The 55,444-nt window shown below is 74.3% G+C and carries 52 protein-coding genes and 4 pseudogenes (1 of these 56 cut by a window edge); 22 read left to right on the top strand and 34 right to left on the bottom strand.

Features of this window, described 5'->3' with window-relative positions; translation table 11 throughout:
• Positions 1-880: the 3' portion of an amidohydrolase gene (locus ADL08_RS18360; RefSeq protein WP_053644246.1), read on the top strand. Its footprint begins 347 nt before the window's first position; the window shows 880 of its 1,227 coding nt (coding positions 348-1,227); its start codon lies beyond the left edge, outside the window; its stop codon occupies positions 878-880.
• Between the two features lie 33 nt (positions 881-913).
• On the opposite strand, the gene ADL08_RS18355 is transcribed toward ADL08_RS18360, so the two are convergent.
• Positions 914-2,380: an aminotransferase class I/II-fold pyridoxal phosphate-dependent enzyme gene (locus tag ADL08_RS18355; RefSeq protein ID WP_053644244.1), complete on the bottom strand. Its 1,467-nt coding sequence runs from the start codon at positions 2,378-2,380 to the stop codon at positions 914-916.
• A gap of 270 nt (positions 2,381-2,650) precedes the next feature.
• On the opposite strand from ADL08_RS18355, the gene ADL08_RS18350 reads away from it, so the two are divergent.
• The 3 genes from ADL08_RS18350 (at position 2,651) to ADL08_RS18340 (ending at position 7,742) form a co-directional block, all read left to right on the top strand.
• Positions 2,651-4,435, top strand: a complete 1,785-nt coding sequence (locus ADL08_RS18350) for an N-acetylglutaminylglutamine amidotransferase (protein ID WP_053644242.1) — start codon at positions 2,651-2,653, stop codon at positions 4,433-4,435.
• On the top strand, positions 4,408-6,537 hold the full coding sequence (locus tag ADL08_RS18345; protein WP_053644240.1) for a S9 family peptidase: 2,130 nt from the start codon (positions 4,408-4,410) through the stop codon (positions 6,535-6,537). The genes ADL08_RS18350 and ADL08_RS18345 overlap by 28 nt, the downstream gene beginning before the upstream one ends.
• A gap of 110 nt (positions 6,538-6,647) precedes the next feature.
• Complete coding sequence (locus ADL08_RS18340; protein ID WP_053644238.1) at positions 6,648-7,742, top strand: carboxylate-amine ligase; 1,095 nt, start codon at positions 6,648-6,650, stop codon at positions 7,740-7,742.
• On the opposite strand, the gene ADL08_RS18335 is transcribed toward ADL08_RS18340, so the two are convergent.
• Positions 7,717-8,373 (bottom strand): hypothetical protein, encoded by a 657-nt coding sequence (locus ADL08_RS18335; RefSeq protein WP_053644236.1) that lies wholly within the window; start codon positions 8,371-8,373, stop codon positions 7,717-7,719. The two genes, ADL08_RS18340 and ADL08_RS18335, sit on opposite strands and share 26 nt — an antisense overlap.
• A 92-nt stretch (positions 8,374-8,465) precedes the next feature.
• On the opposite strand from ADL08_RS18335, the gene ADL08_RS18330 reads away from it, so the two are divergent.
• The 4 genes and pseudogenes from ADL08_RS18330 (at position 8,466) to ADL08_RS18315 (ending at position 11,050) form a co-directional block, all read left to right on the top strand.
• On the top strand, positions 8,466-8,933 hold the full coding sequence (locus ADL08_RS18330; protein ID WP_234352180.1) for a hypothetical protein: 468 nt from the start codon (positions 8,466-8,468) through the stop codon (positions 8,931-8,933).
• Between the two features lie 205 nt (positions 8,934-9,138).
• Positions 9,139-9,783, top strand: a pseudogene (locus ADL08_RS35695) (GntR family transcriptional regulator); the annotation flags it as partial.
• Positions 9,779-10,060 (top strand): annotated as a pseudogene (locus ADL08_RS18320) (HEAT repeat domain-containing protein); the annotation flags it as partial. The pseudogenes ADL08_RS35695 and ADL08_RS18320, both read left to right, overlap by 5 nt.
• Positions 10,061-10,273: 213 nt before the next feature.
• The gene (locus tag ADL08_RS18315) at positions 10,274-11,050 is read left to right on the top strand and encodes a VOC family protein (protein WP_053644284.1); all 777 of its coding nucleotides are present in this window, start codon (positions 10,274-10,276) and stop codon (positions 11,048-11,050) included.
• Positions 11,051-11,231: 181 nt separating this feature from the next.
• Here the strand turns inward: ADL08_RS18315 and ADL08_RS18310 are convergent, their stop codons facing one another.
• Positions 11,232-12,710: an MFS transporter gene (locus ADL08_RS18310; protein ID WP_053644229.1), complete on the bottom strand. Its 1,479-nt coding sequence runs from the start codon at positions 12,708-12,710 to the stop codon at positions 11,232-11,234.
• Between the two features lie 110 nt (positions 12,711-12,820).
• On the opposite strand from ADL08_RS18310, the gene ADL08_RS18305 reads away from it, so the two are divergent.
• Together ADL08_RS18305 and ADL08_RS18300 are read left to right on the top strand one after the other, a co-directional pair.
• Entirely contained in the window at positions 12,821-13,300 is a 480-nt protein-coding gene (locus ADL08_RS18305) for a MarR family winged helix-turn-helix transcriptional regulator (protein ID WP_053644227.1), read from the top strand.
• 292 nt (positions 13,301-13,592) lie between these two features.
• Positions 13,593-16,562, top strand: a complete 2,970-nt coding sequence (locus ADL08_RS18300) for a carbohydrate binding domain-containing protein (RefSeq protein WP_078968482.1) — start codon at positions 13,593-13,595, stop codon at positions 16,560-16,562.
• 47 nt (positions 16,563-16,609) lie between these two features.
• Here ADL08_RS18300 and ADL08_RS18295 read toward each other — a convergent pair whose 3' ends face one another.
• Both ADL08_RS18295 and ADL08_RS18290 read right to left on the bottom strand, forming a co-directional pair.
• Positions 16,610-17,176: a TetR/AcrR family transcriptional regulator gene (locus ADL08_RS18295; RefSeq protein WP_053644225.1), complete on the bottom strand. Its 567-nt coding sequence runs from the start codon at positions 17,174-17,176 to the stop codon at positions 16,610-16,612.
• A complete protein-coding gene (locus tag ADL08_RS18290; protein WP_053644223.1) occupies positions 17,173-17,535 on the bottom strand; it encodes a DUF1304 domain-containing protein in 363 nt (120 codons plus the stop codon). Before ADL08_RS18290 ends, ADL08_RS18295 begins: the two co-directional genes overlap by 4 nt.
• Before the next feature lie 227 nt (positions 17,536-17,762).
• Here ADL08_RS18290 and ADL08_RS18285 point away from each other — a divergent pair, with 227 nt between their 5' ends.
• From ADL08_RS18285 to ADL08_RS18275, 3 genes are all read left to right on the top strand, one after another.
• Positions 17,763-19,604 (top strand): S8 family peptidase, encoded by a 1,842-nt coding sequence (locus ADL08_RS18285; RefSeq protein ID WP_078968481.1) that lies wholly within the window; start codon positions 17,763-17,765, stop codon positions 19,602-19,604.
• A 198-nt stretch (positions 19,605-19,802) separates the two neighbouring features.
• Entirely contained in the window at positions 19,803-20,732 is a 930-nt protein-coding gene (locus tag ADL08_RS18280) for an AurF N-oxygenase family protein (protein WP_053644221.1), read from the top strand.
• A gap of 58 nt (positions 20,733-20,790) precedes the next feature.
• Positions 20,791-22,458 (top strand): FAD-dependent oxidoreductase, encoded by a 1,668-nt coding sequence (locus tag ADL08_RS18275; RefSeq protein ID WP_053644219.1) that lies wholly within the window; start codon positions 20,791-20,793, stop codon positions 22,456-22,458.
• Between the two features lie 135 nt (positions 22,459-22,593).
• On the opposite strand, the gene ADL08_RS18270 is transcribed toward ADL08_RS18275, so the two are convergent.
• Both ADL08_RS18270 and ADL08_RS18265 read right to left on the bottom strand, forming a co-directional pair.
• A complete protein-coding gene (locus tag ADL08_RS18270; RefSeq protein ID WP_053644218.1) occupies positions 22,594-23,172 on the bottom strand; it encodes a Type-2Aa cytolytic delta-endotoxin in 579 nt (192 codons plus the stop codon).
• Positions 23,173-23,313: 141 nt separating this feature from the next.
• On the bottom strand, positions 23,314-24,165 hold the full coding sequence (locus tag ADL08_RS18265) for a LysR family substrate-binding domain-containing protein (RefSeq protein ID WP_199837032.1): 852 nt from the start codon (positions 24,163-24,165) through the stop codon (positions 23,314-23,316).
• Between the two features lie 63 nt (positions 24,166-24,228).
• Between ADL08_RS18265 and ADL08_RS18260 the strand changes: the two genes are divergently transcribed.
• From ADL08_RS18260 to ADL08_RS18250, 3 genes are all read left to right on the top strand, one after another.
• Positions 24,229-24,627, top strand: a complete 399-nt coding sequence (locus tag ADL08_RS18260; RefSeq protein WP_053644216.1) for a DUF5997 family protein — start codon at positions 24,229-24,231, stop codon at positions 24,625-24,627.
• 177 nt (positions 24,628-24,804) lie between these two features.
• Positions 24,805-25,746, top strand: a complete 942-nt coding sequence (locus ADL08_RS18255; RefSeq protein WP_053644213.1) for a universal stress protein — start codon at positions 24,805-24,807, stop codon at positions 25,744-25,746.
• Positions 25,747-25,770: 24 nt separating this feature from the next.
• Positions 25,771-26,271 carry a nucleotide triphosphate diphosphatase NUDT15 gene (locus ADL08_RS18250; protein WP_053644211.1) on the top strand — a complete coding sequence of 167 codons (501 nt, stop codon included), beginning with the start codon at positions 25,771-25,773 and terminating at the stop codon, positions 26,269-26,271.
• Between the two features lie 18 nt (positions 26,272-26,289).
• Here the strand turns inward: ADL08_RS18250 and ADL08_RS18245 are convergent, their stop codons facing one another.
• A complete protein-coding gene (locus tag ADL08_RS18245; RefSeq protein WP_053644209.1) occupies positions 26,290-26,985 on the bottom strand; it encodes a formylglycine-generating enzyme family protein in 696 nt (231 codons plus the stop codon).
• A gap of 103 nt (positions 26,986-27,088) precedes the next feature.
• Between ADL08_RS18245 and ADL08_RS18240 the strand changes: the two genes are divergently transcribed.
• Positions 27,089-27,883 (top strand): VOC family protein, encoded by a 795-nt coding sequence (locus tag ADL08_RS18240; RefSeq protein ID WP_053644207.1) that lies wholly within the window; start codon positions 27,089-27,091, stop codon positions 27,881-27,883.
• Positions 27,884-27,931: 48 nt separating this feature from the next.
• On the opposite strand, the gene ADL08_RS18235 is transcribed toward ADL08_RS18240, so the two are convergent.
• The 11 genes from ADL08_RS18235 to ADL08_RS18185 all read right to left on the bottom strand — a co-directional run bounded on the left by ADL08_RS18235 (position 27,932) and on the right by ADL08_RS18185 (position 38,151).
• Entirely contained in the window at positions 27,932-28,126 is a 195-nt protein-coding gene (locus tag ADL08_RS18235) for a hypothetical protein (protein WP_053644205.1), read from the bottom strand.
• 122 nt (positions 28,127-28,248) lie between these two features.
• The gene (locus tag ADL08_RS18230) at positions 28,249-28,905 is read right to left on the bottom strand and encodes a hypothetical protein (RefSeq protein WP_053644203.1); all 657 of its coding nucleotides are present in this window, start codon (positions 28,903-28,905) and stop codon (positions 28,249-28,251) included.
• A complete protein-coding gene (locus ADL08_RS18225; protein WP_053644201.1) occupies positions 28,902-29,573 on the bottom strand; it encodes an ABC transporter ATP-binding protein in 672 nt (223 codons plus the stop codon). Before ADL08_RS18225 ends, ADL08_RS18230 begins: the two co-directional genes overlap by 4 nt.
• The gene (locus ADL08_RS18220) at positions 29,566-30,624 is read right to left on the bottom strand and encodes an ABC transporter ATP-binding protein (protein ID WP_234352179.1); all 1,059 of its coding nucleotides are present in this window, start codon (positions 30,622-30,624) and stop codon (positions 29,566-29,568) included. The genes ADL08_RS18225 and ADL08_RS18220 overlap by 8 nt, the downstream gene beginning before the upstream one ends.
• Positions 30,621-31,457, bottom strand: a complete 837-nt coding sequence (locus ADL08_RS18215) for an ABC transporter permease (RefSeq protein ID WP_053644199.1) — start codon at positions 31,455-31,457, stop codon at positions 30,621-30,623. The genes ADL08_RS18220 and ADL08_RS18215 overlap by 4 nt, the downstream gene beginning before the upstream one ends.
• The gene (locus ADL08_RS18210) at positions 31,450-32,442 is read right to left on the bottom strand and encodes an ABC transporter permease (RefSeq protein WP_053644197.1); all 993 of its coding nucleotides are present in this window, start codon (positions 32,440-32,442) and stop codon (positions 31,450-31,452) included. The genes ADL08_RS18215 and ADL08_RS18210 overlap by 8 nt, the downstream gene beginning before the upstream one ends.
• The gene (locus ADL08_RS18205) at positions 32,439-34,055 is read right to left on the bottom strand and encodes an ABC transporter substrate-binding protein (RefSeq protein ID WP_053644195.1); all 1,617 of its coding nucleotides are present in this window, start codon (positions 34,053-34,055) and stop codon (positions 32,439-32,441) included. Before ADL08_RS18205 ends, ADL08_RS18210 begins: the two co-directional genes overlap by 4 nt.
• Positions 34,056-34,143: 88 nt before the next feature.
• Positions 34,144-35,229 (bottom strand): acyl-CoA dehydrogenase family protein, encoded by a 1,086-nt coding sequence (locus ADL08_RS18200; protein ID WP_053644193.1) that lies wholly within the window; start codon positions 35,227-35,229, stop codon positions 34,144-34,146.
• Entirely contained in the window at positions 35,226-36,428 is a 1,203-nt protein-coding gene (locus tag ADL08_RS18195) for an acyl-CoA dehydrogenase family protein (protein WP_053644191.1), read from the bottom strand. The genes ADL08_RS18200 and ADL08_RS18195 overlap by 4 nt, the downstream gene beginning before the upstream one ends.
• Positions 36,425-37,393 carry an NADPH:quinone oxidoreductase family protein gene (locus ADL08_RS18190; RefSeq protein ID WP_053644189.1) on the bottom strand — a complete coding sequence of 323 codons (969 nt, stop codon included), beginning with the start codon at positions 37,391-37,393 and terminating at the stop codon, positions 36,425-36,427. The genes ADL08_RS18195 and ADL08_RS18190 overlap by 4 nt, the downstream gene beginning before the upstream one ends.
• 170 nt (positions 37,394-37,563) lie before the next feature.
• Positions 37,564-38,151 carry a helix-turn-helix domain-containing protein gene (locus ADL08_RS18185; protein ID WP_053644187.1) on the bottom strand — a complete coding sequence of 196 codons (588 nt, stop codon included), beginning with the start codon at positions 38,149-38,151 and terminating at the stop codon, positions 37,564-37,566.
• Between the two features lie 68 nt (positions 38,152-38,219).
• Between ADL08_RS18185 and ADL08_RS18180 the strand changes: the two genes are divergently transcribed.
• The gene (locus ADL08_RS18180; RefSeq protein ID WP_053644185.1) at positions 38,220-39,173 is read left to right on the top strand and encodes an NAD(P)/FAD-dependent oxidoreductase; all 954 of its coding nucleotides are present in this window, start codon (positions 38,220-38,222) and stop codon (positions 39,171-39,173) included.
• A 10-nt stretch (positions 39,174-39,183) separates the two neighbouring features.
• Here the strand turns inward: ADL08_RS18180 and ADL08_RS18175 are convergent, their stop codons facing one another.
• The 14 genes and pseudogenes from ADL08_RS18175 to ADL08_RS18115 form a co-directional block, all read right to left on the bottom strand.
• Positions 39,184-39,936: a PIG-L deacetylase family protein gene (locus tag ADL08_RS18175; RefSeq protein ID WP_107092164.1), complete on the bottom strand. Its 753-nt coding sequence runs from the start codon at positions 39,934-39,936 to the stop codon at positions 39,184-39,186.
• Positions 39,933-40,865: an SIS domain-containing protein gene (locus ADL08_RS18170; RefSeq protein WP_053644183.1), complete on the bottom strand. Its 933-nt coding sequence runs from the start codon at positions 40,863-40,865 to the stop codon at positions 39,933-39,935. Before ADL08_RS18170 ends, ADL08_RS18175 begins: the two co-directional genes overlap by 4 nt.
• Before the next feature lie 205 nt (positions 40,866-41,070).
• Positions 41,071-42,183, bottom strand: coding sequence for a glycoside hydrolase family 5 protein (locus tag ADL08_RS18165; protein WP_078968580.1), 1,113 nt, complete (start codon positions 42,181-42,183; stop codon positions 41,071-41,073).
• Positions 42,184-42,359: 176 nt separating this feature from the next.
• Complete coding sequence (locus tag ADL08_RS18160) at positions 42,360-43,307, bottom strand: ABC transporter substrate-binding protein (protein ID WP_053644181.1); 948 nt, start codon at positions 43,305-43,307, stop codon at positions 42,360-42,362.
• Positions 43,304-43,978, bottom strand: coding sequence for an ABC transporter permease (locus ADL08_RS18155; protein ID WP_053644179.1), 675 nt, complete (start codon positions 43,976-43,978; stop codon positions 43,304-43,306). Before ADL08_RS18155 ends, ADL08_RS18160 begins: the two co-directional genes overlap by 4 nt.
• Positions 43,975-44,655: an ABC transporter permease gene (locus ADL08_RS18150; RefSeq protein WP_053644176.1), complete on the bottom strand. Its 681-nt coding sequence runs from the start codon at positions 44,653-44,655 to the stop codon at positions 43,975-43,977. The genes ADL08_RS18155 and ADL08_RS18150 overlap by 4 nt, the downstream gene beginning before the upstream one ends.
• Before the next feature lie 148 nt (positions 44,656-44,803).
• On the bottom strand, positions 44,804-45,190 hold the full coding sequence (locus tag ADL08_RS18145; protein ID WP_053644175.1) for a VOC family protein: 387 nt from the start codon (positions 45,188-45,190) through the stop codon (positions 44,804-44,806).
• An 88-nt stretch (positions 45,191-45,278) separates the two neighbouring features.
• The gene (gene nadE / locus ADL08_RS18140) at positions 45,279-46,109 is read right to left on the bottom strand and encodes an ammonia-dependent NAD(+) synthetase (protein WP_053644173.1); all 831 of its coding nucleotides are present in this window, start codon (positions 46,107-46,109) and stop codon (positions 45,279-45,281) included.
• 192 nt (positions 46,110-46,301) lie between these two features.
• Positions 46,302-48,392 (bottom strand): ATP-binding protein, encoded by a 2,091-nt coding sequence (locus tag ADL08_RS18135; protein WP_078968581.1) that lies wholly within the window; start codon positions 48,390-48,392, stop codon positions 46,302-46,304.
• Between the two features lie 224 nt (positions 48,393-48,616).
• A pseudogene (locus ADL08_RS38255) lies at positions 48,617-48,748 on the bottom strand (RNA polymerase subunit sigma-24); the annotation flags it as partial.
• 67 nt (positions 48,749-48,815) lie between these two features.
• The gene (locus tag ADL08_RS18130) at positions 48,816-49,856 is read right to left on the bottom strand and encodes an amino acid ABC transporter permease (protein WP_078968582.1); all 1,041 of its coding nucleotides are present in this window, start codon (positions 49,854-49,856) and stop codon (positions 48,816-48,818) included.
• Positions 49,853-50,518: an amino acid ABC transporter permease gene (locus ADL08_RS18125; RefSeq protein ID WP_053644169.1), complete on the bottom strand. Its 666-nt coding sequence runs from the start codon at positions 50,516-50,518 to the stop codon at positions 49,853-49,855. The genes ADL08_RS18130 and ADL08_RS18125 overlap by 4 nt, the downstream gene beginning before the upstream one ends.
• A gap of 10 nt (positions 50,519-50,528) precedes the next feature.
• A complete protein-coding gene (locus tag ADL08_RS18120) occupies positions 50,529-51,383 on the bottom strand; it encodes a glutamate ABC transporter substrate-binding protein (protein ID WP_420709674.1) in 855 nt (284 codons plus the stop codon).
• A gap of 76 nt (positions 51,384-51,459) precedes the next feature.
• On the bottom strand, positions 51,460-52,215 hold the full coding sequence (locus ADL08_RS18115) for an amino acid ABC transporter ATP-binding protein (protein WP_053644266.1): 756 nt from the start codon (positions 52,213-52,215) through the stop codon (positions 51,460-51,462).
• A gap of 222 nt (positions 52,216-52,437) precedes the next feature.
• On the opposite strand from ADL08_RS18115, the gene ADL08_RS18110 reads away from it, so the two are divergent.
• The 3 genes from ADL08_RS18110 to ADL08_RS18100 all read left to right on the top strand — a co-directional run bounded on the left by ADL08_RS18110 (position 52,438) and on the right by ADL08_RS18100 (position 54,627).
• On the top strand, positions 52,438-52,896 hold the full coding sequence (locus tag ADL08_RS18110; protein WP_053644167.1) for a Crp/Fnr family transcriptional regulator: 459 nt from the start codon (positions 52,438-52,440) through the stop codon (positions 52,894-52,896).
• Positions 52,897-53,013: 117 nt separating this feature from the next.
• Positions 53,014-54,363, top strand: a complete 1,350-nt coding sequence (locus ADL08_RS18105) for a carboxyl transferase domain-containing protein (protein ID WP_053644165.1) — start codon at positions 53,014-53,016, stop codon at positions 54,361-54,363.
• Positions 54,364-54,471: 108 nt separating this feature from the next.
• Positions 54,472-54,627 carry a hypothetical protein gene (locus ADL08_RS18100; protein WP_053644163.1) on the top strand — a complete coding sequence of 52 codons (156 nt, stop codon included), beginning with the start codon at positions 54,472-54,474 and terminating at the stop codon, positions 54,625-54,627.
• 97 nt (positions 54,628-54,724) lie between these two features.
• On the opposite strand, the gene ADL08_RS18095 is transcribed toward ADL08_RS18100, so the two are convergent.
• Entirely contained in the window at positions 54,725-55,048 is a 324-nt protein-coding gene (locus tag ADL08_RS18095) for a hypothetical protein (RefSeq protein WP_053644161.1), read from the bottom strand.
• Between the two features lie 175 nt (positions 55,049-55,223).
• On the opposite strand from ADL08_RS18095, the pseudogene ADL08_RS18090 reads away from it, so the two are divergent.
• Positions 55,224-55,444 (top strand): annotated as a pseudogene (locus ADL08_RS18090) (RNA polymerase sigma factor SigF); the annotation flags it as partial.

Below are 55,444 nucleotides of genomic sequence, written 5' to 3'. Positions count from 1 at the left end.
CGGCCTCGGCGCGGCGCTCGCCGCGCGGGCGGCGCTCGGCGGGGCCGGGGGGACGCTGCTCGCCGTCGGGGCTCCGGCGGAGGAGCGCGGCGGCGGGAAGGTCACGGAGGTGGAGGCGGGTGTGTTCGAGGGGGTGGACGCGGCGCTGATGTTCCATCCCGGCGTGTACGACTGGGCGTGGGCCCCGCTGACCGCCAGCGCGCAGCTCCGGGTGGGGTTCCACGGGCGGGCCGCGCATCCGACGGGCAGCCCCACGGAGGGGATCGACGCGCTGGGGGCCCTGATCCAGCTGTTCAACGCGCTGGGCGTGCTGCACAAGCGGCTGCCGTCCGGGTCGCACGTCCAGGGGATCGTGACGGACGGGGGCCGGGCCACGAACATCGTCCCCGAGTACGCGGAGGGCCTCTTCGGGCTGCGCGGCGGGACCACGACCGCCCTGGAGGAGCTGGTGGAGGAGTTGCGGACGTGTGCCCGGGGCGTGGCGCTGGCCACCGGCACGACGGTGGAGGTGACGGACGTGGGCGGCCGGTACGAGCACTTCCGCGACAACGACGTGCTGTCCGGTCTCTTCGCCGGGCACCTGGAACGGGCGGGCGTGCGGCTGTCGGAGCCCGTGGCGGGCGTGTACCTGGGGTCGTCGGACATCGGGAACGTCAGTACGCGCGTGCCCGCGATCCATCCGTTCGTCGCGATCACGGGCGCGGACGGCTCGGACCACACGCCGGAGTTCGCGGAGGCGGCCGCCGGGCCCCGGGCGCGGCGGGTGGTGCTCGCGGCGGCCGAGGCGCTCGCCTGCACGGCGGTGGACGTCCTGCTGCGGGCGGACGTGCCGGAGCGGGCCTGGGACCGCTTCCGGGAGAAGGCCGCCGCGGGGCTGTGACCTTTCGCGGGACCCCGGGGCGGGGGCCGGCCGTCAGTCCTCGACGGTCACGCGTACGGTCCTGACCTCCGGGTCGGCCGCGTCCGGCACGACCATCCCGGCCTCGACGCCGCTGCGCAGGTACCGCAGGACCCCGGCGCCGAGGCGCTCGCCGGGCAGGGCGGCGGGGATGCCGGGCGGGTAGGGCGTGAGCATCTCGGCGGCCACCCGGCCGACGGCCTTCTCCAGGGGCACCTGTTCGGCCCGCCCGAAGAAGGCGTCGCGCGGGAGCATCGCCTGCTCCAGGCGCAGGTCGGCCGGGTCGGGGACCTCCACCCGGGGCGCGGGGCGCAGCTCGTCGGCGTGCGCGGCGGCGTCGCGCAGGGCGTCCAGTAGGAGCTGGGCGCTGTGGATGTCGTCCGCGTGGGTGAACTGGGCGCTGGTGCGGCGGTGGTCGGACAGGTGCAGGTTGACGTGGTGGCGCTCGCGGATCCAGTCGGCGACGCGGTAGCCGGTGGTGTCGAGGCCGGTGATGTCGACGATGACCTGGAGGGGGTCGAGGTCGGCCGCGCGGCCGGGCCCGCAGAAGTCCTCGTGTCCGTGGACGCGCAGGCCGGCGATGCCGTCGATCCGCGTCCGTACCGTCCTGGCGAGGGAGAGCGCGTCGTCGTAGAGGGCGCGGCCGTGCTGGGCCATCTGGCGGCGCCAGCCGTCGAGGGCCGCGTACACGAGGACGGAGGGGCTGGTGGTGCCCAGGAGGTCCTCGCGGTTCTTGAGGACCCCGGGGTCGATCAGATCGCCCTGGAGGTGGAAGACCGAGCCCTGTTCGAGGCCGGAGCCCATCTTGTGCACGGAGGTCACGCACACGTCCGCGCCGGCGTCCATGGCCCAGGTCGGCAGGTCCGGGTGGAACGGCAGGTGGGCGCCCCACGCCTCGTCGACGACGAGCGGCACGCCGTGCTCGTGGCAGACGTCGGCGATGGCGGCCAGGTCGGAGCAGGTGCCGTACGGCGTCGGCGTCGTGACCAGGGCGCCCCGGGCGTCCGGGTGCTCGGCGAAGGCGGCGCGGAAGGCGTCGGCGGACGGCGGGTGCGCGAGGTGGAGCCCGGGGTCCCACTGGGGGTCCACCCAGACCGGCACGATCCCGGCGAGCACGAGGCCGGAGACCACGGACTTGTGGGCGTCCCGCCCCACGAGGAGCTTCTCGTGGGGGCCGGCGACGGACAGCATGGCGGCCTTGACGGAGAGCGAGCTGCCGCAGGTGGAGAGGAAGGTGTGCTCCGCGCCGACGGCGTCGGCCATCAGCTCCTGCGCCCTGGCCAGGACGCCCTTGGACGACCTGCGGTCGTCGAGGCCGCTGGTGGCCAGCACGTCGGACCGGAAGACGGCGTCCCCGAGGACCGCGCGCACACGGGCGTCCGCGCCGCGGCCCTGCTTGTGTCCGGGCGGGGTGAAGGGGGTCTGGTTCTCCGCGTGGTAGGCGGCCAGGGCGTCGAGCACGGGTGCTTGTGAGTGGTCCATGCCGCTTCGACTGCCCCACGGAAAAGGACAAAAACCCCAGGTGGCGGCGGCGGAGGGTACGCGCACCGTGACGCTCCGGAAGGCATGATCCCCGGCCGGGCGGGCACTCGCGATACGGAGCGGGTCGCCGTGCGCTCCGGACCGAGGAGTACACGGGCACCTGCTCCCTGTCTTCGAGGAGTCTGCAGTGAGTGATGCACATGAGGTCGAGGAGGGCTGCGAGGCCCCGGACGCGCCGGGGGCGGCGGGGGCACGACGGACGGGTGTGACATGTGCGGTCTGAGCGGTGAGATACGTTTCGACGACCGCAGGCCCGACGTGGCCGCGGTGGAGCGCATGACCGACCGTCTGGCGGCCCGGGGCCCCGACGGCCGGGGCGTCTGGTCGCAGGGCCCGGTGGCCCTGGGACACCGTCGCCTCAAGATCATCGACCTGTCCGAGCGCGGCGCCCAGCCGATGGCGGACACCGATGCCCGGCTGACGGGCGTGTTCAACGGGTGCGTGTACAACTACCAGGAGCTCCGGCGGGAGCTGGAGACCCTGGGACACCGGTTCTTCTCCACCTCCGACACCGAGGTGGTCCTCAAGGCGTACCGCCAGTGGGGCGTCGACTGCGTCGAGCGCTTCATCGGCATGTTCGCGTTCGCCATCGTGGAGAACGACACCGGCCGGGTCGTGCTCGGCCGCGACCGGCTGGGCGTCAAGCCGCTGTACCTGTCCCACGCCCCCGGCCGGCTGCGGTTCGCCTCCACCCTGCCCGCGCTGCTCGCGGGCGGCGGCGTGGACACGTCCCTGGACCCGGTCGCCCTGCACCAGTACCTGAGCTGGCACGCCACGGTCGCGGCCCCGCGGACCGTCCTCAACGGGGTGCGGAAGCTGCCGCCCGCCACGGTGCGCGTGGTGGAGCCGGACGGCACGCACCGCGACAAGGTCTACTGGCAGCCGTCGTACACCCGTCGCGCCGCGTACGCGGGCATGGACGCGGCCGACTGGCGCGACGCGGTCCTGGAGGCGCTGCGGACGGCGGTGCGGCGGCGGATGGTCGCCGACGTGCCGGTCGGCGTGCTGCTCTCCGGCGGGCTCGACTCGTCCCTGATCGTCGGCCTCCTCGCCGAGGAGGGCCAGAAGGACCTGGCCACGTTCAGCGTGGGGTTCGAGGCGGAGGGCGGCGAGGAGGGCGACGAGTTCTACTACTCGGACCTGGTCTCCCGCCACTACGAGACCGCGCACCACCAGCTGATGGTGCCCTCGGACCGCGTCTCGACCGCCCTGGACAGCGCGGTCCTGGCCATGAGCGAGCCGATGATCAGCCATGACGTCGTCGCGTTCCACCTGCTGTCGGAGCTGGTCTCCAAGGAGGTGAGCGTCGTCCAGAGCGGCCAGGGCGCCGACGAGGTGTTCGCCGGCTACGGCTGGTACCCGGACCTGGCCTCCGTGCCGCGCGAGCGGGAGCCGGAGCGGTACGCGGAGGTGTACTTCGACCGTCCGCACTCCGACTTCGCCCGGATCCTCCAGCCGCACCTGCTGACCGGCCACGACGAGTCCGGCCGGTTCGTCCACGAGCACATGGCGGCACCGGGGGCCGAGACCGCGCTCGACGCGGCGCTGCGGCTCGACACCCACGTCATGCTCGTCGACGACCCGGTCAAGCGCGTGGACAACATGACCATGGACTGGGGCCTGGAGGCCCGGGTGCCGTTCCTGGACCACGAGCTGGTCGAGCTGGCGGCGGCCTGCCCGCCGGAGCTGAAGCTGGCCGGGGGCGGCAAGGGCGTGCTGAAGGACGCGGGCCGCAAGCTGCTGCCGCGCGAGGTCGTGGACCGGCCCAAGGGCTACTTCCCGGTGCCGGCGATCCGCCACATGGCGGGGCCCGTCCTCGAACGGGTGCGTCAGGCGCTGTCGGCGCCGGAGGCACGCGCGCGGGGCGTCTTCCGGGACGAGTACGTCGCCGAGCTGCTCTCCGCCCCCGACCACCACCGGACGAAGCGAGGAGCGAACGCCCTGTGGCACGTAGCGTTGCTGGAGATATGGCTGCAGACGCACGGGATCGAGTGATCGGAGCGATGTCGGCGGCGCCCGTGCCGGTGCCGCTGGCCGACGCGGCCGGGACCCGCGACACTCCCCGGCCGCTGGTCGCGCACGGCTGCTGGTACCCGTCCGTGGACCCCACGGGCGAGTGGGTGGCGTTCATCTGCGACCGGACGGGCGTCCCCCAGCTGTGGACCGGGGCGGTGAACGGCGCGGAGATCCACCTCCTCGACGCGGACCCCGATCCGGTCACGGAGGTCGCCTGGTCCCCCGACGGGCGGTGGATCGCCTACACGGTCGCTCCCGGGGGCGGCGAGCACACCCGCGTCCTGTGCGTGCGTCCGGACGGCACCGGCCGCCGGATCGTGGCGGGCGCGGACGCGGGCAGCTCCGCGTACCTGGGCTGCTGGACGCGTGACGGCTCGGCCGTGGCGGTCACGGTGGCCGAGCCGCCGCCCCCGGCGGGCCTCGTCCTGCGCCGGGAGCCGTTCGTCCCGGACCACGGGACGGCGTTCGCGGACCTGTCGGCGGGCTGGGCGGAACGGGACGGCCCGGCCACGCTGCTGGGCGGCGCCGGGCACGGGAAGGCGGGCCCGGACGGCGGCGGACCGGGGCACGGGACGGGCGGACCGGGCCACGGGGAGGGCGGCCCGGACGGCGGGGGAAGCGGGCTCGACGGCGGGGCGCCGGACCGGCTCACCGCGTATCTGGTCGATCCCGCCGGACTCGGGTCGCCCGTGCTCGTCGCCGCCGAGTCGGGCGCCGCCACGCTGCGGGTGTGCGACGTCAGCCAGGACGGCCGGTTCGCCCTGGTGCGCCGGGGCCCGCGCGGCCGGCGGGAGGCGGTGGTGATCCGCACGGCCGACCTCGCGGCCGGGTCCGTCCTGCGGGTCGGCGACGGGGACCCCTGGATCGGGCGCTTCTCGCCGGACGGCCGCGCCCTGTGGCTGCGGAGCGACCACGAGCGGCAGTTCGCGGCGCTCCTCGCGGCGGCCCTGGACGAGGACGGCGGGCGCCTCGGCCTGTCCGTAGTGGCCGAGCGCGACGGCAGCGATTTGGAGCTCCTCGCGTTCGCCGAGGACGGGCGCACGGCCGCGCTCGCGTGGAACGTGCGGGGCGCCACCGAACTGGAGACCCTGAGCCTGTCCACGGCGGCCCGGCCCCGGAAGGTGCCGCTGCCGCACGAGGTGGTCACCCGGATCACCCGGGCCGGTCCGGGCGGCGGCATGGTCCTCGCCCTGTCGGGCTCGCAGCGCCGCCCCGGCGTGTGGTGGGCGTCCCCGGGGGCGCTGTCGGCGCGCACGCCCTGGTCGTCGCGGGACGAGGACGCCGTGCCTCCGGGCCGGCCACCGGTGCGGCCCGTACCGCTGCGGCCGGTGGCCCGTGACGGGCTGCACCTGGGCGGCTGGTACTACCGGGCCCCCGGGCGCGACGCCGGGCGTCCGGCCCCGTGCGTGATCCATCTGCACGGCGGGCCGGAGGAGCAGGAGCGGCCCGTGTTCGACCCGCTGTACCACGAGCTGCTCGGCCGGGGCCTCGACGTCTTCGCGCCCGACGTGCGCGGCTCGTCCGGCTGGGGCAGGTCGTTCGTGGACGCCGACCTCGGTACGAGGCGGTTCGCGGCGATCGACGACGTGGCCGACTGCGCGGCCCACGTGATCCTGGACGGCCTGGCCGATCCGACGCGCCTCGCGGTGATGGGGCGCTCGTACGGCGGCTATCTGACGATGGCGTCCCTCGTGTGGCACCCGGAGCTGTTCCGCACCGGGGTCGCGGTGTGCGGGATGTCGGACCTCGCGACGTTCTTCGCGGAGACGGAGCCCTGGATCGCCGAGTCGGCGGCGCACAAGTACGGCCATCCGGTGCGCGACCGGGAGCTGCTGCGCTCCCTGTCCCCGATGAGCCGGGTCGACGAGCTGCGCGTCCCCCTGCTGGCGGTGCACGGCGAGCACGACACGAACGTCCCGCCGGGCGAGTCGGAGCAGATGGTGCGTGCCGCGCGGGAGCGGGGCCTGCCGGCCGAGATGCTCACGCTGCGCGACGAGGGGCACGAGTTCCGGCGGGCGGACAACCGGCGGCTGTTCCGCCGGACCGCCGCCGACTGGATGCAGCGCCACCTGGGCCCCTGAGGCGGCGGGCCCCTCACCGTCCGGAACCGGGCGGTCCCGTCCGCGTGACCTGCGGAAAGCCGTGCCTGCCGGGCCGATTTCCCCCCGCCGATCGGGGGTAGTCGGAGGACATGATCACTATTGGGGTCGAGGAAGAGTACTTGCTGCTCGATCCGGACACATGCCTTCCGGTGCCGCTCGGGGACCAGGTGCGCGCGTCCGCCGGACTGCAGCCGATCGTCGAGGGCTCGGAGGTCCAGTCGGAGCTGCTCCAGGCCCAGGTGGAGGTCGCCACACCCGTCTGCACGGATCTGGAGGAGGTCGGCGGCCACCTGCTGCGCCTGCGGCACGCGCTCGGTCTGGCGGCGGAGAAGAACGGCTGCCTGCTCGCCGCCTGCGCGACGGCCCCCTACCGGGAGGCGGCGCCCGTGCCGGTCACCCGGAAGGCCCGCTACCTCGCGATGTCCTCCCAGGCCCCGCAGCTCGTGGCCGAGCAGCTGGTCAACGGGATGCACGTGCACGCGGCCGTGCCGGACCGCGAGATGGGCGTCGCCGTCCTGAGCCGCATCCGGGTCTGGCTGCCGGTCCTGGTGGCCATGTCCGCGAACTCGCCCCTGTGGGACGGCGGCGACACCGGGTTCGCGAGCTGGCGCACGGTGATCTTCGGCCGGTGGCCGGTCAGCGGCCCCCCGCCCCGCTTCACCTCGCTCGCGGACCACGAGGAGCGCGTCCGGACGCTGCTCGACACCGGCATCATCACCGACACCGGTCAGCTGTACTGGCAGGCCCGCCTGTCCGACCGGTACCCCACGGTCGAGGTGCGCTGCGCCGACGTCCAGCTGCGCGCCGACGAGGCGGTCATGTTCGCCGGGATCGTCCGCGCGCTGGTCGCCACCGCGATCGACGAGGAGAAGGCCGGGGCCCCGCTCCCCGACTGCTCGCCCGAACTCCTCCAGGCGTCCAACTGGCACGCCGCCCGGCACGGTCTGAGCGGCCTCCTCGTCGACCCGGAGGGGCGCTCGCGCCGGGCGGGCGACGTGCTGTGCTCGCTGCTCGACCACATCAGGCCCGCCCTCGACGAGTCCGGCGACACCCGCGAGGTGTCGTCCCTGCTGCACCGGCTGCTCCAGGAGGGCACCTCGGCCGACCGCCAGCGCCGCGCCCTCGCCGAGGGCGGCCTCCCGGGCCTCGTCAAGCTGATCACCACGGAGACGGTCGCCCCCTGAACGGCACGGAGACGCTCCTCTCCGTTCGTCCCCGGAGGCGGGGAAGGGCCTCGCCGTCGCGGGGTTCGCGGCGTTGTTCGAGCCAGAAGAGGTAGCCGCGCAGGTAGCCCTCCAGTCCGTCGTCGATGTAGGCGACGAAGTCCCGGTGTCCCCGCGCCGCGTCGTGGTAGTGCGGGAGGTAGACCGGGTCGGCGTTGTACCCCCAGTGGGGGTGGGCGTCCGCTCCCCAGTCGGCGGCGATGGCGACGGCCCATTCCCGGACGCGGGCCCGGTCCCGCCACCAGTCGCGGACGGCTTCCACGGTCCAGTGGTCGTCGCCGTCCCAGTGGTAGCCCCGGTACAGCTCCAGTCGGCAACCGCTGACCAGGTTCTCGGTCTGGTGCGCGTCGACCGGCTGGCGGTAGACGAACTCGGAGCCGAAGCCGCCGCCCAGATCGTCGTCGTAGGCGATGTGGTCGGGGGCGTCCATGCGTCCGAGGGCCATGCTGTCGGTCTCACCGGCGTAGAACGGCCCCGGAACGTTGCGCCAGTTCCGTTGTTCCCACACGCCCGTGAAGAGCTCCTCCGTGCTCTCCCCGGCGTCCTCGATCACTCGGCGGGCCGTGGGCAGCGGGTTCCAGTATCCGGTCACGGCCCCATCCTGCACGGCGACGGCGGACCCGGGCGACGGGGCCCCGGGAGAACACGTGTCGGCGCGGATGCCGGTCGTCCTACCGTGGACCCGTGCACCGGCATCGCGGACGTGACGGACGTCCCGCTCCCCGGCGGCGGACGGCGAGCGGCACCCCGCTCGGCCGGCCCCTCGCCGTCGCGGGGGCCGACGTCGTGCTCGTCGGGTACTTCCCCTCCGGGCAGCGGGACTTCGCCGCCCTGATGGACGCGGCCGCCGCCGATCTGACGGCCCGGGGCGCCCGGGTCGTGGCGCGGGCCGTGCAGCGTCGTGGCGTCTCCCGGGGCGGGGCGGCGAAGACGGCCCTGCCCCTCTCCCCCCGGACGCTCCTGAGCGGCGGAAAGGTCCGTGAGGTGGCGGAGGTCCGCGAGCGGACGGGGGCCAGCGCGGTGGTCTTCCTGAACCCGCTGACGGAACGGCAGCGGTACGCCCTCGCGGAACGCTTCGGCTGCCCGGCGGTGGGCCTCGCCGAGGTCCTCGCGCCGGTCCGACCTGTGCCGCCGCCCCCGCCCGGTGGTTGACGGCGGGCTCGCGCACCCGGCCCGGCCCGGACGCCGATCCGGATCCGCGTCGTGGGCGTCCGGCCGCCCACCACGTGGACGGCCGGGTGGCGGAACTCCCCGCCCCTCCGGCGTATCCGCTGGTCAGAGCGGTATGGAGGGTGCGTCAGGTGGCGCAATACCGCGGCAACACCACGGTGGCCGGTCCGCCGCTACGTTCCGTGTCATGCCCGCCGAACCCGCCTCCGCCGCCCGCCCCGTCGCCGCCGCCCGCCGTCGGCGCCTCCGGGCGGACCGGGCGCGGCAGCTCGCCGACCTGCTGCGCCACCAGATCCTGGCGGGCGGTTTCCCCGGCGGGGTCCTCCCCCTGGAGGACGTCATCGCGGCCGACTACCGGGCCAGCCGGAACACCGTGCGGCAGGCACTGGACCTGCTGCGCGGCGAGCAGCTGGTCGACCGGCAGCCGGGGGTCGGCACGGTGGTGGTCTGCGAGAAGTACCCGCACGGCCCGGACCGGCTCCAAGGGCTCGCCGAGACCCCGCACGAGCACGGGCGGGTCACCAACGAGGTGCGGACCGTGGGGCCGGTCGGGGCGCCCGGCCCGGTGGCCCACCGGCTCGGGCTGCCCGAGCACTCCGACGTGCTGTGCATCGAGCGGCTGCGGCGCCTGAACGGACTGCCGCTCTCCCTGGACCCGTCCTACCTGCCGATGGACATCGGGGCCGCGCTCCTCGACTGCGACCTGGAGAACACGGACGTCTTCCGGCTCCTGGAGCAGCTGACCGGCTCTCCGCTCGGGCACGCGGAGATCACCCTGGAGGCCGTCAACGCCGACGCGCACTCCGCCGCCGTGCTCCAGGCCCCGGCCGGAGTACGCGGCGCGGGCCGCCGCCGCGCTCGGCGCGCCCGCCTGGCAGGTGCGGGCCGGGGCGGCGACCGCGCTCCGGGCGGCCCCGGCCGGCCTCGCCGTGCCGGCCCTGGCCCCGGTGCTCGCGGACGCGAACGCGGACGTGCGGAAGGCGGCCGTCCTCTCGCTCCTCGCCCACCGGGACGACCCGGCGGCCCGGACCGCCCTGGCCGGGGCGGCCGACGACCCCGACGCGGACGTCCGCGCCTACGCGGCCCGGGCGGCGCACGCGGTCCGCTGAGCCCGTCGGATCCGTTCGGTCACCGCCCCGCCTCCCCCTCGGCCGGGTGGTGATCGGCGGCACGTGGGTGAATCCGCGCATGCCGACCGGCCGAACGGGGAAGGGGCGCACGGCGCACTCTGGACGCAGGGGGCACTCTGGTACACGGACGCGCTCTGGACGCAGGACGACGAGGAGGTGGCGCCGGTGGCGGGGCCGACGACCGTGGAAGCCATGGGAGCACCGTGCTGGCTGAACCTGTCCGCACGGGATCTCGGCACCGCGGAGCGGTTCTACGGGGCCGTGCTGGGCTGGACGTTCCGGCGGGGGGCCCTCGGCGACGCGTACGTGGTGGGCGAGCGGGACGGGGTGCCGGTGGCCGGGATCGCGGCCGTGGCGGCGGAGATGCAGGTGCCGGTGGCCTGGACGGTCTTCTTCGCCGTCGACGACGCCGACGCGGCGGTCGCGCGGATCCGGGAGCGCGGCGGCACCGTCGGCGTGGGCCCGGTCGCGTTTCCGCCCCGGGGCCGCGCGGCGCTCGCCACCGACCCGGAGGGCGCGGCGTTCGGGGTGTGGGAGGGGCGGCTGGTGTCGCGCTGGCACGTGGGCGAGCGGCAGGCACCGGCCTGGCTGGAGCTGCACACCCGCAACGCGTTCGACGCGGCCGTGTTCTACGGCGGGGTGCTCCGCTGGGCGGACGCCGTCCCGGGCTCCTGCGAGGTCTCGTACGAGGACGACCGGGTGGTCCTGCGGCGCGGCGGCGAGGCGGTCGCCCGGCTGAACAGCGGTCCCGTCGAGTCCGCCTCCCCCCGGCCGCAGCTGCGGCCGCGCTGGCTCGTCCGCTTCCGGGTGCCCGATCTGGAGGCGGCGGAGGCGTCGGTCCTGGAGCACGGCGGGTCGGTGGTGCCGGGCGGCGAGTGGGGCGGGGTGCGCGAGCCGGACGGCGGCGCGCGGCGCGCGGTGGTGCGGGACCCGGAGGGGGCGCTGTTCACGCTGGAGGGGGAGGACTGAGGGCCGGGGACGTACCCCTCGGATGTCCGTGAGGGCCCCGGTGACCGTGTGTTCCACGGTCACCGGGGCCCTTCGGCGTCCGGCGGGCCGCCTCCGCGGTCGGCCCGCCGGACGGACGGGCGGTGCCGGCGCGGGATCCGTCCCCACGTGTCCCGCGCGGCGCCGCCCGGTCGGGGGCGGGTCAGGCGGGGGCTTCGGAGGAGGCGGCGCGCGCGGTGGCGGTCCCGCTCCCCTCCGTGCCCGCGTCCACCGCGTCGGCGGATCCGGCGGCGGGCCGGGCCGGGACGAGGGCGGCGACCACCGCGGCCACGAGACCGACCCCGCAGCCGATGAGCATGGCGACGCGGAAGCCGTCCTCGGAGGGCAGCACGTGGCCGCCGAGGGTGGTGGCCGTCTGGGCGAGGACGACGCCGATGACGGCGGCGGAGACGGAGGTGCCGATCGAGCGCATGAGGGTGTTGAAGCTGTTGGCCGAGGCGGTCTCCTCCTGCGGCACCGCGCCCATGATGAGCGCCGGCATGGCCCCGTAGGCGAGGCCGACGCCCGTGTTGCAGACGAGGGTGACGGCGAGCAGGCCCCAGGTGGAGCCCATCAGGGCGAGGGAGGAGCCGTAGCCGACGGTGATGACGAGGGCGCCGGCGGAGAGCGTCACCTTGGGACCGCGGGCCGCCGAGAGCTTGGCGCCGAGCGGGGCCAGGACCATCATCATCAGGCCGGCCGGGGCCATCCACAGGCCCATGGCCATCATCGACTGGCCGAGGCCGTAGCCGGTGGCCTCGGGGAGCTGGAAGAGCTGGGGGACGACCAGGGACTGCGCGTACATGGCGAAGCCGACGAGGACCGAGGCGGCGTTGGTCATGAGGACGACCGGGCGGGCGGTGACCCGCAGGTCCACGAGGGGGTCGGGGATGCGGAGCTCCCACGCGCCCCAGGCGAGCAGCACGACGACCGCGGCGGCGAAGAGGCCGAGGGTGGTGGCGCTGCCCCAACCCCAGCTCGCGCCCTTGGAGACGGCCAGCAGCAGGGCGACGAGGCCGGTGCCGAGGCCGAGCGCGCCGGGCAGGTCGAAGCGGCCGGGGGCGGCGGCGCGGCGGCCGGCGGGGACGAGGCGCCAGATCAGGGCGCCGACGAGGACGCTGAGGGCGGCGGCGACCCAGAAGAGGACGCGCCAGCTGGCGTTCTCGGCGACGGCGGCGGAGAAGGGCAGGCCGAGGGCGCCGCCGACGCCCATGGAGGCGCTCATGAGGGCGATGGAGCCGCCCAGTTTCTCCGGCGGGAGGAGGTCGCGGAGCAGGCTGATGCCGAGGGGGACGACGCCCATGCCGAGGCCCTGGAGGCCGCGTCCGACGATCATCGGGACGACGGAGGAGGCGAGCGCGCAGACGACCGAGCCGGCGACGAGCGGGACCACGGAGACGAGCAGGACCCGCCGCTTGCCGAGGGTGTCGCCGAGCCGTCCGGCGACGGGGGTGGCGACGGCGCCCGCGAGGAGGGTGGCGGTGATCACCCAGGAGGCGTTGGACGCGGTGGTGCCGAGCAGCCGGGGGAGGTCGCCGATGAGCGGCACCACCAGGGTCTGCATGAGTGCGGCCACGATGCCGGCGAGCGCGAGGACGCCGACGACGCCTCCGGGTCGGGCGTCGGGCTTGGTGCCGTCCACGTGTTTCTCCCTGTGTCTTCACGACGATGCATATGCATCATGCACATCAATTGCTCATGACACAAACTATGTACGATGCACATCGCATCGCCGCAGGAGAGAATGCCCCCATGGACAAGCCCGTGGACACGCCCGTGGACAAGCCCACCGATCTGGTCGAGTTCGAGACCATGCTGCTCGGCCGGCACGCGCACCTGTACGCGCCCCGCTCCCGCGCGGGCGGCGGACAGCTCGACCGCAGCGCGTACGTCCTGCTGAGCCGCATCCGCATGCACGGGCCGATGTCCATCGGGCAGCTCAGCGAGGCCTTCGGCCTCGACGCGTCCACCCTCAACCGGCAGACCGCCGCGATGCTGCGCGCCGGGGTCGTGGAGCGCATCCCCGACCCGGACGGCGGCATCGCCCGCAAGTTCCGCATCACGGAGGAGGGCGAACGCCGCCTGGAGGCCGACCGGAACGCGAACGTCGCGGGCCTGGAACGCGTGATGGAGCACTGGTCCCCCGAGGACGTCTCCCGCTTCGCCGCCTTCCTGGAACGCTTCAACCGCGACATCGAACGCCTGGAGGGCCGCCCCTGGCCGCGCCCCTGAACGGGGTCCCGCCACCGCCGGCCGCACCCTTCCGGCGAGCAGGCGCAGGAGGGCGGAAATTCTCGTCGGGGCCCTCGACGTCCGCGAGGCCCGTGGCCGTCGAGGGCCCCACAGGCATGCCCGCCGGAGCACAACCCGCCCCGTCGAAACCCTTTACGCAGGGGGCGACCGGCGGTAACTTCCGGCCAGCGCAAGATGTTTCTGCAAATTTCCGACTGCGTTTCCAACAGGCTTCGTCCTCCTTCCCGGGCAGAGGTCTGCCCGGACGCGCGGCTCCCGCCTGGAGATTCAGATGACACGCACCCGCCCACGGTCACCGGCGCGACCCGTCGCCGTCCTGGCCGTCGCCGCCGGCGTCGTCGGCCTCGTCGCCGCACCCCCCGACACCCCCTCCCCGCGCACCGCCCCCGTCGCCGCGGCCGTCGAGAACGCGACGACGGTCCACTACTGGACGAAGACGAAGAACTGGGCCCGGTACAACCTCCACTACGCGCCCGACGGCGGTTCCTGGACCACCGTCCCCGGCACCGCCATGGAGGCCGCCTGCACCGACTGGGTGAAGAAGACCGTGCCGCTCGGCGCGGCCGCCGGCCTCAAGGCCGCCTTCAACGACGGCAACGGCACCTGGGACAACAACGGCGGCTCCGACTACGCCCTGGGGACGGGCGCCGTCACCGTCAGGGACGGGGTCGTCGCCCACTCCGACCCCTGCGCCGACACCCCGCCCGCCGAGTCCCGCAAGGCCACCGTCTACTACTCCACCGCCTCCCTCGGCTGGTCCACCGCCAACGTCCACTACCAGCCGACGGGCGGCGCCTGGACCACCGCACCCGGGGTCGGCATGCGGGCCGCCTGCTCCGGCTGGTGGAAGCGGGAGCTCGACCTCGGGACGGCCACCGGCCTCAAGGCCGCCTTCAACAACGGCAACGGCACCTGGGACAACAACGGCGGCTCCGACTACGCCCTCGGCGCGGGCGTCTCGACCGTCCGGAACCGGACGGTGACGGCGAACGCCGCCGACCCCTGCGCCGCCACCCCGCCCGACACCCGGGCCCCCGCCGGCCTCACCGCGACGGCCGACGGCACCTCCGTCCTGCTCGCCTGGAACCCCTCCACCGACGACCGGGGCGTCACCGGGTACCAGGTCACCCGCACCGGAGGCGGCGGCGGCACGGTCGTCACCGACGTCGGCTCCACGGTCTTCTCCGACACCGGTCTGGCCGAACGGACCGCGTACACCTACACGGTGAGGGCCGTGGACGCCGCCGGGAACGTCTCCGCCGCCTCCTCCCCCGCCGGCGCGACCACGGGCGACAGGCCCGCGACCCCGGCGACCGGCAAGCCGCTGGGCACCGACCCGCGCAAGGACCCGATCTACTTCGTCCTCACCGCCCGCTTCAACGACGGCGACCCGTCGAACAACCGGGGCGGGAGCCAGCACGCCAAGTCGGGCAACGCGGCCCACGACGACCCCATGTTCCGGGGCGACTTCAAGGGCCTGATCCAGAAGCTCGACTACGTCAAGGGCCTCGGCTTCTCGGCGATATGGGTCACCCCGGTCGTCCTCAACCGCTCGGACTACGACTACCACGGCTACCACGGCTGGGACTTCTACGAGGTGGACCCGCGCCTGGAGTCGGCCGGCGCCTCCTACCAGGACCTGATCGACGCCGCCCACGCCAAGGGCATGAAGATCTACCAGGACGTCGTCTACAACCACTCCTCCCGCTGGGGCGCCAAGGGCCTGTTCACGCCCACCGTGTACGGCGTGCGGGACGCCCAGTGGAGCTGGTACTACGACGAGAAGCAGCCCGGCTTCGAGTACGACGGCCTGACGGTCGACCCGAAGAGCGGCAAGTCGTACTACAACGGCGACCTGTGGTCGACGGCCGAGCCGACCGGCAACACCTGCGTGAACTGGGGGAAGCCGACCGGCGGGAAGAGTGCCGAGGGCTACACCGTCTACAACTGCCAGTGGCCGAGCCCCACTTCCGGCATGTTCCCGAAGGCGCTCTACCACCAGTGCTGGATCGGCAACTGGGAGGGCGAGGACTCCCGTTCCTGCTGGCTCCACGAGGACCTGGCGGACTTCGACACCGAGAACCCGGCCGTCCAGAACTACTTGATCGGCGCGTACGACAAGTACATCGACATGGGCGTCGACGGCTTCCGCGTCGACACCGCCGTGCACATCCCGCGCACCACCTGGAACCGCCGCTTCCTGCCCGCCGTCCAGGAGCGGGTGACCCGGCGCCACGGCGCGGAGGCCGCGAAGAACTTCTTCGTCTTCGGCGAGGTCGCCGCCTTCGTCAACGACAAGTGGAACCGCGGCTCGGTGAACCACTCCGCGCAGTTCTACACCTGGAAGGAGCGCAAGGAGTACGACCTCGACGACGGCAGGGCCGCCCTGGAGATGTACGACCACGAGCAGCAGCGGGGGACGGGGAACCAGCCCACCTCCACCAACGCCTTCCTGAACGGCAACGGCTACCACGCGCCCGACCACAGCCGCTTCTCCGGCATGAACGTCATCGACATGCGCATGCACATGAACTTCGGCGACGCGCAGAACGCCTTCTCCAACGGCAAGGACTCCGACGACAGCTACAACGACGCCACCTACAACGTCGTCTACGTCGACAGCCACGACTACGGGCCCAACAAGTCGAGCGAGCGGTACGCGGGCGGCACCGACGCCTGGGCCGAGAACATGTCCCTGATGTGGACCTTCCGCGGCATCCCGACGCTGTACTACGGCTCCGAGATCGAGTTCCAGAAGGGGAGGAGGATCGACTGCGGGCCGTCCTGCCCGCTCGCCGACACCGGCCGCGCCTACTTCGGCGCGCACCTCGCCGGCTCCGTCACCGCCTCCGGCTTCTCCACGGTCTCCTCGGCGTCCGGCGCCGTCGCCACCACCCTCCAGCAGCCGCTGGTCCGGCACGTGCAGCGGCTCAACCAGATCCGCCGGGCGGTCCCCGCGCTCCAGACCGGCCAGTACTCCACGGAGGGCGTCTCGGGCGGCATGGCGTTCAAGCGCCGCTACACCGACGCGGGCACGGACAGCTTCGCGCTCGTCACGGTCTCGGGCGGCGCCGCCTACACCGGCGTCCCGAACGGCACGTACACCGACGCCGTCACCGGTGACGTCCGGACCGTCACGAACGGGACCCTCACGGTCGCGGCGCCCGGAAAGGGCAACCTGCGGGTGTACGTCCTGAACGGCCCCGGCCGGATCGGCACCGCCGGGCCGTACCTCAAGTAGCCGCCGCGCAGCCGCCGGCCGGGACCCGCGCGGGTCCCGGCCGGCGGTTACGACAACGGCGCGCGGTGCAGGGCGATCAGGAGGCGCCAGACCCGGTGGGCGATCTCCTCGGGGGCGCCCTCCACCAGGCCGTGCAGCCAGTCGGCGAGCACCCCGGCGAAGGCCGCGGCCACGGCGGACGCGACGAGGCCGGGCTCCGGGGCGCCGACCAGGGCCCGTTCGGCGAGGCTGCGGGCGCGCAGGTCCTCGTGGAGCACGAGGCCGAGCGGCCCGCCGCCGCCCGGGCGCAGCAGCTCCCGGTAGAGCCCGGCGTGCGGGGCGAGTCCGGCGAAGAAGTCGAGCAGCGCGGGCGGCGGGGACGCCGGGTCGGGCACGCCGCGCCAGGCGTGCAGGGCGTCGACCGCGTCGCGGACCACGTCGGCGCAGGCGTCGACGGCCAGCGCCTCCAGGTCTCCGTAGTGGAGGTAGAAGGTGGCGCGGCCGACCCCGGCCCGGCGCACCAGCGCGGCGACGGTGACCTCGCCCAGCGGGGTCTCCGCGCAGGCGTCGAGGAGGGACCGGCGGAGCCGGGCACGGGTCCGGGCGGCGCGGGGGTCCTCCACGGCCGGGGTCACCGGGCGAGGAGGACGGCGCCGAGGGCCAGCGCGCCCGGCAGCGCCTGGGCGACCAGGATGCGGCGGTTCGCGGTGAGGCCGCCGTACAGGCCGGCGACGAGGACGCAGGAGAGGAAGAAGACCTGGACCCGGTGGCCCGTGGGGTCTCCGGCGATCAGGCCCCAGACGAGGCCGGCGGCCAGGAAGCCGTTGTAGAGGCCCTGGTTCGCGGCGAGCGGAGCGGTCGCGCGGGCCAACTCGGCGTCGAAGCCGGACAGTCCGCGCCCCGGCGCCTTCTCCCACAGGAACATCTCCAGAACCAGGACGTACACGTGCAGGGCGGCCACCAGGCCCACCAGCACGTTCGCCGTCGTCTCCACCGTCGTCTCCCACCACTCATACTTGCTGGACAGATGTCCAGCATACATGGACAGGTGTCCGGGAAATTTCGCCGTCCTGATGCCCTTCGATCAAAAGTGCGTAACGCGAACGGGCTTCTCGGACAGAACACTTCCTTCCGGGGGGCGATTCTGGGATCTTGCGTCCACCCCACACATCACAGGGCCCGGCGGGCGTCCCAGACGCCACCGGGCCATCGGAGGACGCAATGTTTTCCCTCATATCCGGCCGGACGGCCGGTCGGTCGAGAACCTCGGCCCTGTCCGTCGCGGCCCTCGGCACGATCGTGGCGCTCGCCACCCCCGCCGGACTCGCCCACGCAGCAACGTCGGACACCGCGCCCGTCGCGGTCCGTCCGGCGGGGGCGAGCCCGGCCACCACCGCGAAGGCGGCTCCCGCCGCCGCCCCGGCCGCCTGGGCCGCGGGCACGCGCGCGTACCTGGTGATCACGGCCCCCGGCGGCACCGCCGCCGTGAGCGGCTCCGTGGCCACCAAGGGCGGCTCGGTCTTCGCGACCTACGACGCGATCGGCGTGATCGTGGCGCACTCGACGTCCGCGTCGTTCGCCTCCTCGATGCGCACGGTCTCCGGCGTCCAGCAGGTCGGCGCGACCCGGACGTCCGACGTCCCGGCCGACGCCTACGACCCGGCGCTCCCGGCCAACCCGTCGCAGTCGGCGACGACGCTCACCGAGTCCAACCGCTGGGACATGACGCAGATCAAGGCCGACCAGGCCTGGGCCGTCACCACCGGTTCGGCGTCGGTGAAGGTCGGCGTCCTGGACACCGGCGTGGACGACCAGCACCAGGACATCGCGCCCAACTTCAACGCCGCCGACTCGGCCTCCTGCGCCTACGGCAAGGCGGACGCCCGGGCGGGTGCCTGGCGGGACGTCGACACCCACGGCACGCACGTCGCGGGCACGATCGCGGCCGCCAAGAACGGCAAGGGCGTCATCGGCGTCGCGCCGGGCGTGAAGATCTCCTCGGTCCGCATCGCGGAGCCGGGCAGCACGCTGTTCTTCGCGGAGAACACGATCTGCGGCTTCGTGTGGGCCGGTGACCACGGCTTCAAGGTCACCAACAACAGCTACTACACGGACCCGTGGCAGTTCAACTGCCCGGACAACCTGGACCAGGCCGCCATCATCGAGGGCGTCCGCCGGGCGCAGGAGTACGCCGAGGGCAAGGGCTCGCTCCAGGTCGCCGCCGCCGGCAACTCCAACTACGACCTGGCGAACAAGACGACCGACACGGCGAGCCCCAACGACTCGACCCCGGTCACCCGCACCATCACGAACGCCTGCATCGACATCCCGACCGAGCTGCCCGGCGTCGTGACCGTCGCCGCGCAGGGCAACGGCGGCGCCAAGGCCTCGTACTCGAACTTCGGCAACGGCGTCATCGACATCGCGGCCCCCGGCGGCGACGGCTCCTCGGGCGTCTACTCGACGCTCCCGGGCGGCAAGTACGGCAACCTGAACGGCACTTCGATGGCGTCCCCGCACGTGGCCGGCGTCGCGGCGCTGATCGCGAGCGTGAACCCGTCCTTCACCCCGGCGCAGATCCGGGACCAGCTGGGCGTCCAGGCGGCCGACAAGGCCTGCCCGTCGGACACCCGCTGCAAGGGCACCACGACCAGGAACGGCTTCTTCGGCGAGGGTTCGGTCGACGCCCTGAAGGCCGTCGGCGGCTCGACCCCGCCGCCCGGGAAGTACTTCGAGAACCTGACGGACGTCACGGTCCCCGACAACACCACGGTGGAGAGCCCGATCACGGTCAGCGGCGTGACGGGCAACGCGCCGGCCGCGCTCAAGGTGGGCGTGGACGTCAAGCACACCTACATCGGTGACCTGAAGGTCGACCTGGTGGCCCCGGACGGCAGCGTCTACACGCTGCACAACCGGACCGGCGGCAGCGCGGACAACATCGTCCAGACCTACACCGTCAACGCCTCGTCCGAGGTGGCGAACGGGGTCTGGAAGCTGCGCGTGAACGACAACGCGAGCCAGGACTCGGGCAAGATCGACGCCTGGAACCTGACCTTCTGACACCGCGCGACCCCCTGACGGGGCCGGAGCCGCCACGGCTCCGGCCCCGTTCGCGCGTGCGCCGGAAAGCTTTCGGAAACAAGTCCTTACCGGGGGGTAGGCCTACCCGGGCACCTTGCTATACGTTCCGTCTAACAAGCTTGCTAGACGGGACGTCTAACAAGCCTCCGAGTCGATCGCGACCCAAGGAGCCGCACCATGGCAAGCAGCACCGTTCGCCCGGGCAGCCACGACGGGGCCGAGGACGAGAACGTCTCGGCCTCGGACGTCGCCGAACGGCTGCTCCGGTCCGCCGCCAAGCTCTCGTACGACCCCGCCGCCGAGGTGGACTGGGACACCCCCCTCGACAAGGACTTCCACGGCCAGAGCCCCGAGTGGAACAGCCTCTACGGCACGGCCTACTGGAACGAGATGACCGAGGAGCAGCGCAAGGAGCTGACCCGGCAGGAGGCCGCGTCGGTCGCCAGCACCGGCATCTGGTTCGAGATGATCCTCCAGCAGATGGTGCTGCGGGACATGTACGCGAAGGACCCCACCGACCCCCGGTTCCAGTGGGCCCTGACCGAGATCGCGGACGAGTGCCGCCACTCGATCATGTTCGGCCGCGGCTCCGCGAAGCTCGGCGCCCCCGCCTACCGGCCGCGCCGCGCGGTGCTCGAACTGGGCCGCGCCTTCAAGACGGTGGGCTTCGGCGAGGCCGCGTACGCCGCGATCCTCGTCGCCGAGGAGGTCCTCGACGTCATGCAGCGCGACTGGATGCGCGACGAGCGGGTCGCCCCCTTCGTGCGCACCATCAGCAACATCCACGTCGTCGAGGAGTCCCGGCACATGAAGTTCGCCCGGGACGAGACGCGCCGCCGCCTCGCGCGGGCGAGCACGGCCCGCCGCCACTTCCACGCCCTGGTCGTCGCCATCGCCTCGTACTACATCGTCACCAGCATGGTCAGCCCCGACGTGTACGCGCAGGCCGGACTCGACCCGGAGCGGGCGCGCCGCGAGGCCGCGGCCAACGAGCACTACAAGTCCCAGCTGCGCTCCAGCTGCGCCGGACTCATGGAGTTCCTCGCCTCGGCCCGTCTGCTCACCCGGCCCGCGCTCCTCATCTACAAGCGCGCCAGCCTGATCTGACCCCGCGTCCGCACCTCGCGCCCGTCCCCGGGCCCCGCACCCGAACCGAGTCGACGACATGACCTACGCGATCACCCAGACCTGCTGCAACGACGCGACCTGCGTCGCCGTCTGCCCGGTCAACTGCATCCATCCGGCGCCCGGGGAACCGGACTTCGGCACCACGGAGATGCTGTACATCGACCCCAGGAGCTGCATCGACTGCGGTGCCTGCGCCGACGCCTGCCCGGTCGACGCGATCTTCCCGGCGGACCGCCTCACCGGACGGCTGCGGGAGTACGAGGCGATCAACGCGGAGTACTACACGGGCGACACGGCCCGCACGCCCGGCCCCGCCGTGGCCTCGCCCAACTTCCACCCCTGGGACGAGCCCTCCTTCCCCCGCTCGCTCCCGTCCGACTTCGCCCCGCTGCGGGTCGCGGTCGTCGGCACGGGCCCGGCCGGCATGTACGCCGCGGAGGACCTGCTCCTGCACACCGACGCCGAGGTGACGCTGATCGACCGGCTGCCGGTGGCCGGCGGACTCGTCCGGTACGGCGTGGCGCCCGACCACCCGGCGACCAAGGGCGCCGGGGAGACCTTCGCCCGCTTCCACTCCCACCCCCGCGTCCGGATGCGGCTCGGCGTGGAGATCGGCCGGGACGTCACCGCCGAGGAGCTGGCCGCCCACCACGACGCGGTGATCTACGCGGTGGGCGCGCCCTCCGACCGGCGGCTCGGCATCCCCGGCGAGGACCTGCCGGGCAGCGTCTCCGCGACCTCCGTCGTCTCCTGGTACAACGCGCACCCGGAGACCGGCGCGGACGCCGTCCCGCTCTCCGCCGAGCGGGTCGTGGTGGTCGGCAACGGCAATGTGGCGCTCGACGTGGCCCGCGTCCTCGTCACGGACCCGGCCGCCCTCGCGGGCACGGACATCGCCGACCACGCCCTCGCCGCCCTGAACGGCACCCGGGTCCGCGAGGTGGTGCTGCTCGGCCGCCGGGGCCCCGAGCACGCCGCGTACACCTCCTCCGAGCTGCTCGCCCTGAAGCACCTCCCGGACGTGGAGCTGGTCGTCGACGACCGGGACCCGCGCACCGGCGCCGCGATCGACGCGGCGGCGGCCGGGGAGAAGGCGGCGCTCCTGCGGGACGTGGCCCGGGAGGCGGTGGACTGGACGCGGCCGCCCGCGCCGGACCGGCGCCGGATCGTGCTCCGCTTCCACTCCGCGCCGGTCGAGGCGCTCGGCACCGACGCGGTGCGGGCGGTCCGGGTGACCGGGGACGGAGCGGAGTCCGGTACGGAGATCGGGGCGGGGCTGCTCGTCCGGGCCGTCGGCTACCGGGGCGTGCCGCTCCCGGGCCTGCCGTTCGACGAGGCGACGGGCACCGTGCCGCACGAGGGCGGGCGGATCGCCGGTCTGGCGGGCGGCTACGTCGTGGGCTGGATCAAGCGCGGGCCCTCCGGCGGCATCGGGGCCAACCGGGCGTGCGCGGAGGAGACGGTCGGGACGCTGCTCGCGGACGCGGTCGCGGGGGCGCTGCCGAAGCCGACGGGCACGTCGGCGGAGTTCCGCAGGCTGGCCAGGAGCCGCAGCAGGGGGCTCGTCGACGCGCGCGGTCTCGCGGCCATCGACCGGACCGAGCGGGCGCGGGGCCGGGACGCGGGCCGCCCCCGGGTCAAGCTCGCCACGGTGCCGGAGCTGGTCGCGGCGGCGCGGAGCGGCCGCTGGCGCCGGCCGGTCTGAGCGGCGGGCCGCCTTCACGGCCGGTACCGCGGATCCGGTGCCACGCGGATCCGGTGCCACGCGGGTACGGGGTCCGGCCCGGGACGGCGGGCCGGTGGGTGCCCCGGTGGCACGGGGGTGTGCCGGGGCGGTCCGTCAGGCCGCGAGGTCCAGGGTCTGGCGGATCACGATGGCGTTCAGCCGCACCGCGAAGGGGACGACGTCCGTCAGGCCGAGCGCGACGGCCTCCGCCTTCGGCAGTTCGACGGTCACGTCCACGCAGAAGGCCAGGGCGTACATGTGCTCCCCGGTCTCCTCGTCCTGGAGGGCGAAGAACAGGTCCCGGTAGAAGCGGGTGCGCTCCCCGGACTCCTCGTAGAAGGAGAGTCCGGGCCGGCCCTCCTGGGCGGCGAGCCCCGTGAAGGCCGCGACGAGCTCCCGCTCGACGGTGGCCCAGAAGCCGGCGTCCGCGCACTCGGGCGGGAGCGCCTGCCGGACGGCCTCCTTGAGGGAGAGGACCATGACCAGGACGGGGGCGTGCTCCTGGAGCCCCCAGCCCCTGACCATCCGCACCACGGTGCTGTCGGGGACGGCGGCGGCCGCCTCCCGTATCGCCTCGAAGTCGAAGTTGACGGTCGCCGGGGCGATCGCCTCCTGGAACACCCGGTCGATGGACCGGGCCTGGTCGAGGTGGTCCGGGCCCACCTCGACGACGGTCCTGAAACTGGCGGCCAAAGCTCCTCCTGTGTGATCGGTGCGATCCACGTGATCCGGTCGATCCGTGTGATCCGTGTGATCAGGAGGGGTCAGTATGGCGAGGGCGCGCGCGGCGGACGGGGGGTGTCCGCCGTCCGGACACCCCGGCCCGGCGGAGGCTCAGGACCTGCGGCGGGGCTTTCCGCTCCGGCCGCCGCGCGCGGAGCCGGAGCCCCCGGCGCCCCGGCCGGAGGTGCCGCCGCCCTTGCGGGCCGCGGGCCGTCCCGCCGTACGGGAGCCCGACCCGGTCTTGGCGGGCTTCCCGGACTTGGCGGGCTTCTGCTCCTTCTGGCCCTTGCGCTCCTCGGCGCGGCGGCCCCGGGTGCTGTTCACCGTCCGGCCGCGCACGATGCCGATGAACTCCTCCACCAGGTCGGGGGCCTCGTCGGCGGCCGGCCACGACAGGGCGACGCGCGACTGCGGGACGCCGTCGAGCGTCCGGTAGGTGAGGTCCTTGCGGTGGTGCAGCCGGGCGAGCGACTGGGGGACGGCGAGCAGGCCGACCCCGGCCGCGACCAGTTCGACCGCGTCGGCGGTGGTCGCCGGGCGCTCGAACGCCGGACGGCCCGGCGGGCGCTCCCAGCCGAGGGTGTCGTCGAGGGGGTGCAGGACGAGTTCGTCGGCGAGGTCCTCCGCCGACACCTGCTCGACCTCCGCGAACAGGTGGTCCTTGGGGACGACGACGACCGTCGTCTCCGTGTAGAGCGGGATCGCGCTGAGGTCGTCCCCGTCGACGGGCAGCCGGACGAGGCCCGCGTCCGCCGCGCCCTCCCGGAGCGCGCCGAACGCCTCGGCCGGGGTCACGGCGTGGAGGGTCAGCGGCACGTCGGGCAGGCGCTCGTGCCAGATCCGCACCCACTTCGAGGGGGTCACGCCCGGCACGTACGCGAGCCGGAACGAGGGGGTCCCCGGGGAGGAGCCGGAGGGGGAGTCCGGGAGGGGGTCCGAGGAGGAAGCGTCCGTGCCTGTCACTCCGCCAGGTTACCGGTAGCCGCCGTGGTCGGAGTCCGTCCACATGCTCGATACCCTGGTCACATGACGTCGCACCAGAACACCCAGACGATGAAGCCCGCGACCGCGGCGAAGAAGCTGGGTGTGTACCTCGAGTCCACCCCCGCGAAGTTCCAGGAGGGTGTCGTCTCGCGCACCGAGCTGAACGAGCTCCAGGCGAACCCGCCCGCCTGGCTCCAGGAGCTCCGGAAGAACGGCCCGCACCCCCGCCCGGTGGTCGCGTCGAAGCTGGGCGTCTCCATCGCCGGTCTCGCGCGCGGCGGCATCACCGAGCCCCTCACCACCGAGCAGATCGAGGCGCTCAAGCAGGAGTTCCCCGAGTGGCTCCGGAAGGAGCGGGCCACCCAGGCGGAGGTCCGCAAGGAGACCGCCCGCATCAAGGAGCGCGACGAGGAGCGGGCGCGCCGCGCGCAGGAGGCCTGACCTTCCACCGGGAGGCCTGACCTTCCGCGCGGGGTCCCGGCTTTTCGCGCGGGAACCCCGGCCTTCCACGCGGGAGGCCCGGCCTCCCGCGCCGTCCCTCCCGCACCCCTCCTCCGGCCCGGTCACGACCGGGCCGGACCGGTGTGGCGCGGGGGCCGGTGAGGGAGTCATCCCCTCATGAGTGACACGAACCCCGCGCACCGGCCGCCGGTCGTCGTCTGCGTGGACGGGTCCGAGCACGGCCCGAGGGTCCTGGAGTGGGCCCTGCGCACCGCGGAGGGCACCGGCTCCCCGCTGGTCGTGGCCCACGTCCGGTCCGAGGAGCTGCGACTCGGCACGGCCCGCGTCCAGTCCCCGGGCCCGGCGCCCGAGCTTCCCGACACGGTGCTGAACGGCGTGGCGGCCGGGATGGAGCGGCGCGGGCCCCGCGTCCCGGTGCGGTACGCGTCCCTCGACGGGTCCGTGACCGACGCCCTGGCGGCGGTCGCCCGGGGCGCCCGCCTCCTGGTGACCGGCTCCCGGGGCCGCGGCGGCTTCGCGAGCCTGCTGCTCGGCTCGACGAGCCGCACCCTGGCCGCGAGCGCGCCCTGTCCGCTCGTCGTCGTCCCCCACGAGGCCCGTACGGCCGTCCCGGAGGACGGGCGGGGGGCGGGCCGGGTGCTCCTGGGCCTGCATCCGGAGGAGACCCCGGACGAGGTGCCGGCCTTCGCCTTCGAGGAGGCCCGCCACCGGGGCGTGCCCCTGGAGGCCGTGACCGCGTTCCGGCTGCCCCCGCCGCAGGGCGCCCTGCTCGCCGTGCCGTCCCCGGCGCTCCAGGTGCCGCCCCCGCTGCCCCTCGCGAACGACGCCGAGGAACTCCTGCGGGAGGCGGAGCGGGAGCAGGAGGAGCGTCTGCGGCCCTTCGCCGCGCGGTGGCCCGACGTGGAGCTGCGCCCGGTGGTGGTGCCGGGGGACGCGGCGGGACGGCTCGTGGAGGGCTCGCGGGACGCGGGCCTGGTGGTCGTGGGGCGGCACCACCGGCACCACTTCGGCTCGCTGCTCGTCGGTTCCGTCGCCCACGCCGTGCTGCACGAGGCCCACTGCCCGGTGGCGGTGGTCCCCCCGGTGCCCGCCGGTTGAGGGAGGACTGGTAGAAGGGGTGCCATGACCACCTCCGAGCGGGCGGCCGCAGCCCCGCGCAACGTCCAGCCGCCCTCCGCCCACGCCTCCCTCGGGGCGGGGGTCGTCGTGACCGACGGCTCCGGCCGGGTCCTCCTCGGCCTCCACCGCTCCGGGGTGTGGGAGCTGCCGGGCGGCAAGGTCGAGCCGGGCGAGTCCGTGGAGGCCGCGGCGGTCCGCGAGCTGGCCGAGGAGACGTCGCTCGTCGCGGACGCGGCCGACGTGGAGGTCCTGGGGCTGCTCCTGGACTCGGTCACGTCCGACCGCATGACCCGGATGACCGTGGCCACGGCCGTGGGCGTCTTCGGCGGAACGCCGGCCGTGACCGAGCCCGACAAGATCGAGCGCTGGGAGTGGACGGACCCGGACCGGCTGCCGGAGGCGCTGTTCCTGCCGTCGGCCCAGGTGCTGCGGACGTGGCGTCCCGACCTGCCGATCCCGGACGGCCCGTTCCACCGGTACGCGATGGGCCGGCTGCCCGGCTGACGCCGGGGTCCGGTCTCCTCAGCCGGGCAGGGTGCGGGCGACGCGGAAGCCGACGTCGTCGATGCGGAGGGTGGGGTGGCTGCGCCGGCGCACCGAGGCGCGGCAGCTCCAGTGCTCGTCGAACCAGCCGCCGCCGCGCAGCACCCGGTAGGCGCCGTAGACCTCGGGGTCGTACAGGTCCCAGCACCACTCCCAGACGTTGCCCAGCATGTCGTGGAGGCCCCAGGCGTTGGGGAGGCGGCCGCGCACCTCGTGGGGGCGCTCCCCGGAGTTCCCCCGGTGCCAGGCGATGTCGTCGAGCGGGCCGTAGCGGGCCTCCGTGGTGCCGGCGCGGCAGGCGTGCTCCCACTCGGCCTCGGTGGGCAGCCGGTACCCGTCGGCGTCCCGGTCCCACTCGGTCCCCTCCGCGCCGTCGGCTCCGTCCGCGCGGTCCGCCGGGATCCGGTAGGCGGGGGTGAGGCCGTCGCGGGCGGAGAGGGCGTTGCAGAAGCGGACCGCGTCGCCCCAGGAGACCCCTTCGACCGGGAGCCGGCCGCCGTGCGCGGCGCCCGGCCGGGGCCCCGTGACCCGCTCGTACAGCTCCCCCGTGACGGGGGCGTCGGCCAGGGCGTACGGGCCGACGTCGACCGTCCAGCGGTGCTCCGTGCGCCGGTCCGACAGGGTGACCCGCCCCCGCCGGACGGCGATCATCCCGTCCCCCGCGATCGTCTCCATCCGTCCATGATCGCAGCCGTGCGGCGTCGCCGAGCGGGGTGCGGCGGCCCTGGCTAGCGTGGCTCACAGGAAGCACGTCATCGACCGGAAAAGAGTCACCGTCATGGCCGCACGACCCGAGGGCACGCCGATCTGGACCGATGCGATGTTCACCGACGCCGAGGGCGCCAAGACGTTCTACGCCGACGTGCTCGGCTGGACCTTCGCCGAGGCCTCCACGGAGTTCGGCGACTACACCCAGGCCTACAAGAACGGGAAGGCGGTCGCGGCCGTCGTCCCGCCGATGCCGGGGCAGGACACGCCGCCGCAGTCGGCCTGGTGTCTGTACTTCTCCTCGCCGGACGCCGCCGCGACGGCGGAGCGGATCCGGACCGCGGGCGGCACCGTCCTGATGGAGCCGATGCGGATCGGCGACTCCGGGACGATGTGCCTCGCCCGGGACCCCGCGGGCGTCGTGTTCGGCGTCTGGCAGCCGGGCGCGCACCAGGGCTTCGAGCTGGAGGGCGAGACCGGTTCGTACGCCTGGGCGGAGGTGTTCACCCGGGAGCCGGAGAAGTCCGACGCCTTCTTCACGTCCGTCTTCGGCTACGGCTCGAAGAGGATCAAGGACGCGGAGGTCGACTACCGGCTCTTCGACCTGGGGGACGACCCGGTCCTCGGACGGATGACGATGACCGGGGACTTCCCGCCGGAGGTCCCCTCGTACATCCAGGTCTACTTCGCCGTCGACAACTGCGACAAGGCCGTCGAGGCGGCGGAGCGGCTCTCCGGGCGGAAGGTGTTCGGGCCGATGGACAGCCCGTTCGGCCGGTTCGCGGCCGTCCTGGACCCGCAGGGGGCCGCCTTCGCCGTGATCGACATGAGGACCACGGTGGGCGACATGCCCGAGATGGAGTGAGCGGTACGGGGCCGCTCCGGGTCCGTGCTCCCCGGGCGGCCCCGCGGGTCACGGCTTGAGGCCGGAGACCACGTCGGCGGTGGCGGCGACCCCTTCGTGGATGGTGGGCGCCATGCTGGTGCCGGCGAGGAAGAAGCCGAGCAGGGCGCAGACGAGCGCGTGCGAGAGCTTCAGACCGCCGTTCCGCAGGAAGATCACGGCCAGGATCAGCAGGAGCAGCACCACAGAAATGGAAACGGCCATCGCCTTCACGTCCCTCCGACGCCGCACCGGAATTGCGGCTTTCGGCGGACAGTGTGGCGGAATGAGCGCTCCGTCCGGGCGTATGGCGGGGCGGCCATCCGGGTGAGATCCCGCCGGACGGGTCAGCGCGCGCGGTCGAGCGCCTCCGCGATCCCCGGGCGGCGTACGGCGTCGAGCTCCGGATCGGCGAGCAGGGCGGCCACGAGCGCGGTGGGGCCGAAGACCAGGGTGGCGCTCAGGTCCCAGTCGGTGAGCACGAGCCAGCGGCCGTCCGCCGCCCACCAGGTGGCGGGGAAGCGGTGGTCCAGTACGGACCGGGGGCCGTTGCAGGCGTCGTGGTGGGCGAGGGCGTCCCCGAGGCGTCCGCGCCGGGCCACGAGGGCGCCGGCCTCGTCCGCGAGGCCCTCCACGGGTGCCTGCGCGGCGCCGCAGGGCGTGTCGGGCCCCTGCGGGCTGTGCCGCACGAGGTGGCCGACGAGCCGGGCGAGGCAGGCGCGGTCCATCTCGGCCGGGTCGGGACCCTCCAGTTCGGCGGCGCCCTCGACGCCTTCGAAGACGAGGTGCGAGGGGGGTCCGGGCCAGTCGGCGAGGCGCCGTCCGGACCGGGCGAGGACGTCGTCCCAGCGGAGCCGTACCGGACCGTCGTGGAGGGTGTGCAGGAGCCAGCAGCGGTCCTCGTACCCGCTGGTGGGCTCGTATCCGCAGGGGGCGTCGGTGAGGGCGGCGCGCAGTCCGTCGAGGGGGTCGTCGGCGGGGGCGGGGGGCCAGGGGACGGTCACGGGTTCTCCCCGGCGGGCAGGCAGTCCCGCCACTCGACCGTGCGGTCGCACCAGCGGTTCAGGAGGACGCGGTCGTGGCCGACGGCGAGGAGGCTCGCGCCGGTCTGCGCGCGGTAGGTCTCGACGGCGGCGACCAGGGCGGCCGTGGTGGAGGCGTCGAGCATGGCGGTCATCTCGTCGCAGATCAGCCAGCGGGGGCGCAGGGCGAGGGCGCGGGCGAGGCAGGCGCGCTGGAGCTGTCCGTCGCTGACCTCGTGGGGGCGGCGGACGAGCAGGTCGGGGGTGAGGCCGACGGCCGGGGCGAGTTCGGCCAGGCGCTCGGGGGCCTCGGTACGGCGGCCGGTGGCGCGCAGCGGTTCGACGACGAGGTCCGCGAGGGTGAGCCGGGGGTCGGCGGCGGTGCGGGGCTGCTGGAAGACGACGCCGACGGCGGTGCGCAGCTCGCGCGGGGCGCGGTGGCGCCAGGCCCGCACCTCGGTGCCGTCCAGGACGAGCCGGCCCGCGTCGGGGCGGTGGAGGAGGGCGGCGACCCGGGCGAGGGTGGACTTGCCGCAGCCGCTGGGGCCGAGGAGGCCGACGGACTCGCCGGGGGCGACGGCGAGGGAGGCGCCCCGGAAGACGGGGGCGCGGCGGTCGTAGCCGGCGGTGACGGCGTCGAGTTCAAGCACGGGGGTGCTCCGGGTGGTGGCAGGCCACCCCGGCCGCGGGCTCGGGGCGGGTGGCGCAGAGGTCGGTGGCGCGGGGGCAGCGCGGGGCGAAGGCGCAGCCCGCGGGCAGCGCGGTGAGCTCCGGGGGCATGCCGGGGACGGGGGCGAAGGCCCGGTCGGGGAGGGCGTCGAGCAGGCCCCGGGCGTAGGGGTGGCGGGGGCCGACGGGGCCGAAGAAGCGGTGGGCGGGGGCGATCTCGACGATCCGGCCCGCGTACATGACGGCGACGCGGTCCGCGATCCGCTCGGCGGCGGCCAGGTCGTGGGTGATGAGGAGCAGGGCGCGGCCGTCGTCGGCGTGGCGGCGCAGTTCGTCCACGGTGCGGTCGACGAGGTCGCGGTCGAGGCCGGTGGTGGGTTCGTCGGCGAGCAGCAGCCGGGCGTCGCCGATGAGGGCGAGGGCGGTGGCGGCGCGCTGGGCGAGGCCGCCGGAGAGCTCGTGCGGGTACCGGTCGAGGTGGTCGGCGGGGAAGGCGGTCCGTTCCGCGGCGTCCCGGACGGCCTCGCGCCGGGCGCGGCGGGCGGTGCCGGTGAGGGCGCGGACGGTCTCCTCCAGGTGGGATCGCACGGTGCGGACGGGGGTGAGGTGGGCGGCGGGGCTCTGCGGTACGAGGCCGACGCGGCGGCCCCGTACGGTGCGGGCGAGGGTCTTCTCGTCGGCGGCGAGCAGATCGACGGCGCCCCCGCCGGGGCCCTTCCCGTCCCCGCCGTCGGGGCTCGCGAGCAGGGCCGTGCCGGAGGTCTCGGCGTTGCCCGGGAGCAGGCCGAGGAGGGCGGAGGCGAGGACGGACTTGCCGCAGCCGCTCTCGCCGACGAGGGCGAGGCACTCCCCCGCCGCGAGGTCGAAGTCGGCGTCGCTGACGGCGTCGACGGTGCGGCCGCCGCGCAGCCGGAAGCGGACGGTGAGGCCGCGGACGCTGAGGACGGCGTCCTCGGCCCGTTCGGCGGTGACGGCGTCGAGTGCGCGCAGGAGCTTGTTCTCAGGAGCCCGGGAGGCGTTCGGGGCGGTCACAGCATCAGCTCCGATCGGCGGCGCGGGTTGAGCCGGTCGCGCCATACGCCCGCGAGTCCGGCGATGGCGAGGGTCGGCACGATGAGGAGGAGGCCGGGGAAGAGGGTGGGCCACCAGTACCCGGCGAGGAGCGAGGAGCGGGCGTTCTGCACCAGGTTGCCGAGGCTGGCCCGGTGGCTGGGGAGGCCGAGGCCGAGGAAGGACAGCGCGGACTCGTGCCACATGGCGTGCGGGACCATCAGGACGGCGGCGAGCCCGGCCTGCGGCAGGACGGCGGGCAGCAGGTGCCGGACGGCGACGCGCCACCGTCCCGCGCCGCCGGAGACGGCGGCGTCCACGAAGGGCCGGGTGCGCAGCGAGAGGACCTCGGAGCGCACGATCCGGGCGGTGGAGAGCCAGTGGGTGACGGCGACGGAGACGATGACGGGCCAGACGCCGGGCCGGAAGAGGGCGACGACGAAGATGCCGAGGAGCAGGTGCGGCACGGAGGAGAAGGCGTCGACGAGCCGCATGAGGGTGCGGTCGGCCCAGCCGCCGAGCGCGCCTGCGGCGGCTCCGACGGTGGTGCCGATGACGGTGGCGACGAGGGCGGCGACGAGTCCGACGAGGAGCGAGACCCGCAGGCCGTAGACGCAGCGCAGGAGGAGGTCGCGGCCGAGGTCGTCGGTGCCGAAGGGGTGGTCCCAGGACGGCGGGAGGAGCTTGCGGGAGAGGTCGACGGCCTGCTCGTCGAGCTGGACGAGCGGCGGCACGAGCAGGACGGCGAGGAGGACGACCGCGACGGTGACGGCGGAGGTCCAGAACCGGGTCCGGTGGGTGCGCGGGTCAGCCATCGAAGCCCACCCTCGGGTCGGCCAGGCCGTACAGCAGGTCGGAGAGGAGGTTGCCGAGGAGGACGGCGGCGGTGGCGAGGACGGTGAGCGCGGCGAGCAGCGGGAAGTCCACGGAGGTGGCGGCCGTGACGGTGGCGGCGGCGATGCCGGGCCAGCTGAAGACGGTCTCCACGAGCAGGGCGCCGGTGATCAGCTCGGGGACGCGGGAGCCGACGAGGGTGAGCATGGGCAGCATTCCGGAGCGGAGGGCGTGGCCGGTGAGGACGGTCCGCTCGCGCAGGCCGCGGGCGCGGGCGCCGCGCACGGGGTCCTCGTCGAGGGCGTCGCCGACGCCCTGGCGGACGTACAGGAAGAACCACGGCAGTTGGGAGACGCCGAGGACGAGCGCGGGCAGCACGAGGTGGCGGGCGACCTGGTCGAAGGTGACGGTGTCGCTCGCGGTGTCGGTGAGCCCGCCGGCGGGCAGGACGCCCAGCCTCAGGGCGAAGAACCAGATGGCGAGGAGGCCGAGCCAGAAGGCGGGGGCGGCTTCCAGGGTGTACGCGGCGGAGCTGACGGCCCGGTCGAGGAGGCCGCCGCGGCGGCGTCCGGCGAGGACGCCGAGGAGGGTGCCGAGCGCGATGGCCACGGCGAAGGCGGTGGCGGCGAGCAGGACGGACCAGCCGAGGCGTTCGGTGATGACGTCGGCGACGGGCCGGCGCATGACGGCGGAGTCGCCGAAGTCGCCGGTGAGGGCGGCGGTGAGCCAGTCCCACCAGCGGGTGAGGAGGGGCCGGTCGGCGCCGAGGTTGGCGCGGAGCTGGTCGAGGTTCTCCTGCGAGGCGGTGAGTCCGGCGGTGCCGGCGTAGGCCTTGACGGGGTCGAAGGGGGAGGCCTCGGCGACGGCGAAGACCGCGAGGGTGACGCCGAGGAGGACGGGGACGGCGGCCAGGGCGCGCCGTCCCGTCATCCGCGCCATGGCCCCCCAGGGGAGGCGGCGCTTCACTTCCGCGCCGCTCCGGCGCCCTTGGGCTTCCAGCTCTCGACGTTCCACCAGGGGCCGGCGGCGAGGCCGTGGTCGTGCGGCTCGGTCTGGGTGGACGGGCCGTCCCAGGAGTCGTTTACGACGTAGAGGTGGTCGATGTGGGTGAGGAAGGTGTAGCCGGGGTTCTTGACCAGTTCGCGCTGGACGGTGTCGTACGCGGCGTGCCGCTCGGCGGGGTCGTCGGTGCGGCGGCCGTCCTCCAGGGCCTTGTCGACGGTCTTGTTGTCGTACCGGGCCATGTTGTTGAAGCCGTCGCCGCCGAGGGAGGACTTCAGGAGGAGGTACTGGTCGAAGTCGGGGTCGCCGGGCGAGCCGCCGCCGGCGAGGACGGCGTCGGTCTTCATCCGGGGCTCGATGACCTCCCAGGTGCCGGCCTGGGTCTTGATGTCGATGCCGGCCTTCTTGGCGTCGGAGGCGTAGGCGAGGGCGTGGTCCTGGCGGAGCTTGTCGCCGGAGAGGTACCAGAGCGGGAAGGCGGCGCGGACGCCGTCCTTGACGCGGACGCCGTCGGGGCCGGGCTTCCAGCCGGCCTCGTCGAGGATCTTCCGCGCCCCGGCGAGGTCGTGGCGGCGCTCGGTGCCCTCGGTGAACCAGGGGCTGTCGGTGGGGACGGGCCCGTAGGCGGGCTTTCCGGCCCCTTCGAGGATCTTGTCGACCATGGTCTTCCGGTCGACGGCGAGGTCGAGGGCGCGGCGGACGGCGGTGTCGCCGGTCACCTCGTTGTGGGTGGGGAGGGTGACCGTGCGGTAGTCGTAGGTCTTCGCCGTCCAGGTCTTCTTGCCCTTGTCGGTCTTGAAGCCGGCGGCGAGGTTGGGCGGCAGGACGGCGCCGTCGAGGTCGCCCGCGCGCAGCCGGGTGGCGCGGACGTCGTCGTCCTTGATGATCGCCATGGTGAACTTCTTCACCTGCGGCGCGCCGTTCCAGTAGGCCGGGTTGGCCTTGAAGGTGAGCTTCTCGCCCTTGGACCAGCCGGTGAGGACGTAGGGTCCGGTGCCGATCGGCTTGGTGGTGAAGGCGCCGGTGTTGACGTCCTGCTTCGCGGCGACGTGCTCGGGGGCGATGGCGTGGACGGTGCGCTGGGCGAAGGGCGCGTAGGGGTACTTGAGGCGGAAGACGACGGTGTCGTCGCCGACCGCCTCGACGCTCTTCAGGGCGTCGAGCTCGGTGCGGGAGGGGTTGTTCGTCTTCGGGTCGAGGATCGTCCGGTACGTGAAGACGACGTCCTTCGCGGTGAAGGGGGCCCCGTCGCTGAAGGTGACGCCGTCGCGGAGGTCGTACGTGTAGGTGAGGCCGCCGTCGCTGACGTGGGGCAGCTCGCGGGCGAGGGCCGGCTTGAGCCTCATGTCGGCGTCGAAGGCGAGGAGGCCGTCGAATATCTTCGAGTTGCCGTCCTTGCCGTAGCCGAGGAGGGGGCTGAGGCTGTCGGGCTCGTAGGCGATGCCGACGACCGCGGAATCCTTGGGCCCGCCGGCGCCGTCGGCGGTGGAGCCGGGGTTCGAGCAGGCCGCGGCGGTGAGGGCGAGGGAGCCCGCCAGCACCGTGGCCGCCGCGTTGCGGATGGATCGGGCGGTCATCGTGTCCGTACCCCTTTTGAAGATCAACTGCTTTTGCCAACAGCATGCAATTAAACAGTATGTATAAGGGGTACGGACAGACGGCCCCTTACACGGGCGCCGGGAGGTCCGCCAGGGCGGCGATCGCGTCCTGGTGGCGGCCCGCCGAACCCAGCGCGAGCTGGTCGGCCTTGGCCCGCTTCAGGGCCAGGTGCGCGGGGTGCTCCCAGGTCATCCCGATCCCGCCGTGCAGCTGGACGCACTCCTCGGCGGCGCGGACCGCGACCTTGGAGCAGTAGGCCTGGGCGACGGCCACGGTGAGCGGGGCGTCCTCGGCGCCCCTGGCGAGGGCGTCGGCGGCGGCGCGGGCGGCCGCCCTGGCCCCGACGACGTCCAGCCAGAGCTGGGCCATGCGGTGCTTCAGGGCCTGGAAGGAGCCGACGGGCCGGTTGAACTGGTGGCGCTCGCGGGTGTACCGGACGGTCTCCTCCAGGCACCGCTCGGCCAGGCCGAGCTGTTCGGAGGCGAGCAGTCCGGCGCCCGCGAGCAGTCCACGCCGGACGGCCGCGCGGGCCGGGTCCGGTCCGGCGAGCCGGGTGCCGGTGCCGGGTTCCGTGGTGACCCGGGCGAGCGGGCGGGTGAGGTCGAGCGGGGTCCGCGGCTCGATCGTCGCCCGGCCCGCCGGCACGGCGTACAGGCCGTCGGCGCGCGGGACGAGGAGGACGTCGGCGGCGGTGGCGTCGGCGACGGCCGGTACGGAAGGGGTGAGCGGCGGGTCCGCGTCCGGCGCCGTCGGCAGGGGTACGGCCAGGACCGCGACCGTACCGCCGCCCGCGACGGCGGCGAGGAGTTCGGCCGCCGGGGCGCTCTCCGCCGCGAGGGCGAGCAGGGTCTCGGTGGCCACCACCGCGCTCGTGAGGTAGGGCAGCGGGGTGACCGCGCGGCCCAGCTCCTCCAGGACGACGGCGGCCTCGCGGTGGCTCGCGCCCTGGCCGCCGAGCTCCTCGGGGACGAGGAGTCCGGCGGCGCCGATGTCGGCCGCGAGGGACTTCCAGAGGCCGGGGACGTACGGGGAGTCCGTCTCGATCCGGTCGAGGAGGACCGTGTGCCCGGCCCGGTCGGCGAGCAGGGCGCGGACGGCCGCGCGCAGGTCGTCCTCGGTCTCGGAGTAGAGGAGGTCCGACTGGTCCGTCATCGTGCGAGGTCCTTCCAGGGGACGTCCTTGTCGTTGCGGGGCTCGGAGGGCAGGCCGAGGACCCGCTCGGCGACGATGTTGAGGAGCACCTCGCTGGTGCCGCCCTCGATCGAGTTGCCCTTGGAGCGCAGGTAGCGGTAGCCGGCGTCGCGGCCGGTGAAGTCGACCAGTTCGGGGCGGGTCATGGCCCACTCCCCGTACAGCAGCCCCTCGTCGCCGAGGAGTTCGACCTCCAGGCCGCTGATGGCCTGGTTGAGCCGGGCGAAGCCGAGCTTCATGGCGCTGCCCTCGGGGCCGGGCTGGCCGGCGACGAGCTGCTGGCGGAGGCGCTCGCCGGTGAGCCGGGCGACCTCGGCGTCGACCCAGAGGTCGAGGAGGCGCCGGTGCAGCTCGTGGGTGCGCAGCTCGGGGCGCTCGCGCCAGGTGGCGGCGGCCTTCCCGATCATGCCGCCCTCGCGGGGGATCCGGGCGCCGCCGATGGAGACCCGCTCGTTCATCAGGGTCGTCTGCGCCACCCGCCAGCCGTCGCCGACCTCGCCGAGGCGGTGGGCGTCGGGGATGCGGACGCCGGTGAGGAAGACCTCGTTGAACTCGGCCTCGCCGGTGATCTGGCGCAGCGGCCGGACCTCCACGCCGGGGTCGGTCATGTCGCAGACGAAGTAGGTGATGCCCCGGTGCTTGGGGGCGTCCGGGTCGGTGCGGGCGATGAGGATGGCCCAGCGGGCGAGGTGGGCGCTGGAGGTCCACACCTTCTGCCCGTCGACCACCCAGTCGTCGCCGTCCCGGACGGCCCGGGTGCCGAGGGCGGCGAGGTCGGAGCCGGCGCCGGGCTCGCTGAAGAGCTGGCACCACACCTCCTCGCCGACCCACAGCGGCCCGAGGAAGCGGCGCCTGACCTCGTCGGAGCCGTACGCGAGGAGGGTGGGCGCGGCCATGCCGAGGCCGATGCCGATCCGGCGCGGGTCGTTGTCGGGGGCGCCCGCGGCGGCGAGTTCGGCGTCCACGACCGTCTGGAGGGCGCGGGGCGCGTCGAGGCCACCGAGGCCCTCGGGGTAGTGGACCCAGGCGAGTCCGGCGTCGAAGCGGGCGCGCAGGAAGTCGGTGCGGTCGGTGGTGGCGGGCGGGTGCGCGTCGAGGAGGGCCCGGGTGCGGGCCCGGAGGCCGTCGGCGTCGACCGTCCGCGCAGTCGTACGGGTCACGCCCCGGCTCCTTCCGGGAGGACGACCAGGCGGCCGGTGGTGGTGCCGTCGGCGACGCGCCGGACGGCGTCGGCCGCGCCCGCGAAGGGGACGCGTTCCGCGACGAGCGGCTTGATCAGGCCCTTGGCGGCGTAGGCGGTGAGGGCCTCGTGGCAGCGGCCGATCGAGGCGGGGTCCTTCGCCGCGTACAGGCCCCAGTGGAGGCCGAGGACCGAGTAGTTCTTGACCAGGGCGTGGTTGAGGGCGGGCGTGGGGACGGTGCCGCTCGCGAAGCCGACGACCACGATCCGGCCCTCGAAGGCGACGCACTTCGCGGACTGCCGGTAGGCGTCGCCGCCGACCGGGTCGTAGATCACGTCGGCGCCCCGGCCGCCGGTCGCCTCCTTGACGGCGGCGACGACGTCCTCGGAGCGCCGGTCGATCACCAGGTCGCAGCCGAGGGCGCGGGCCACGGCGGCCTTCCCGGGTCCGCCGACGACGCCGATGACGGTGGCGCCGGCCGCCTTGCCGAGCTGGACGGCCGCGCTGCCGACGCCGCCGGCCGCCGCGTGGACGAGGAGGGTCTCGCCCTCCTTGAGGGCGGCGCGGCGGTGCAGGCCGAACCAGCCGGTCTGGTAGCCGATGTGGAGCGCGGCGGCCTCGGCGTCGTCGAGGGCCTCGGGGGCCGGGAGCAGTCCGGCGGCGTCGGCGAGGGCGTGATCGGCGAAGCCGCCGTGCGGGAGGGCGGTGGTGGTGATGACCCGGCGGCCGTCCTCGGTCTCGGCGCAGATCTCGACGCCGGGGGTGAAGGGCAGCGGGGGGCGCACCTGGTAGTGGCCGCGGCAGAGCAGCGCGTCGGGGAAGTTGACGTTCGCGGCGCGGACCTTCAGGAGGACCTGACCGTCGCCGGGGACGGGCGGTTCCACCTCTTCGCGGCGCATCACCGCGTCCGGTTCGCCGTTCTCGTACACACGCCATGCCTGCATCCGGGAGCCTCCTCCGTACCGTGCGGTCGGTTGCATACTAAGCGGTCGCTTGCGTCCGGGGAACAGTCCGGCCGGACTTCCGGGAAGGAGGGCCGCCGGACTTCCCGGGAGACGGGAACGGATCGGCCGGGTTTCCCGGGGAACGGGCCGCCGCACTTCCGGGAGGCGGGTCAGCGGGACCTCTCGGGCCGGGCCCTGACGTGCATGCGCTCCCCCTGCGGCCCGAACAGGCTCAGGAACTCCACCGGCCCCTCGGTGGTGGGCCCGAACCAGTGCGGGACGCGCGTGTCGAACTCGGCCGCCTCCCCCGCCGTCAGGACGACCTCGCGCCCGCCGAGGTGGAGCCGGAGCCTGCCCGAGAGCACGTACAGCCACTCGTACCCCTCGTGCACCCGGGGCTCCGGGCGTTCGTAGGGCTTCTCCTGGATCACCTTGTACGCCTGGAGGCCGCCGGGCTGCCGGGTCAGCGGGTACATCGTGCGCCCGTGCCGCACGATCGGCCTGGCCTTGACCCGGGGGTCGCCCACGGGCGGCGCGCCGACCAGCTCGTCGAGCGGGACCCGATGGGCCCGGGCGAGCGGCAGGAGCAGTTCGAGGCTGGGCCGGCGCTGCCCGGATTCGAGGCGGGAGAGGGTGCTCACGGAGATGCCGGTGGCGGCGGAGAGCTCGGCCAGGGTCGCCCCCCGGTCGCGGCGGACGCGGCGGAGGCGGGGGCCGACCTCGTTCAGGACGGCGTCGATGCGGTCGTCTTCGGTCATGGCCCCAGTGTTGCAGAAACGGCAAGTGCGTTTGCCGTTGTGGCACGGCCGGAGGGAAGCTCGGCCCCATGAACGCACACACGGAGCAGTACGAGGTGGTGGTCGTCGGCGGCGGCGCGGCCGGGCTCAGCGCGGCGCTGGTCCTGGGCAGGTCCCGGCGGCGGACCCTGGTGATCGACGCGGGCGAGCCCCGCAACGCCCCCGCGCCCCACATGCAGGGCGTCCTCTCCCGGGACGGCATGAGCCCGGCCGCCTATCTGGCGGCGGGCCGGGCGGAGATCGCCGCGTACGGGGTGGAGTGGCGGGCGGGTCTGGTGACGGGCGCGGCCCCGGACGGGCGGGACGGCTTCACCGTGACGCTCGCGGACGGCACGGCGGTCGGCGCGCGGCGGCTCGTGGTGACGACCGGTCTCGTCGACGAGCTGCCGGAGATCGACGGAGTGGCCGGGCGGTGGGGCCGGGACGTGCTGCACTGCCCGTACTGCCACGGCTGGGAGGTCCGCGACCGGCCGTTCGGGGTGATCGCCCATCCGGCGATGCCCGCGCACCAGGCGCTGATGGTCTCCCACTGGTCGTCGGACGTGACGCTCTTCCTGCACACCGCCGCCGGGCTCTCCGACCGGGAGGCGGCGCTGCTCGACGCGGCCGGGGTGGAGGTGGTGACCGGCGAGGTCGCCGGGCTCGCGGTGGAGGACGACCGGCTGACCGGGGTCCGGCTCGCCGACGGCCGGTTCGTGCCGCGCGAGGTGGTCTTCGTCGGGGCGACGCGCCTCGCGGCCCGGGACGGGGTGCTGCGGCAGCTGGGCGCGAGGCTGGAGGAGACGCCGTTCGGGGAGTTCGTCGCGGTGGACGCGACGGGCCGCACCGGCGTGCCCGGGGTGTGGGCGGCGGGGAACGTGACCGGTCCGCAGGAGCAGGTGGTCAACGCGGTGGGCCTGGGCTACCGGGCGGGCGTCGCGATCAACACCGAGCTGCTGTTCGGCGATCTGGAGGCGGCGGTGGAGGGCGGGGCCCCCTCCTGACGCGCCCCGGTCAGCGCGGGAACAGCTCGAAGGTGACGGCGGGGCGGCCGCCGAAGCGGTCGGCCGGTCCGCCCGTCGTCTCGGCGAGGAAGGACCGGACGTACTCCTCCGGGTCCTGGTCCGTCAGGGCCTCGATGTAGGTCCGGTGGCAGAGGAGCGAGCGGACCGCGCGCTCCAGGCCGGGACCCGCGTCGACGGCGTGGGTCGGGGTGCTGGACGCGGCGACGGCGACCCAGCGGACGCCGTCCCACGGCTCCAGGCCCCGTTCTTCCAGCTCGGGGAAGATCCAGCGGTTCCCGGCGTCGGCCGCCGCGTCCAGGACGGCGCGGCCGACGGCCAGGTGGTCGGGGGTGTTCCAGGGGGCGCCGGGGCCGCCGCCCCAGGTGTCGCGGTGGTTGAGGGTGACGACGAGCTCCGGGCGGTGGCGGCGGATCGCGGCCGCGATGTCCCGGCGCAGGCCGGTGCCGTACTCGACCACGCCGTCCCGGTGGTCCAGGAACTCCACGGTGTGCACGCCGACGGCGGCGGCGCCGTCCCGCTGCTCGCGCTCGCGCAGCGGGCCGCAGACGTCCGGGGCGAGGGAGTCGATGCCGGCCTCGCCGCGGGTGGCGAGGACGTAGACGACCTCCTTGCCGGCGTCCGTCCAGCCGGCGACGGCGGCCGCGCAGCCGTACTCCAGGTCGTCGGGGTGGGCGACGACGGCGAGGGCGCGCCGCCAGTCGCCGGGCAGCTCGGCCAGGCCGGGGGTGTCGTCGTCGATCATGACCGCAGGATACGGGCCGCCTCCGGGCCCGTGGGGCGGAACGCACCGGCGAGGATCACCGACCGCGAGACGTGCCGGGGCCGGTCGGGGTTGAGGCCGCGCCGGCCGGCGAGGGCGACCGCGAGCTTCTGGGCGCGGACGAGGGCGGCGACGGGGTCGATGGCGTCGGCGGCGAACAGGGCGCCGGTGGACTCCACTTCGTCGCGCAGGCCCGAGGGGGCGGGGCCGAGGCACCAGACGAGGCTGGCCCGGTCGCTGATGCTGATCGGGCCGTGGCGGTACTCCATCGCCGCGTACGACTCCGTCCAGGCGCGGGCCGCCTCGCGCAGTTTGAGGGCGGCGTCGTCGGCGAGCCCCACCGTCCAGCCGGTGCCGAGGAAGGTGAACTGGCCGCGCCGCTCCCAGGCGGCGGGCAGCCTTTCGTACAGGACGAGTTCGGCGTCCGCGATCGCCGGTCCGAGGTCCACGCCGAGTCCGGCGCGCAGGAGCTGGAGGGCGGTGGTGGCGAACCGGGTCTGGACGACGGAGCGTTCGTCGGCGAAGCCGAGGTCGAGGACCCGGTCGGCGAGCCGTCCGGCGGGGCTGTCGGGCACACCGGTGAGGACGAGCGTGGGAACGCGTCCGGCGGCGCGGGCGAGGAGGTCCACGACCTCCGTGGTGGTGCCGGAGCGGGTGAGGGCCACGATCCGGTCGTAGCCGCGCCCGAGCGGGGTCGCGTCGGAGGCGGGGAAGGCGTCGGTCTCCCCCGCCCCGAGGGACTCGCGCAGGGCCGCGTAGGCGCGGGCCATGAAGTACGAGGTGCCGCAGCCGACGACCGCGACGCGCTCGCCCCGGTCCGGCAGCAGCCCGGCGTACCGCTCGGCGTCCTCCGCGGCCCGGCGCCAGCAGTCGGGCTGTCCGGCGATCTCCGCGCCGACGTGGGTGCTCATGTCCGGGTCCTCTCCTCGCGGGGGCCCTCGGGGCCTCGACCCGAGTTCTACCGCCGCCCGTCAAGGGCGCACCATGGGCACGAGGGCTCCACCGCTTGGACTTTCGCGCGCCGCCGAGACCTCCCCCGCGCCCGGCCGGACCTCGTCCCCCCGCCGGGACGGCGGATCGCGCGGCGGGGGGCGCACCGGTCTCGGGCCGGGTGGGTCAGGAGGTGGGGAAGTCGTCCGCCGTCCTGATCCGGTCCCGGACCCAGACGCCGGCGGGCTTGAGGGAGGCGGTGCCGGTCCAGGGGCCGCCCTTGCCGCAGGTGCCGGTCTTGAAGACCGCGCCGCTGCGCTCGTCGTCGGAGAAGTTCCAGTTGACCCAGCTGATCTTCTTGGCGGCCATCAGGTCGAGGTACTTCTGCGTCATGGTGAAGTCGTCGGCCCCCTCGCCCGCGTAGTTCTGGGTGCCGAACTCGGTGACGAAGACGGGCAGCTTGTCGGCGGCGCGGGAGAGGGTCTTCAGGTACGCGTCCCGGTGCGAGTACGCGTAGAAGTGGAAGGTGTACATGATGTTGGCCGCGTTCACCGGCGCGGACACGACCTCGGACTCGGTCGCGCCCTCCGAGACGCCGAACGAGGACCACGCGCGCGTGCCGACGAGGACCGGGGTCTCGGGGTCCTTGGCGCGGACGACCGGGATGAGCTGCTCGGCGTAGCTCTTGATCCTGGACCAGGACACGCCGCTGGGCTCGTTGGCGATCTCGTACAGCAGGTTGGTCTTGCCCCCGTGGCGCTGGGCGATCTCGGTGAAGAAGGTCTTGGCGCGGGAGAGGTTGTGGTGGGGGTCGCCCGGGTCGAGCATGTGCCAGTCGACGATCACGTACATGCCGCGCGCGGTGGCCTGCTCGATGAGCGAGTGGGCGAGGTCGGTGTACTTGCGCGGGTCGGTCTCGTAGCCGTCCTCCTGGACGTACGTGGAGACCCGCAGCACGTCGGCCTTCCAGTCCTTGGCGAGGGCGTCGAGCGAACCGCCCGTCAGACACTGGGCGTACCACTGGGTGCCGTGCGAGGACATGCCGCGGAGCTGGATCGGCTTGCCGTACCGGTTGCAGAGCTTGGTGCCGCAGACCTTGAGCTGTCCGTTGATCGCGGCCGGGGTGGTGGCGGCCTTGGACGGCGCGGCGGCGGGGGCGGGGGCGGATGCGGCGTTCACGGCCGGCGGGGCGGCGGCGAGGCCGAGGAGCAGGGCGCCGAGGGCGGTGCCGGCGACGCCGAGGCGGCGGGCGCGGGGTCGTGCGGTTCGTGCGGTTCGTGCGGTTCGTGCGGACGTCATGGGGGTCTCCACGGAACGGCGAACGGGGTTCGGGCCCCGGAGGGTTGACGCCCCCGGGACTGGAAGGAAACCTTCCTAACGGATGAATAGCAGGGCTCCGGACCGCCCCGCAAGGGTCACGACGGGAGACGCTGTTCAGCGGGCTGGAAACGGGCCGGTCGGGTTCCGTCGTGGCGTCAGCGCGCCAAGAGGCCCTTGCCCACGAGGTAGTTGCGCGCCACGTCCTCCGGCAGACGGCGCCAGCTGTCCACCTGCTCGTTGAGGTTCGCCAGGTCGGCGGTGGTCAGGACGGTGTTGAGCAGGTCGAGCGCGCGGACGACGTCCTCGCTCCCGGCCCGCGCCCGGTTGACCACGGGGACGACGAGGTCGGCGTTCTGCAGGCGCTTGTCGTCGGCGAGCAGCACGAGACCGAAGTCGTCGAGGGTGGCGTCGGTGGTCGTGGTCAGGACCAGCTGGTCCCGACCGCTCCGGACGGCCTGCTTCGCCTGGGTCGTACCGACGCCCTTGGGGTCGACGGCGGTCACGTCGATGCCGTAGACCTCCCGCAGGCCGGGGGCGCAGTACGGCCTTCGGACGCATTCGTCACCGGCCGCGAGGCGGACCGGGAGGCCGGCGGCGCCGAGGTCGCTGAGGGTCTTCAGGCGGTGCTCGGCGGCGAAGGCGGCGGTGACGGCGAAGGCGTTCTGGTCGACGGCCCGGCCGGGGTCGAGGACGGTGAGCCCGCGCGGCCCGGCGAGGGTCCGGAGGGCCCGCATCGTGGCGGCCGGGTCGGGCGAGCCGACGGTCGGCGCGTCCGGCCCGTTGGCCTTGGCGTTCAGCCAGTCGGCGAAGGTGGCCGCGTACTCCGGCACGACATCGATCTGCCCGTTCTCCAGGGCCGGTTCGTACAGCTCGCGGTTGGTGACGGTGAGGATCTTCGTGCGGTGTCCGGCGTCCTGGAGCAGCAGGGCGTACATCTGGGCGAGCAGGTCGCTCTCGGTGAATCCGGCCGAGCCGACGGTCAGCCGGCGGCCGTCGCCGGGCCGGCCGGTGACGGCGCCCCGGTCCTCCAGGGCCGGGCCCGTGGCGCAGCCGCCGCAGACCGCCGCGAGGAGGCAGAGGGCGACGGGCCGGGCCGCCCTCACGCGCCGCTCCCCCGGGCCCCGGCGGGGGTCAGCCGCCGGACGCCCTCGAAGACCCCCTCCACCAGGAGGGCGAGCGCCGCGACGAGGCAGGCTCCGGCGACGACCTGCGGGGTGGAGGCGAGGTTGAAGCCGGCGGTGATGATCCGGCCGAGCCCGCCGCCGCCCGCGAGCGCGGCCACGGTGGCGGTGGCGACGAGCTGGACGGCGGCGATCCGCACGCCGGCGAGGACCATCGGCAGCGCGAGGGGCAGCTCGACCCGGGCGAGGGTCTGGCCGCCCGTCATGCCCGTGCCCCGGGCGGCCCGTACGACGTCGGGGTCGACGCCCCGCATCCCGACGTACGCGATGGTGAGCAGCGGGGGCACGGCGAACAGGACGAGGGCGATGATCGTCGGCCACTCCCCGTACGGGCCGAGCGGGCCGAGCAGGAGCAGGACGAGGACGGCGAAGGTGGGGACGGCCCGGCCGGCGTTGGCGAGGTTCACGGCGAGCGCGCCGCCCCGGCCGAGGTGTCCGAGGAGCAGGGCGACCGGCAGGGCGATGGCGCAGCTGAGGACGAGGCAGACGACGGTGAGGAAGACGTGCTCGCCGAGCCGGTGCCAGACGCCGTTCTCGCCGGACCAGTGGGCGGCGGTGGTGAGCCAGGACCAGGCGGCGGAGACGGTGTTCACGCGGACCGCGCCCGGGTCCAGGGGGTGAGCAGCCGCTGGACGCCGAGGAGGAGCAGGTCGGCGGCGACGGCGATGACGACGCAGAGGACGGAGGCGGTGAGGACCTGGGCCTTGAAGTAGGTGTTCATCCCGGCGTAGATCAGGTTGCCGAGGCCGCCGTGGCCGACGATCGCGCCGATGGTGACGAGGGAGACGGCGGAGACGGCGGCGATGCGCAGCCCGGCCATGGCGGAGGGCAGGGCGAGGGGCAGCTCGACGGCGAGGAGGAGCCGCAGCGGCCCGTAGCCGAGGCCGCGCGCGGCCTGCCGGGTCTCCTCGGGGACGGCGCGGAGCCCGGCGAGGACGTTGCGGACGAGGAGCGTGAGCGAGTACAGCACGAGACCGGCCACGACGAGCGCGGCGGAGAGTCCGTACAGGGGCAGGAGCAGGGAGAACATCGCGAGCGCGGGGATCGTGTAGAGGAGCGTGGTGACCCCGAGGACGGGGGCGGCGACCCAGCGCAGGCGGCGGGCGGCGATCGCCAGGGGCAGGGCGATCAGGAGGGCGAGGGCGACGGAGGCGACGGTCAGCTGGAGGTGCTGGACGAGGGCGTCGGCGAGGATCTCCCGCCGGGTGGAGAGGTAGGCGCCGCAGACCCACTCGTTGCGGGCGAGGCAGTCGTCGGGCGGCGCGGTCACGCTTCCATTCGAGGCGGTACGGGCCCCCTCCGCACCCCGGCCGGGCCCGTTCGGGCCACGGGCGCGCGGGGACGCGGCGCCGCCGCCGTCCGGGGCGGCGCCGGGGCGCGGGACCCGCCGGAGGGCCCCGTACGGGGCGGCCGGGCGGTCAGGACTCCTGGAGGACGGACAGGACGTTGCCCGCCGGGTCCGTGAACCAGGCGACGGCCGGTCCGTCGGGGCCGCGCACGATGCCCTTGTCGTCGGCGTCGAAGCCGGGGTAGCGCTCCAGGGTCACGCCGCGTCCCGTCAGCTCGTCGACGGTCCGCTCGATGTCGTCGACCTGGAAGTTGAGGATCGTGAAGGAGGCGGGGGCGTGGTCCTCCTTGGGGTAGACGAGGACCCGCGCGCCGCCCGCCAATGCGAGGAGGAGCATCTCCATGCCCTCCGGTCCCGATTCCTCCACCTCCAGGCCGAGGGTCTCGCCGTAGAACCGCCGGGCGGCGTCGAGGTCGTCGACCGAGAAGCCGCTGAACGCCGAGGTCTCGCCGAACATGGCGCACTCCCTTCCGGAGTCCGTTCCGGGGGCCTCCGGTGAGGCCCCCTTCCAGGATCCGCCGCCGGCGGGGAGTCCGCCGCTCCGCTCAGGGCGCGATCGGCAGCTGCCGCTTGTGCTCGGTGAGCTCGTAGCGGCGGACGATCGCGTCGAAGGCGGCCTGCCCGACCTGCTTCCCCTCCAGGAAGTCGTCGATCTCGTCGTACGTGACGCCGAGGGCGTCCTCGTCGGGCTTGCCCGGGTCGAGGGTCTCCAGGTCGGCGGTGGGGACCTTGCGCACCAGGCCGTCGGGGGCGCCCAGCTCGGCGGCGACCGCGCGGACGCGCCGCTTGGTCAGACCGGTCAGCGGGACGACGTCGGCGGCGCCGTCGCCGAACTTGGTGAAGAAGCCGGAGACGGCCTCGGCCGCGTGGTCGGTGCCGACGACGAGGCCTTCGTGGGCGCCGGCGACCGCGTACTGGGCGATCATCCGCTGGCGGGCCTTGATGTTGCCCTGCACGAAGTCCTGGTGGTGGGCGTCGCGGAAGGCCACGTCACCGGCGAGGCAGGCCTCCAGGGCCGCGTCGCTCGCCGCCTTCACGTCCACGGTGAGGACCTCGTCGGGGCGGATGAAGTCCAGGGCGGTCTGCGCGTCCTTCTCGTCGGCCTGGACGCCGTACGGCAGGCGCATCGCGTAGAAGACGGCGTCGTGGCCGGCGGCGCGGGCGCGCTCCACGGCGAGCTGGCAGAGCCGGCCGGCGGTGGTGGAGTCGACGCCGCCGCTGATGCCGAGCACCAGCGCGCGCAGCCCGGTGGAGGTGAGCCGCTCGGCGAGGAAGGCCACCCGGCGCTCGATCTCCACCGCCGGGTCGAAGGTTTCGGACACCTGGAGGTCCCGGGCGATCTGCTGCTGGAGGGCGGTGGACGCCGGGTCGGTCACGGGAGGTCTCCTCGTCGGGGATCGGTCGCCCGTACGGCTCGTACCACTCGTACGGCTCGTACGGCTCTGCAAGGGCCGACTCTACGCACCGGAGCGCCGTGCCGTCCTCCCGCGCCGTCCCGGCTCCGTGAGGGTGGTCGCGGAGGCGCCCGGGTCCCGGGGCGTCTCCCGGTGGCGCCTACTCGGCCCTTCTCAGTCGGGGCCGCGCAGGGCGCGGTCGAGGCCGTCCTGCGGGAGGCCGGTGAGGGCGCGGAGGAAGATCTCCTCGTAGGCGGGCTCGCCGATCGAGGCGCGAACCGTGTCCGTGTACTTCTCGTGCAGGGCCCGCAGGCCGGGCAGGCCGCGCCGGGGCTGGCCGGTGGAGCGCCAGTACGCCTCCCCGGTGCCGGAGACGTCCGCGGCGCGCTCGCTCTCGCCGGCCGCCGCGAGCGCGGTGGCCAGGACGTCGAGGCCGAGGGCGACGCCGAGGCCGGCGCCGAGGCGGCGGGTGCCTTCGAGCATGGCGCGGGCGTGGCCGGAGGCGGCCTCCGGGTCGCCCTCCAGGAGGCCGGTGAGGGCGAGCTGGTACTCCAGGGCGGTGCGGATCCAGTGCTCGTCGAGCTCCTCGCACAGGGCGCGCAGGTGGAGCGCCCGCTCCCGGGCCTCCGCGAGCCGGCCCAGGCCGGTGAGGGCGAAGACCCGCACGAGGTGGCAGCGGAGCCGGGCGGCGGAGTCGGCGGGGCCGCCGCGGGCGGCGTCGAGGACGTGGCCCACGACGACGTGCGCGGCCGTCGGGCGGCCGGTGGTGAGGGCGAGGAGGCCGGCGAGGGCGGCGGCGTCGAGGGTGAGGTCGCCGGGCCGGTCGCGGCCGGCCCCGGTTCCGGCCGGGTCGGCGCATTCCGCGTGCCGGGCCTCGCGGGCGCACCGCTCGCTGACGTCCTGGGCGGGGCCGAACTCGCCCTGGAGCACGAGGGCGACGCCGAGGGCCCACAGGGCGCGGGCCCGGACGCGCCCGCGGGCCTCACTGAGGACCAGGGCCTGTTCGAGGCCGTCGCGGGCCTCGCGGAGGCGGCCCCGGCAGGACCAGGCGAAGGCGACGGAGCCGACGAGGTCGAGGGCCGCGTCGGGGTCGGTGCGCAGCAACCGGTCCAGGGCGGTGCGCAGATCGGTGTGGTGGGCGTCGACGGTCCGGTACCAGCGGAGCTGGCGGGCGCCGTGCCACTCGGTCTCGGCCCGGCGGGCCAGGTCCCGGAAGTGGGTGGCGTGCCGGTCGGCGACCGCTCCGGTCTCGCCGGTGCGGTCCAGCCAGGTCGCCCCGTACTCGCGGATCGTGTCGAGCATCCGGTGGCGCCCGGCGGCGTCGGGCGGGCGGACCACGGAGGCGCGGACGAGTCCGTCGAACGCCTCCGGCAGGGTCGCGCGGTCCAGCGGGCCGCCGCCGCACACGGCGGCGGCGGACGCGAGGTCGAAGGGGCCCCGGAAGACGGAGAGCCGGGCCCAGAGGAGGCGTTCGAGCGGGGTGCTCAGCTCGTGGCTCCAGCCGATGGCGGCGCGCAGGGTCTGGTGGCGGCTCGGCCAGACGCGCTCGGTGTGGGCGAGCAGGTCGAAGCGGGCCCCGGGCGGGGCGTCGAGGCGGGAGCCGAGCTGGTCGCGCACGGCCTCGGCGCCCTGGAGGCGGATCTGGGCGGCGGCGAGTTCGAGGGCGAGCGGGATGCCCTCCAGGCGTACGCAGATCTCCCCGGCGGGCCCGGCGGCCGGAAAGTCCTCCCCGGCGGCCCGGCGGAGCAGGGCCAGGGCGTCCGGTCCCGCGGGCGGCAGCGGGTCGAGGACGATCGTCTCCTCCCCCGCGACGCCGAGGGGGCGGCGGCTGGTGGCGAGGACGGTGAGCCCGGGGGCGGCGGCGAGGAGTTCGGCGACGAGCCGGGCGCAGGGTTCGGCCAGGTGCTCGCAGGAGTCCAGGACGAGCAGCAGCCGGTCGTCGGCGAGCCGGCGGCGAAGTGCGGTGGTGGCCGTGCCGGGGGTGTGGTCGGCGAGGTCCACGGAGTCGGAGACGAGCGCGACGAGCAGCCGCTCGCCGTCGAGCTGGCCGAGGTCGGTCCACCAGGCGCCGTCCGGGTACCGCTCGGCGGCCCGGTGTGCGGCGCGCAGCGCGAGCCGGGTCTTCCCGACTCCGCCGACGCCGGTCACGGTGACGAGGCGGTGCTCCGCCAACGCGGCGGACACGCGCTTCAGTTCCGTGCGGCGTCCCACGAAACCGGGGTTCTCGTCCGGCAGATGTCCACGCACGGAAGCAGTGTCCCTCATCTGTCCCCCGAACGGGTGAGCGCGGCGGCTTCGTTACGCACCTACGACCACGGGCGCCCGTGCCCCGCCCGCGACCGTGACCACGCCCACGACCGAGTACCGTCCCCGGGCACCGTCGGGCGCCGTCCCGGTGCGCCGTTCGGGGCGTTCACGAGGGGCGCTTCGGCACGCGCCGCCTCCCGGACGGGTCTCCTGGCGGTGTCTTCACCCGCGAGGGGAGCCGGGCCGGGCGGGCCGTTGACCGACCGCTCCAGGAGTTCGAGCCCCGGGGCCCTGTCGGCGATGGCGACCGTGTACCGGGCGACGCGCGCGCCGCCCTCGACCGGATGCAGGACGGTGCCGACCGTGCCGCCGCCGGGCGGAGGCCGCCGGCTGCTTGCGGGCCGCGGGGGTCCGGCCGAGGACTCCGGCGGTCTCGGCGCGTCAGGGGCCCCGTGGGGGCCCGGGGGCCTCCCGGTGCTCGCCCGGTACGGCCAGTTCCTCCACCGCGTCCACGCCGACGACCGCGCCCGTGGACCTCTTGCCGCGCCGCAGGCGGCCTTCGAGCCGGGAGGCGAAGGTGGTGAGCGCGAAGTTGAGGAGCACGAAGATCACGGCGACGACGGTGAAGCAGGCGATCGTGTTGGCCCCGTAGTTGGCGCTCGCCGGGCGGACCGAGGCGAGGAGTTCGGAGAAGCCGAGCATCGCGCCGCCGAGCGCGGTGTCCTTGACGATGACGACGAGCTGGCTGACCAGGGCGGGCAGCATGGCGGTGACCGACTGCGGCAGCAGGACGTACGTCATGGTCTGGCCCTTGCGCATGCCGATGGCCTTGGCCGCGTCGGTCTGGCCGGCGGGCAGGGAGAGGATGCCGGCGCGGACGATCTCCGCGAGGACGGAGGCGTTGTAGAGGACGAGACCGGTGACGACGGCGTACAGGGGGCGGGTGTCCGGGCTGATGTCGGTGAACTCGGAGTAGGCGGCGTTCGCGAAGAGCATCAGGATGAGGACGGGGATCGCCCGGAAGAACTCGACGACGGTGCCGGCCGCGCCGCGCACGGCGCGGTGGTCGGAGAGGCGGGAGACGCCGAGGAGGGCGCCGAGGGGCAGGGCGATCGCCATGGAGAGGGCGGCGGCGATCACGGTGTTCTTCAGGGCGGGCAGGAGGTACGTCTCCCAGATGCGGGCGTCGGTGAAGAAGGGCGCCCACTTGGACCACGCGAGCTGGTTCTTGTCGGCGAGGCTCGCGATCACCCACCCCGCCACGGCGGCGAGCGCGAGCAGGAAGAGCAGGGTCCACAGGAGGTTGCGCCGCCGGGCGCGCGGGCCGGGCACGTCGTAGAGGACGGTGGGGGCGGTTTTCGCGACCCCGGTCTTCCGTGTCCGGGGCTTCCGCGTCCGGTTCTTCTCCGTCCCGGCCTTCTGCGTCCGAGCCTTCTCCGTCCGGGCCTTCTCCGTCCGGGCCTTCTCCGTCCGGGCCTTCATCGTCTCACCGCCACCTTCTTGGCCACCCAGCCGAGGAACAGGCCGGTGGGCAGGGTGAGGCAGAGGAAGCCGACGGCGAAGATCGCGGAGACGAGGATGAGCTGGGCCTCGTTCTCGATCATCTCCCGCATCAGCAGGGCGGCTTCGGCGACGCCGATGGCGGCGGCCACGGTGGTGTTCTTGGTGAGGGCGATGAGGACGTTGGCGAGGGGGCCGACGACGGAGCGGAAGGCCTGCGGGAGCACGACGAGGCGCAGGATCTGGGGGAAGTTCAGACCGATGGCGCGGGCGGCCTCGACCTGCCCGAGGGGAACGGTGTTGATGCCGGAGCGGAGCGCCTCGCAGACGAACGCGCTGGTGTAGGCGGTGAGTCCGAGGACGGCGAGGCGGAAGTTGATGGTGGTGAACCGTTCGGCGCCCATGTCGACCCCGAGGGTCTGGAAGAGGCCGAGGGAGGTGAAGACGATGATGACGGTGAGGGGGATGTTGCGGACGATGTTGACGTAGACGGTGCCGAAGCCCCGCATGAGGGGGACGGGGCTGACCCGCATGGCGGCGAGCAGCGTCCCCCAGACCAGGGAGCCGATCGCGGAGTAGACGGTGAGCTGCACCGTCACCCAGAAGGCTCCGAGCAGGTCGTACCCCTGGAGGAAGTCGAACACGGCGGTCGGCTCACTTCACGACGACGCCGATCTTCGGAGCGGGTTCGTTCTGGTAGCCGGCCGGGCCGAAGTTCTTCCGCACCGCCGCGTCCCAGGAGCCGTCGGCGACCATCTTCTCCAGAGCCGTGTTGATCTTCGCCTTGAGGTCGCTGCCCTTCTGGACGCCGATGCCGTAGTTCTCGTTGCTCATCTTGAAGCCGCCGAGCTTGAACTTGTCCTTGAACTCGCTCTGCGAGGCGTACCCGGCGAGGATCGAGTCGTCGGTGGTGACGGCGTCGATGACGCCGTTCTCCAGGCCGGTCAGGCACTCGGAGTAGCCGCCGTACTCCTGGAGCTGGGCGTCGGGGGCGAGTCTCGTCTTGACGTTCTGCGCGGAGGTGGAGCCGGTGACCGAGCAGAGCTTCTTGTCGTTCAGGTCGGACGGCTGCTTGATCGAGTCGTCGTCGGCCCGGATCAGGACGTCCTGGTGGGCGAGGAGGTAGGGGCCGGCGAAGTCGACCTTCTGCGCCCGCTCGTCGTTGATCGAGTACGAGGCCGCGATGAAGTCCACGTCGCCGCGCTGGAGCAGGGTCTCGCGGTCGGCGCTCTTGGCCTCCTTCCACACGATGTCGGAGGGGTCGTGGCCCAGCTGCTTGGCCACGTAGGTCGCCACGTCGACGTCGAAGCCGGTGTACGTGCCGTCGGGGGTCTTCAGGCCGATGCCGGGCTGGTCGAACTTGATGCCGACGGTGATCTCGTCCTCCCCGTGGTCGCGGGGGGCTCCGGTGGCGGCGTTCGCGAAGCCCGCGGAGGTGAGGGAGAGGACGACGGCCGCTGCGGCTGCCGTGAGGGACCTGCCGGTCCTGAGCGGGTTCATGAGGATCACCCCTGGGGTCTTTCGGCCGGGCCTCGGCCCGGTGGCTCGGTGACTCGACGGCCCGGTGGTTCGGTGGCCGAGTGGCTCAGTGGTGGAGGATCTTGGAGAGGAAGTCCTTGGCGCGCTCGCTGCGCGGCGCGGTGAAGAACTCCTCCGGGGTCGTCGCTTCGACGATGCTCCCGTCGGCCATGAAGACGACCCGGTGGGCGGCGGAGCGGGCGAAACCCATCTCGTGGGTGACGACCACCATCGTCATGCCGTCCCGGGCCAGTTGCCGCATGACCTCCAGGACCTCGTTGATCATCTCGGGGTCGAGCGCGGAGGTCGGCTCGTCGAAGAGCATCACCTTCGGATCCATGGCGAGGGCGCGGGCGATGGCCACGCGCTGCTGCTGGCCCCCGGAGAGCTGGGCCGGGTACTTGTCCGCCTGCGAGGCGACCCCGACCCGGTCGAGGAGTTCGCGGGCCCGTTCCTCGGCCGCCTTCCGGTCCTTCTTGCGGACCTTGATCTGCCCCAGGGTGACGTTGCCGAGGACGGTCTTGTGCGCGAAGAGGTTGAACGACTGGAAGACCATGCCGACGTCGGCCCTGAGGGCCGCCAGTTCGCGCCCCTCGGCCGGCAGGGGCCGTCCGTCGACGACGATCTCGCCCGCGTCGACGGGCTCCAGGCGGTTGACCGCCCGGCACAGCGTCGACTTCCCGGAGCCGGAGGGGCCGACGACCACGACGACCTCGCCCCGGTGGACCGTGAGGTCGATGGAGCGGAGCACGTGCAGGGTGCCGAAGTGCTTGTCGACCCCGCGCAGCACCACGAGCGCGTCACCGCCGTCCGGGACGGGCATGGCACCCTCCAGGGTCACGCCCCCCGCTCGCCGACTCCCTCCTCACGTTCATGCTCCGCCCTCCGTCCCGCCCGCGCACGCCGGGCGGGGTGCGCTCGAAGACGGGGGCGCACGGAGGGTGAGCGGGCGTCCCGGGGGCGTGACGGCGAACGGATCCTGCGCGCGCCGCGGCTCCTTGGCCGACACTGGGGGTGGGAGTCGAGTGTCCGAGGAGGGTCCGCCATGAGCAGTGCCACGCCCAAGGTCAGCACGTTGCCCCCGGAGCACCGGGAACGCCTGATGGCCTTCGCCGAGGACGTGTACTTCGAGTCCGGCCACCGCCTCTTCGAGGAACAGCAGCACGCCGATCGGTTCTGGATCGTGAAGACGGGCGCGGTGACGCTTGACGCGCGGGTGCCGGGGCGCGGGGCGCCCGTGATCGAGACCCTGCACCACGGCGAGCTGGTCGGTCTCTCCTGGATGTTCCCGCCGTACCTGTGCCAGTCGGGGGCCGAGGCGATGACGCCGGTGCGGGCGTCCGAGTTCAACGCCCCGGCGGTCCGGTCGATGTGCCGCTCCGACGCGGAGTTCGGTGCCTCGGTCCTGTTCTGGCTGGGCTCGATCCTGGCGCACCGCCTCCAGGTGACCCGGGTCCGGCTCCTGGACCTGTACGCGCCGCACGGCAGCGGGATCATGGCCTGAGGCCGGTCCCCCGGGCCGCCCCGGGGCGGTGCCGGACCGGGCGGTACGGTGGGGGCGCACCGCTGATCCATCCGTACGCGTTCCCCGTACGCACCGGCGACCGGCTGCGAGGCCCGCATGACCGATCCGACGACGGCACGCGGGGCGATCGCCCTCGTGGTCGACGAGTTCACCGAACTGCCCTTCGACGAGGGCCCGCTGACCGGTGACGGGCCGATCGGCTGGCCCGGTTACTCCGCCGCGCACGCCCGTGCAGCCGCCCGTACCGGCGAGAGCGAGTCCGTGGTCTGCGGGACGGCCGTGGTGGGCGGGGTGCGGGTGGCCCTGATCTCCTTCGAGTTCCGCTTCCTCGGCGGTTCCCTCGGGGAGCGGACGGGGGCGCGGGCCGCCGCGGCCCACGCCCTGGCCCGGGAGCGGCGGCTGCCCGTGGTGGTCCTGCCGGCCACCGGCGGCAGCCGGATGCACGAGGGCATGCGGGCCCTCCTCCAGCTCCAGCGCCTGGCCCGCGAGTCGGAGCTGACCCGGGCCGCCGGGCTGCCGCAGATCGCGGTGCTGCGGGACCCGACGACCGGGGGCGGCTGGGCCACGCTCGGCGCGGGCTCCGACGTCGTCCTGGCCCTGCCCGGCGCCCAGGTCGCCTTCGCCGGCTCCCGGGTGCGGCCACCGGACGCGGACCCGGCCGCGTACACCGCCGAGGCGCAGCTCGCGCACGGCCACGTCGACGCGATCGTGCCGCCGGACGCGCTGCGCGCCGTCCTCGGGCGCTGGCTGTCCCTGCTCACCCGCCCGGCGAAGGGCCCGGTGCCGCCGCCGTACGCGCTGGGGGACCCCGGCGCGGCGCCCGCCGCGAGCGGCCGGGAGGCCGTGGCGCGGGCCCGGCACCCGGACCGGCCCCGGGCCGGCGCGTACCTCGACGCCCACTTCACCCTCCACGAGGAGATCTCCGGGGACCGCTGCGGCGGCGTCGACCCGGGCGTGCGGTGCGGCTTCGGGCGGCTCCCCGACGGGGGCACCGTCGCCTACGCCGCGCAGTGCGGCACCGCGACCCGTCCGGCCGGCTTCCGCACCGCCGCCCGGCTGGTGCGCCTCGCCGGCCGTCTGGGCGTCCCGGTCCTCACCCTGGTCGACACCCCGGGGGCCGCCAACGACGCGGAGGCGGAGCGCTCGGGCGCGGGCAGCGCGATCGCGGACCTGTTCGCCGCCGTCGCCGGCGCGCGCACCCCGCTGACCTCGCTGCTCGTCGGGGAGGGCGGCTCGGGTGGCGCGCTCGCGCTCGCCGCCCCGGGGAACACCTGGGTCACCCCGGACGCGTACTTCTCCGTCATCGCGCCCGAGGCCGCCGCGGCCATCCTGAAGCGCGCGCCCGGGGAGGCCGGGGCGACCGCCGACCAGCTCCGGCTGCGGCCCCGGGACCTCGTCGACCTGGGGATCGCCCGTGGTGTGGTGGGGCCCCGGCCCGTGTCCTAGAGGATGCTCGCGGCGGCGCATGACCGCGGGGGGAACGGGCAGGGGCGGTGTAGCGGATGTCCGGGCGGACGAGCGCCGGACGACACCGTGAATGACGGAGGTGACGTCATGGTTCCCCTGCTTCTCGTCCTCCTGGTGATCCTGGTCCTCTTCGGCGCGGGCTTCGCGATCGAGGTGCTCTGGTACATCGCCATCGCCCTGCTCGTGCTGTGGGTGATCGGCTTCTTCATGCGCAGCGGCAGCGGCCGCTGGTACCGCTGGTGATCCCCTGGTGAGCGGAGTCTGCGAAGGATCGCGTGCCGGGTCCCGGACGGTCACCGTCCGGGACCCGGCACGTGAAGCGTTCGGCCGACCGGGCCCGTCAGTCGCCCAGGGCCTTCTTCAGCTCCGCCTTGTCCATCGAGGAGCGGCCGTGGACGTTGCGGCGCTTGGCCTCGGCGTAGAGCTGGTCGTACGTCGGTCCCTGCGCGCCGCTGTGCGAGTTCCTGCCGCCCCGGCGCGCCGAGGACATGTCCTGCGTGGAGCTCTTGCTCGCGGTCTTGGCCTCACCGCTCCGGGCGCGTTCCTTGTTGACCGTGCGCGCGGCGATCTCCTCGGCGCGCTTCTCGCTCTCGCCCCGGTCCAGGACGCTGTCCTTGATGTGCTCGTACTGTCGCTCCCGCTTGGGGCTCGATCCGCGCGGCATCGTTCGCTCCTCTCGGCCGGAGACGTGGTCGTCTCCTCCCCGGACGGCTTCCCCGGGAAATCGTGCCAAACCCCTTGATAGAGGTCATCCTGGTTCCAGACGCTTGACCGGCGGACCCGTGCCTTCGCCCTTCGACGAGGTCGGGGCGGGTCCCACGCACCGTCCAAGGAGCCTCATGTCCACCCGCCGCGCCTCATCCGTCACCCTCGGCCACGGCCCGGAGGTCGCCGGGAATCCGGGGGCTTCGATGCGCCGGGCGGCACTGGACGGACTGCCCGAGCTGACCCGTCCCACCAGCGTCTCCACCGACGACGCCCAACCCCTCTCCGCCGCCCTCCTCACCCGCCTGGCCCAACTCGACGAAGGCACCCCCGAACACGCCTACGTCCGCAACAC

Origin of the sequence: Streptomyces sp. NRRL F-6492 (assembly GCF_001280125.1) — a bacterium.
Classification (GTDB): domain Bacteria; phylum Actinomycetota; class Actinomycetes; order Streptomycetales; family Streptomycetaceae; genus Streptomyces.
Note: the sequence above shows the minus strand (reverse complement) of the source record. Positions and strands in the feature narration are given on the sequence as shown.

What these genes read in the sequence shown, in the direction of transcription:
- ADL08_RS18355 (WP_053644244.1), bottom strand. Translation starts at nt 2,380, where the DNA reads ATGGACCACTCACAAGCACCCGTGCTCGACGCCCTGGCCGCCTACCAC.
- ADL08_RS18350 (WP_053644242.1), top strand. Translation starts at nt 2,651, where the DNA reads ATGTGCGGTCTGAGCGGTGAGATACGTTTCGACGACCGCAGGCCCGAC.
- ADL08_RS18345 (WP_053644240.1), top strand. Translation starts at nt 4,408, where the DNA reads ATGGCTGCAGACGCACGGGATCGAGTGATCGGAGCGATGTCGGCGGCG.
- ADL08_RS18340 (WP_053644238.1), top strand. Translation starts at nt 6,648, where the DNA reads ATGATCACTATTGGGGTCGAGGAAGAGTACTTGCTGCTCGATCCGGAC.
- ADL08_RS18315 (WP_053644284.1), top strand. Translation starts at nt 10,274, where the DNA reads ATGGGAGCACCGTGCTGGCTGAACCTGTCCGCACGGGATCTCGGCACC.
- ADL08_RS18305 (WP_053644227.1), top strand. Translation starts at nt 12,821, where the DNA reads ATGGACAAGCCCGTGGACACGCCCGTGGACAAGCCCACCGATCTGGTC.
- ADL08_RS18300 (WP_078968482.1), top strand. Translation starts at nt 13,593, where the DNA reads ATGACACGCACCCGCCCACGGTCACCGGCGCGACCCGTCGCCGTCCTG.
- ADL08_RS18285 (WP_078968481.1), top strand. Translation starts at nt 17,763, where the DNA reads ATGTTTTCCCTCATATCCGGCCGGACGGCCGGTCGGTCGAGAACCTCG.
- ADL08_RS18280 (WP_053644221.1), top strand. Translation starts at nt 19,803, where the DNA reads ATGGCAAGCAGCACCGTTCGCCCGGGCAGCCACGACGGGGCCGAGGAC.
- ADL08_RS18275 (WP_053644219.1), top strand. Translation starts at nt 20,791, where the DNA reads ATGACCTACGCGATCACCCAGACCTGCTGCAACGACGCGACCTGCGTC.
- ADL08_RS18260 (WP_053644216.1), top strand. Translation starts at nt 24,229, where the DNA reads ATGACGTCGCACCAGAACACCCAGACGATGAAGCCCGCGACCGCGGCG.
- ADL08_RS18255 (WP_053644213.1), top strand. Translation starts at nt 24,805, where the DNA reads ATGAGTGACACGAACCCCGCGCACCGGCCGCCGGTCGTCGTCTGCGTG.
- ADL08_RS18250 (WP_053644211.1), top strand. Translation starts at nt 25,771, where the DNA reads ATGACCACCTCCGAGCGGGCGGCCGCAGCCCCGCGCAACGTCCAGCCG.
- ADL08_RS18245 (WP_053644209.1), bottom strand. Translation starts at nt 26,985, where the DNA reads ATGGAGACGATCGCGGGGGACGGGATGATCGCCGTCCGGCGGGGGCGG.
- ADL08_RS18240 (WP_053644207.1), top strand. Translation starts at nt 27,089, where the DNA reads ATGGCCGCACGACCCGAGGGCACGCCGATCTGGACCGATGCGATGTTC.
- ADL08_RS18235 (WP_053644205.1), bottom strand. Translation starts at nt 28,126, where the DNA reads ATGGCCGTTTCCATTTCTGTGGTGCTGCTCCTGCTGATCCTGGCCGTG.
- ADL08_RS18215 (WP_053644199.1), bottom strand. Translation starts at nt 31,457, where the DNA reads ATGGCTGACCCGCGCACCCACCGGACCCGGTTCTGGACCTCCGCCGTC.
- ADL08_RS18205 (WP_053644195.1), bottom strand. Translation starts at nt 34,055, where the DNA reads ATGACCGCCCGATCCATCCGCAACGCGGCGGCCACGGTGCTGGCGGGC.
- ADL08_RS18200 (WP_053644193.1), bottom strand. Translation starts at nt 35,229, where the DNA reads ATGACGGACCAGTCGGACCTCCTCTACTCCGAGACCGAGGACGACCTG.
- ADL08_RS18190 (WP_053644189.1), bottom strand. Translation starts at nt 37,393, where the DNA reads ATGCAGGCATGGCGTGTGTACGAGAACGGCGAACCGGACGCGGTGATG.
- ADL08_RS18185 (WP_053644187.1), bottom strand. Translation starts at nt 38,151, where the DNA reads ATGACCGAAGACGACCGCATCGACGCCGTCCTGAACGAGGTCGGCCCC.
- ADL08_RS18180 (WP_053644185.1), top strand. Translation starts at nt 38,220, where the DNA reads ATGAACGCACACACGGAGCAGTACGAGGTGGTGGTCGTCGGCGGCGGC.
- ADL08_RS18175 (WP_107092164.1), bottom strand. Translation starts at nt 39,936, where the DNA reads ATGATCGACGACGACACCCCCGGCCTGGCCGAGCTGCCCGGCGACTGG.
- ADL08_RS18170 (WP_053644183.1), bottom strand. Translation starts at nt 40,865, where the DNA reads ATGAGCACCCACGTCGGCGCGGAGATCGCCGGACAGCCCGACTGCTGG.
- ADL08_RS18165 (WP_078968580.1), bottom strand. Translation starts at nt 42,183, where the DNA reads ATGACGTCCGCACGAACCGCACGAACCGCACGAACCGCACGACCCCGC.
- ADL08_RS18145 (WP_053644175.1), bottom strand. Translation starts at nt 45,190, where the DNA reads ATGTTCGGCGAGACCTCGGCGTTCAGCGGCTTCTCGGTCGACGACCTC.
- ADL08_RS18135 (WP_078968581.1), bottom strand. Translation starts at nt 48,392, where the DNA reads ATGAGGGACACTGCTTCCGTGCGTGGACATCTGCCGGACGAGAACCCC.
- ADL08_RS18130 (WP_078968582.1), bottom strand. Translation starts at nt 49,856, where the DNA reads ATGAAGGCCCGGACGGAGAAGGCCCGGACGGAGAAGGCCCGGACGGAG.
- ADL08_RS18115 (WP_053644266.1), bottom strand. Translation starts at nt 52,215, where the DNA reads ATGCCCGTCCCGGACGGCGGTGACGCGCTCGTGGTGCTGCGCGGGGTC.
- ADL08_RS18110 (WP_053644167.1), top strand. Translation starts at nt 52,438, where the DNA reads ATGAGCAGTGCCACGCCCAAGGTCAGCACGTTGCCCCCGGAGCACCGG.
- ADL08_RS18105 (WP_053644165.1), top strand. Translation starts at nt 53,014, where the DNA reads ATGACCGATCCGACGACGGCACGCGGGGCGATCGCCCTCGTGGTCGAC.
- ADL08_RS18100 (WP_053644163.1), top strand. Translation starts at nt 54,472, where the DNA reads ATGGTTCCCCTGCTTCTCGTCCTCCTGGTGATCCTGGTCCTCTTCGGC.
- ADL08_RS18095 (WP_053644161.1), bottom strand. Translation starts at nt 55,048, where the DNA reads ATGCCGCGCGGATCGAGCCCCAAGCGGGAGCGACAGTACGAGCACATC.